The sequence below is a fragment of the Pseudomonas sp. Sample_14 genome (assembly GCF_004307515.1).
In the GTDB taxonomy this organism is placed as follows: domain Bacteria; phylum Pseudomonadota; class Gammaproteobacteria; order Pseudomonadales; family Pseudomonadaceae; genus Aquipseudomonas; species Aquipseudomonas atacamensis.
The window spans coordinates 39,720-96,466 of record NZ_RCOC01000064.1; the positions used below are offsets into that span (position 1 = coordinate 39,720).

Below are 56,747 nucleotides of genomic sequence, written 5' to 3' on the forward strand. Positions count from 1 at the left end.
CGCTCCCACAGGGATATCGGTTCCGACAGGGAGATCGAGTCGTTTGCCATTCCTCTGCTTAGAAGGATTGCACCATGCGTATCGTCGTAGCCCTGGGCGGTAACGCCCTGCTTCGCCGTGGTGAGCCGATGACCGCTGACAATCAGCGCGCCAACATCCGCATCGCCACCGAGCAAATCGCCAAGATCCATCCCGGCAACCAACTGGTCATCGCTCACGGCAATGGCCCGCAAGTCGGTCTGCTGTCGCTGCAAGCGGCGGCCTATACCTCTGTCACCCCCTACCCGCTGGACGTGCTCGGCGCTGAAACCGAAGGCATGATCGGCTACATCATCGAACAGGAACTGGGCAATCTGCTCGACTTCGAAGTGCCGTTCGCCACCCTGCTGACCCAGGTCGAAGTCGACGCCAACGACCCGGCTTTCAAGAACCCGACCAAGCCGATCGGCCCGGTCTACGAGAAAGCCGAAGCGGAAAAACTCGCCGCCGAGAAAGGCTGGGCGATTGCTGCCGATGGCGACAAATTCCGCCGTGTGGTCGCCAGCCCACGGCCGAAGCGCATCTTCGAAATCCGCCCGATCAAGTGGCTGCTGGACAAGGGCAGCATCGTCATTTGCGCTGGTGGCGGCGGTATTCCGACCATGTACGACGAGCAGCGCAACCTCAAGGGCATCGAGGCGGTGATCGACAAGGATCTGTGTTCGTCGTTGCTTGCCGAGCAATTGGAAGCCGACCTGCTGGTGATCGCCACCGACGTCAACGCGGCTTTTATCGACTATGGCAAACCAACCCAGAAAGCCATCGCCGAAGCCCACCCGGACGAACTCGAACGTCTCGGTTTCGCCGCAGGCTCCATGGGACCGAAGGTGCAGGCAGCCTGCGAATTCGCGCGCCATACTGGCAAGGTCGCGGTGATCGGTTCGCTGGCCGATATCGAAGCCATCGTCCAGGGCACCGCCGGTACGCGGGTCAGCACGGCGAAGCCGGGGATCAGCTACCGATAACAATAAACACCGGGGCAGATTCAACACCTGCCCCGCTTCCATGCCTTGAAAGGAGTAGCTCAATGGCCCAGTTCGAACCCGGTCATCTGCATATCGAGCGGCACGCGTTGACCGACGATGACGTCAATTACAACGTACATCTGGACTATGAAGTGTTCACCGATCCGCAGAAAGGCAAAGGGATTCAGTTCACCCTGCACGGCAGCATGCAGGGCAAGGACATGAAGGAGACGTTTTTCCTGCCCAAGGAAGAGGCCTACAACTTCGCCCGCGACGTGACCCGGATCGCCGAGAAGTACGGCATACCCAAGGCCCACAGCCAGATCGGTTCGGTGCACAAGCATTACGATCTGATGTTTGAAGACATTCGGCAGAAGTTGAATATGCAGTCGGGGGATCCGGTGAACCTCGAGCATTTCGAATAAAAATCAAAAGCCCCTCACCCTAGCCCTCTCCCAGAGGGAGAGGGAACCGATTGGGGGATGCTGCAGCATTGCGTCGAACTGATTCTGCATCACTGAATCCATAATCGCCCGGTACTTTCAGGTCGATGCATAACCTCAGACACCTCGGTCGGCTCCCTCTCCCTCCGGGAGAGGACTGGGGTGAGGGGGCTTTTGATTTAAGGCATACTTGCCCCCTCCGCTCTGCAGATCACTGAACCGCCCCATGCGTATCCACGTCAGCTTCATCGACCGCGTCGGCATCACCCAGGAAGTCCTGGCTATCCTCGGTGGGCGCAATCTCAATCTGGATGCGGTGGAGATGATTCCGCCGAACGTCTACATCGACGCGCCGACCCTCAGCCCGCAAGTGCTCGAAGAACTGAAAGATGCGCTGTTTCGCGTGCTCGGCGTGGAAGCGGTGACCGTGGTCGATATCCTGCCCGGCCAGCGTCGGCATCTGCAGCTAGATGCCCTGCTCGCGGCGATGACTGACCCGGTGCTGGCCCTCGACAGCGCCGGCAAGGTGCTGCTGGCCAACCCGGCGCTGATTGCCCTGTACGGTCGCGAACCGGCCGGCGAAAGCGTCTCGGCGCTGTTCAACGATCCCGGTCTGCTCGACACCCTGCTGGAAAACGGCTTTCGCCTGCCGCTGCGCGAAATAACCGTCAATGGCCAGACCCTGCTGCTCGATGCCACGCCGATCACCGACGCCGGCGCCCTGCTGACCCTGTATCAACCGAACCGCATTGGCGAACAGCTCTCGGCGTTGCACCACGATCACGCCGAAGGCTTCGACGCGCTGCTCGGCGAATCCCCGGCGATCCGCACACTCAAGGCCCGCGCGCAACGCGTCGCCGCCCTTGATGCACCGTTGTTGATTCAAGGCGAAACCGGCACCGGTAAAGAATTGGTGGCCCGCGCCTGTCACGCGATCAGTGCGCGGCACAGCGCTCCGTTTCTCGCCCTCAACTGCGCAGCGCTGCCGGAAAACCTCGCCGAAAGCGAACTGTTCGGCTACGCCCCCGGCGCCTTCACCGGCGCGGCGCGTGGCGGTAAACCGGGGCTGATGGAACTGGCCAACCAGGGCACGGTGTTCCTCGATGAAATCGGCGAGATGTCGCCGTACTTGCAGGCCAAACTCCTGCGCTTTCTCAACGACGGCAGCTTCCGCCGCGTCGGTGGTGATCGGGAAGTAAAGGTCAACGTGCGCATCCTCAGCGCGACCCACCGCGACCTGGAAAAAATGGTCAGCGAAGGCCTGTTCCGCGAGGACCTGTTCTATCGCCTCAATGTGCTCAACGTCGAAGTGCCGCCGCTGCGTGAACGCGGTCAGGACATCCTGCTGCTGGCGCGCTACTTCATGCAGCAGGCCTGTGCGCAGATCCAGCGCCCGGTCTGCCGCCTGGCACCGGGGACTTATCCGGCGCTGCTCGGCAATCGCTGGCCGGGCAACGTGCGGCAATTGCAGAACGTGATTTTTCGCGCAGCAGCGATCTGCGAGAGCAGCCTGGTCGATATCGGTGACCTCGACATCGCCGGCACTTCGGTGGCGCGCCAGGCCGATACCGATGTCGACAGCCTTGAGCAAGCGGTCGAATCTTTCGAGAGAGAGCTGTTGGAAAAGCTCTACGTCAGCTACCCCTCGACCCGGCAATTGGCGAGCCGCTTGCAGACCTCGCACACCGCCATTGCCCATCGCCTGCGCAAATACGGCATTCCCAATAAACCCTGACTCACCGCGCATCCCTATTGCAGGAAATTCCCCATGTGGGAGCGAGCCTGCTCGCGAAAGCGGTCTATCAGCAAAATAGCTGGCGCCTGACACACCGTCTTCGCGAGCAGGCTCGCTCCCACAGGATTTATGGCGGATTCGAAATCCGTCCAAAAACGACCTCCATCTGTACCGAAAGCGCTACAGCGGAACGATATCGCTACACCCGCCTGTGACCAGCGCTGCGCAACGCTTTGATCCGATTAAGCTTTTCTCCCCGCCCCAAGCTGTAGCGATTTCGCTACAACAGCAACATCCCAACAAACACCAAAACAACTCAAGCCATTGATTTATATAGATAAATCAACCTTGGCCGCATTCTTGCTACCTGCCTCCTCATCTATTAAGGGCTTCCCCGCCCCAAGCTTTCCACCGCGTCCACCAGACGAGTCTGGCCCCTGAGGAGTTTCCATGAGCGAGTTGCGTTTTACTGAAGATCACGAATGGCTGCGCACCGAAGCCGACGGCAGCGTTACTGTCGGCATCACCGCATTCGCGCAGAACGCCTTGGGCGACGTGGTGTTCGTGCAACTGCCTGAGCTGCAGGCTTACGAAAAAGGCGCTGAAGCCGCCACCGTGGAATCGGTGAAAGCCGCCAGCGGCGTGTACATGCCGCTCGATGGCGACGTGCAGGAAGTCAACCCGGCGCTGCAAGACGCTCCTGAGCTGGTCAACGAAGATCCGCTGGGCGAAGGCTGGTTCTTCCGCTTTCAGCCAAGCGACGCCGCCGCTGTCGGCAAATTGCTCGATCAGGACGCTTACGACCGCCTGATCAAAGCCCAAGCCGAAGCCTGAGGAATTACCCCATGACCGCCATCAATCTCGGTACCGCCAACGAATTCATCGCCCGTCACATCGGCCCGCGCGCCGGTGACGAGCAAGCCATGCTCAACAGCCTCGGCTTCGATTCCCTCGAAGCCCTGAGCGCCAGCGTCATCCCGGAAAGCATCAAGGGCACCAGCGTGCTGGGCATGGACGACGGCCTCAGCGAGGCCGACGCCCTGGCGATGATCAAAGCCATCGCCGGCAAGAATCAGCTGTTCAAGACCTACATCGGCCAGGGCTACTACAACTGCCACACGCCTTCGCCGATCCTGCGCAACCTGCTGGAAAACCCGGCCTGGTACACCGCTTACACCCCATACCAGCCAGAAATTTCCCAGGGCCGTCTCGAAGCGCTGCTGAACTTCCAGACCATGATCAGCGACCTCACCGGCCTGCCGATCGCCAACGCCTCCCTGCTCGACGAAGCCACCGCCGCTGCCGAAGCCATGACCTTCTGCAAACGCCTGAGCAAGAACAAAGGCAGCCACCAGTTCTTTGCGTCGATCCACAGCCATCCGCAGACCCTCGACGTGCTGCGCACCCGTGCCGAGCCGCTCGGTATTGACGTGGTCGTGGGCGATGAGCGCGAACTGACTGACGTCACGCCGTTCTTCGGCGCGCTGCTGCAATACCCGGCGAGCAACGGTGATGTGTTCGACTACCGCGAGCTGACCGAGCGCTTCCACGCCGCCAACGCTTTGGTCGCTGTGGCCGCTGATTTGCTGGCCCTGACGCTGCTGACCGCACCGGGCGAATTCGGTGCCGACGTCGCCATCGGTTCGGCGCAACGCTTCGGCGTGCCGCTGGGCTTCGGTGGCCCGCACGCCGCTTATTTCTCCACTAAAGATGCCTTCAAGCGTGACATGCCGGGCCGTCTGGTCGGTGTCTCGGTTGACCGTTTCGGCAAGCCAGCGCTGCGTCTGGCGATGCAGACCCGCGAGCAACACATCCGCCGCGAAAAGGCCACGTCGAACATCTGCACCGCCCAAGTGCTGCTGGCCAACATCGCCAGCATGTACGCCGTCTACCACGGCCCGAAAGGCCTGACCCAGATCGCCAACCGCGTGCATCACCTGACCGCGATTCTGGCCAAGGGCCTGACCGCGCTGGGCGCTCAAGTCGAGCAGGCAAACTTCTTCGACACCCTGACCGTTGCTACCGGCGCACACACCGCCGCGCTGCACGACAAGGCGCATGCTCAGCAGATCAACCTGCGTGTGATCGACGCTGAACGTCTGGGCCTGTCGGTCGACGAAACCACCACTCAGGCTGACATCGAAACCCTGTGGGGCCTGTTCGCCGACGGCAAGACCCTGCCGGACTTCGCTGCGCTGGCCACCTCGGTGCAGAGCACCATTCCTGCTGAGCTGGTGCGCCAGTCGCCGATCCTCAGCCACCCAGTGTTCAACCGTTATCACTCGGAAACCGAGCTGATGCGCTACCTGCGCAAACTGGCGGACAAGGACCTGGCACTCGATCGCACGATGATCCCGCTGGGCTCGTGCACCATGAAACTCAACGCCGCCAGCGAAATGATCCCGGTGACCTGGGCCGAATTCGGTGCACTGCACCCGTTCGCCCCGGCCGCACAAAGCGCCGGTTACCAGCAACTGACCGACGAGCTGGAAGCGATGCTCTGCGCCGCCACCGGTTACGACTCGATCTCGCTGCAACCGAACGCTGGTTCGCAAGGTGAATACGCAGGTCTCCTGGCGATCCGCGCCTACCACCAGAGCCGTGGCGATGAGCGCCGCGACATCTGCCTGATCCCGTCGTCGGCCCACGGTACCAACCCGGCCACTGCGCAAATGGCCGGTATGCGCGTGGTCGTCACCGCGTGCGATGCCCGTGGCAACGTCGACATTGAAGACCTGCGCGCCAAAGCCATCGAGCACCGCGAACACCTCGCCGCGCTGATGATCACCTACCCGTCGACCCACGGCGTGTTCGAAGAAGGCATCCGCGAGATCTGCGCGATCATTCACGACAACGGCGGCCAGGTGTACATCGACGGCGCCAACATGAACGCCATGGTCGGCCTCTGCGCACCAGGCAAGTTCGGCGGCGACGTCTCGCACCTGAACCTGCACAAAACCTTCTGCATCCCGCACGGCGGTGGCGGCCCGGGCGTCGGCCCGATCGGCGTCAAATCGCACCTGACCCCGTTCCTGCCGGGCCACGGCCAGATGGAACGCAAGGAGGGCGCGGTCTGCGCGGCACCGTTCGGCAGCGCGAGCATTCTGCCGATCACCTGGATGTACATTCGCATGATGGGTGGCGCCGGTCTGAAGCGCGCTTCGCAACTGGCGATCCTCAACGCCAACTACATTTCCCGTCGCCTCGAAGAGCATTACCCAGTGCTGTACACCGGCAGCAACGGCCTGGTGGCGCACGAGTGCATCCTCGATCTGCGTCCGCTCAAAGACAGCAGCGGCATCAGCGTCGATGACGTCGCCAAACGCCTGATCGACTTCGGTTTCCACGCGCCGACCATGTCGTTCCCGGTCGCCGGCACGCTGATGATCGAGCCGACCGAAAGCGAATCCAAGGAAGAACTGGACCGCTTCTGTGACGCGATGATCCGCATCCGCGAAGAAATCCGCGCAGTGGAAAACGGCACGCTGGACAAGGAAGACAACCCATTGAAAAACGCCCCGCACACCGCAGCGGAACTGGTTGGCGAATGGACCCACCCGTACAGCCGTGAGCAAGCCGTTTACCCAGTCGCGTCGCTGATCGAAGGCAAATACTGGCCGCCGGTCGGCCGGGTCGACAACGTCTTCGGCGATCGCAACCTGGTCTGCGCCTGCCCGTCGATCGAAAGCTACGCTTAATGGAATGAGGGGCTGAATATCGGCCCCGATTTCAGCAACACCCTAGATCCCCCTGTGGGAGCGAGCCTGCTCGCGAAGGCGCCATTTCAGCCAGCGTAAATGTTGGCTGATCCGACGCTTTCGCTAGCAGGCTCGCTCCCACAAGGGATCTGCACCGATCTCAAACTGCGCCAATCCTTATAACAAGAAACCGGAGAACCACTCATGTCGTTAAGCGTGTTCGACCTGTTCAAGATTGGCATCGGTCCCTCCAGTTCCCACACCGTCGGCCCGATGCGTGCTGCTGCGCGTTTCGCCGAAGGGCTGCGCCGGGAAAACCTGCTGACCAGCACCGCCAGCGTGCGTGTCGAGCTGTACGGTTCGCTCGGCGCTACCGGTAAAGGACACGGCAGCGACAAAGCCGTGCTGCTCGGCCTTGAAGGCGAGCACCCGGACACAGTCGACACCGAAACCGTCGCCGCGCGCCTGCAAGAAATTCGCGGCAATGGCCGACTGAATCTGCTCGGTGAACACAACATCGCGTTCAACGAGAAAGAACATCTGGCGATGATCCGCAAACCGTTGGCCTATCACCCCAACGGCATGATCTTTCGCGCCTTCGACGCAGCGGGGATTCAGATCCGCAGTCGCGAGTACTACTCGGTCGGCGGTGGTTTCGTTGTCGATGAAGATGCCGCCGGCGCCGATCGCATCGTCGAAGACGCCACGCCGCTGACCTTCCCGTTCAAAAGTGCCAAGGATTTGCTCGGTCATTGCGCCACCTATGGCCTGTCGATCAGTCAGGTGATGCTGACCAACGAGAGCGCCTGGCGCCCTGAAGCGGAAACCCGTGCCGGCCTGCTGAAAATCTGGCAGGTGATGCAGGACTGCGTCGCTGCCGGCTGTCGTAACGAAGGCATTTTGCCGGGCGGCTTGAAGGTCAAACGCCGGGCGGCGGCGCTGCATCGGCAATTGTGCAAGAACCCGGAATCGGCGCTGCGCGATCCGCTGTCGGTGCTCGACTGGGTCAATCTTTATGCGTTGGCGGTCAACGAAGAAAACGCCAACGGCGGGCGCGTGGTTACTGCGCCCACCAATGGCGCGGCGGGCATCATTCCGGCGGTGCTGCATTACTACATGCGTTTTATCCCCGGGGCGAATGACGACGGCGTCGTGCGCTTTCTGCTGACCGCTGCCGCAATCGGCATTCTCTACAAGGAAAACGCTTCGATCTCCGGCGCCGAAGTCGGTTGTCAGGGTGAAGTCGGCGTGGCCTGTTCGATGGCGGCCGGTGCTCTGTGCGAAGTGCTCGGAGGCAGCGTGCAGCAAGTCGAGAACGCCGCGGAAATCGGCATGGAACACAACCTCGGCCTGACCTGCGACCCGATCGGCGGTCTGGTGCAGGTGCCCTGTATCGAGCGCAACGCGATGGGCTCGGTGAAAGCCATCAACGCCGTGCGCATGGCCATGCGTGGTGACGGTCAGCATTTCGTCTCCCTCGACAAAGTCATCCGCACCATGCGCCAGACCGGCGCCGACATGAAAAGCAAATACAAGGAAACCGCCCGCGGCGGCCTGGCGGTCAACATCATCGAATGCTGATTACGAACTCAGCCAAACGTAACCAGCTCCCTCTCCCTCCGGGAGAGGGCTGGGGTGAGGGGCTCTTGATCTTGCCTCTCACCCGCAACCCAAATTCAAAGGAGCCACGCATGTCCACCGAACAACTCTCGAAAACCCCGCTACACGCACTGCACCTCGAACTCGGCGCACGCATGGTGCCGTTCGCCGGCTACGACATGCCCGTGCAATACCCGCTCGGCGTGATGAAAGAACACCAGCACACCCGTGAGCAAGCCGGGTTGTTCGACGTCTCGCACATGGGCCAGATTCGTCTGACCGGCGCCAATGCGGCCAAAGCCCTGGAAACCCTGGTGCCGGTGGACATCATCGACCTGCCGGTGGGCATGCAGCGTTATGCGATGTTCACCAACGAAAGCGGTGGCATTCTCGATGACCTGATGGTCGCGAATCTGGGCAATGACGAGCTGTTCCTGGTGGTCAACGCCGCGTGCAAGGATCAGGATCTCGCGCATCTGCAAAAACACATCGGCGATCAGTGCACCATTACGGCGCTGTTCGAAGAGCGCGCCCTGCTCGCCCTGCAAGGTCCGGCAGCCGTCACAGTGCTGGCGCGTCTTGAGCCGGACGTGGCGAAGATGACCTTCATGCAGTTCAACCGTGTGTCGTTGCTGGGCGTTGAGTGCTTTGTCAGCCGTTCGGGCTACACCGGTGAAGACGGTTTCGAAATCTCGGTACCGGCCGCTGAAGCGGAGAAACTAGCCCGCGCCCTGCTCGCCGAGCCAGAGGTCCAGGCCATCGGCCTTGGCGCCCGCGACTCGCTGCGTCTGGAAGCCGGCCTGTGCCTGTACGGCCACGACATGAACACCGAAACCACGCCGATCGAAGCCAGCCTCCTGTGGGCGATCTCCAAGCCCCGCCGCGCCGATGGAGCGCGGGCCGGCGGTTTCCCGGGCGCCGAGCAGATCTTCGCGCAGCAACAGAACGGCGTCGCACGCAAACGTGTCGGCCTGCTGCCACAGGAGCGTACCCCGGTGCGTGAAGGCGCAGAGATCGTCAACGAGGCCGGCGAGATCATCGGCAGCGTCTGCAGCGGTGGCTTTGGTCCGACCTTGGGCGGGCCATTGGCGATGGGTTACCTCGACAGCGCTTACGTCGCACTCGATACACCCGTGTGGGCCATCGTCCGTGGGAAAAAGGTGCAAATGCTTGTAAGCAAAATGCCATTTGTTCCACAACGCTACTATCGCGGTTGATCGACTGTTTCTATAAGTAACGCGATTGCGTTATACGTGCACTAATGTGTAACGCAATCGCCATAAAACAGTGCGTTTTTTAACATCCGTTTCGAATATGAACGTTGCTTATAACGTTTGCTGAAAATAGAACCAGACAATCGTCTAAGACTGAACTAGTTTGCTGACGAACTGCCATGAAGAGCAGTAAAACCGGGGCCTTCGCAGGGCTTGTTTTTTCTCCCGTAGTTGGCGTAGAGTTTGTCCACTGTGTTTGCATGGGTCAGCTTGGAATCGTGACCTGGGCAGTAGCCTACAAGTTAGCTACATCCCGCTCGACGTCTTCTTACTCCTTGCAACCAGCTCCAGTACTCTTTCATGTGAAAGGGGCTGTCATCAATTTATGCGTCAAAGGAAATAAGAAATGTCCACACGTCAGAGCGGTACCGTCAAGTGGTTTAACGACGAGAAAGGTTTTGGTTTTATCACTCCAGAAAGCGGTCCGGATCTGTTCGTACATTTCCGCGCCATTCAGGGCAACGGCTTCAAAAGCCTGAAAGAAGGCCAGAAAGTGACTTTCGTTGCTGTGCAAGGCCAGAAAGGCATGCAGGCTGACGAAGTACAAGCAGAAGCCTGATCTTCTGATACGAAAAAGCCCCTGATATTGATATCAGGGGCTTTTTTGTGCGCGCTAATCCGTAAAATGGCGCTTCCATTCGCGTTCCGAGGCTGCCATGTCGAAACACCTGCTCACGCCGCAAGGGGACTTTCCTCCCGTTGCTCTCGGTCGTCGTCTGGCGGCGATGTTCTACGACTTCCTGCTGTGCACCGCCCTGCTGATCGTCACCGGATTCATCTACAAGTTGATCCAGGCCGCGATCATTGGCGAAGAACGGCTGCGGGTGATGACCGACGCCGGCCAGCTCGATGGTGATCCGCTGTATTCCACAGTGCTGCTGTTGGTATTGTTCGGCTTCTTCGCCAAGTTCTGGACCCATGGCGGGCAGACACTGGGCATGCAGGTGTGGGGCATCCGCGTGCAGAACGCCAACGGCACAGCAATCAGCCTGTGGCAGGCGCTGTTGCGCTTTATGGTGTCGATCGCGTCGTGGTTGTGTATCGGGTTGGGGTTCTTCTGGTCGCTGTTCGACAAGCAGAAGCGCACCTGGCATGACATCTATTCGGATACCCGTGTGGTGCGAATACCGAAGAAGAGCAAATAATTTCCATACTCAGGAGTCCCCCCTGTGGGGAGGGGATTTATCCCCGTCCGGCTGCGTAGCAGCCGTAAAGGAGCCCACGCGGTATCCCTGATATGCCGCGGTGTTTGATTTAGGGCGGCTTCGCCACCCAACGGGGATAAATCCCCTCACCACAGGGCTCTCTACTACAAAGGGTACTCAGGCGTTACCGGCCAGCTTCATCCGCGCTGCCTGGGTGAAGTCGAGCATGCGCTTCAACGGACGAATCGCCTGGGGAATCAGCGCCGGATCGACAAAGATCTCGTTGGTGCCTTCCTTCAAGCTCTTGAGCGTGCGCTCAAGGGTGTTCATGGCCATCCACGGGCAATGTGCGCAACTGCGACAAGCCGCGCCGTTACCGGCGGTAGGCGCTTCGATGAAGACCTTGTCCGGGCACAGCTGCTGCATCTTGTAGAAGATGCCACGGTCGGTGGCGACGATCAGGGTCTTGTTTGGCAGGCTTTGCGCGGCGGCGATCAACTGGCTGGTGGAACCGACGGCGTCCGCCAGCTCGATCACCGAAGTCGGCGACTCGGGATGCACCAGAATCGCTGCGTCCGGGTACAGCGCCTTCATGTCTTCGAGCTGCTTGGACTTGAACTCTTCGTGAACGATGCAGGCACCATCCCAAAGCAGCATGTCGGCGCCGGTCTTGCGCTGAATGTAAGTGCCCAAGTGCTTGTCCGGGCCCCAGATGATCGTCTCGCCGTTGTCCATCAGGCTTTCGACGATTTCCAGTGCGCAGCTCGAAGTCACCACCCAGTCAGCCCGAGCCTTCACGGCGGCGGAAGTGTTGGCATACACCACCACGGTACGTTCCGGGTGCTGATCGCAGAACGCCGAGAACTCGTCGACCGGGCAGCCCAGGTCCAGCGAGCAGGTCGCCTCCAGAGTCGGCATCAGCACGCGTTTTTCCGGATTAAGAATTTTTGCCGTCTCGCCCATGAACTTGACGCCGGCGACCACCACGGTCTTGGCCGGATGGGCGTTGCCGAAGCGGGCCATTTCCAGGGAGTCGGAAACACAGCCGCCGGTTTCTTCGGCCAGGGCCTGAATCACCGGATCGCAATAGAAGTGGGCGACCAGCACCGCGTCCTGAGCCTTGAGCTCGGCGGCGATGGCGGAACGGTAATAAGCCTCCTCTTCTGCCGTCAGCGGTTTCGGCTGTTTGGCGTCGAGGTGGGCTTGAACCAGGAGGCGTTCGGAAATCTGCGTCATGTTCGCAAGACCTGCAGGCGCATTCGCGCGAAAGTCGAGTATACACCCGGCTCCGGACCACTAGAGGGTACCGCCGGGAGAGTGAGTATCATCAGGCACGGAACAGCGTTGAAGCTGCGCAAGGCTACAGAATATCCCGTTGATACAAAAGATGATTCTGACCTGCGTCAGGTGTGGCCGCGCTGAAACATCGAACGCCCGAATTGCGGGCAAAAAAAAACCCGGAAATCCTCACTTTCGTGGGCCTTCCGGATTTTCTAAACCGCCAAATATGGTGGGTCGTGTGGGATTCGAACCTACGACCAATTGGTTAAAAGCCAACTGCTCTACCAACTGAGCTAACGACCCGCTGTGTGGTGGCGCGTATAATACTGATTTTTAAGGACTATTCAACACCTTTTTTGAAAAAATCAAAAATAAGGGGTTGGATCGCTCACACCCGCCGCCGCGAAGCCTTCAGCACGCAGGCGGCAGCTGTCGCATTTGCCGCAGGCGCGGCCGTCATCGTCTGCCTGATAGCAGGAAACCGTCAGACCGTAATCAACGCCAAGCTTCACGCCGGCCTGAACGATCTGCGCTTTGCTCAGGTTCTGCAGCGGCGCCTGGATCCGGAAGCCATTGCCTTCCACGCCGGCCTTGGTCGCCAGATTGGCCATGCGCTCGAACGACTCGATGAACTCGGGACGGCAGTCCGGGTAGCCGGAATAATCCACTGCATTGACGCCGATGAAGATGTCGCGGGCGCCGAGCACTTCGGCCCAACCCAATGCCAACGACAGGAACACCGTGTTGCGCGCCGGCACGTAAGTCACCGGAATGCCTTCGCCCAGCTCTTCCGGAATGTCGATGCTGGTGTCGGTCAGCGCCGAGCCGCCCATGCCATTGAGGTTCAGTCCGATGACCTTGTGCTCGACCACACCCAAATCGCGAGCAACGCGGGCGGCGGCATGCAATTCGGCATGCGAGCGCTGACCGTAATCGAAACTCATGGTGTAGCAGGCGTAGCCTTCGGCGCGTGCCATCGCCACGACGGTGGCCGAGTCGAGGCCGCCGGACAGCAAAATGACTGCACGTTTTTCAGTGGTGTTCAGTTGTTCAGTCATCTCAGCGCCCCGGCTCGTCGTTCCAAAGATATTTATGCAGCTGCAATTGCAGGCGTACCGGCAGGTTGTCCGCCACTACCCAGTCCGCCAGTTCCCGAGCATTCAGGTCGTGGTGACTCGGCGAAAACAGTACTTCGCCGGCGCGCTGGTCGAGACCGTACTGGATCAGCTTGGAGACCGCCCAGTCGTAGTCTTCCCGCGAGCAGATGACAAACTTCACCTGATCGTTGCGGGTCAGCAGTTCGATGTTCTCGTAACGGTTGCGATGGGCTTCTTTCGAGCCCGGTGTTTTCAGATCGACGACGCGACTGACACGCGGATCGACAGCGGATACGTCAAGGGCGCCGCTGGTTTCCAGCGACACCTCGTAGCCGGTATCACACAACCGCTCAAGCAAAGGAATGGCGTTCGGCTGAGCCAACGGCTCACCGCCGGTGACACAAACGTAGCGCGGACGATATCCGGCCACTTGCTCAAGGATGTCGTCGAGGGTGCGGACGGTGCCGCCGCTGAACGCGTAAGCGCTGTCGCAGTACTGGCAACGCAACGGGCAACCGGTCAGGCGCACGAAAACCGTGGGCAGCCCGGCAGTCCGAGTTTCCCCCTGCAACGAGTAGAAAACTTCGGTAATTCTCAATGTGTCTTGCATAGTCGCCACGGGCGTAACAGCTAAACAGGCTGTCCGCCTCCGTCAGGCACTTCAGGCAATCCCGCCAACGCGTAGACCACAAGAAGCGTGTTTCAGAAAAAGGGCGTGAATTCTAACGAAAAAACCCGCGACAAGCGCGGGTTTCTTCAAAACATGGATGAACAGGCTTACATGCGCTGTAAATCACGCTGGGCCAGCTGCGCGGCGGAAGTGCCCGGATATTGGGACACCACCTGCTGCAGAATGCCTTTGACCTTGTCGGTGTGACCGAGGCGGCGCTCAACGTCAGCCAGCTTGTACAGCGAGTCCGGCACTTTGTTGTGCTTGGGATACAGCTGCGAAACCTTGGCAAAGGCCTGACCTGCACCTTGCAGATCACCCTTGGCCAGGTTCACTTCGCCCAACCAGTACTGGGCGTTGCCCGCGTACTGGCTGTTGGGGTATTTGCGCAGGAAAGCGGCGAAGGCCTGGCTGGCCTTGTCGAAATCCTTGGCTTTGATCAGGTCGAAAGCGGCATCGTAATACAGCTTTTCCTTGGCCGGATCAGCCGGTTCGCTACCCGCAGCAGGGGCCTGGGCTGCCGCAGCAGCACCCGCGCCTGCGGCAGCACCGGCAGCAGCACTTGCATCGCCACCGGCAGAAGAATTCTCGGGAGTCGCGGCTGGTGCAACGCCGGATCCTATGCGCCGATCAAGATCCTGGTATCGCTCCAGGGATTCCTGCTTCATGCGCGAAACCTGATTCTGCAGTTCTTCGATCACGCCCTGTTGGCGCGAGATCTGATCCTGCATCTGTTGCAATTGGTTGAACAGCATGCCTTGTGCCGAGGCAGGGGCCGAAGCCGCTCCCCCGGCATAGGCGCCGTTCGTACCGTAACCCGCAGGCGGATAACTGCTCCCGCTATTGTTATAACCGGAGTTGTCATCGACCACAGGAACCGCAGCCCACGCCGCAAGCGGCGCGAGGCTGAGAGCCAGAACAGTTACAGCACGACGGCACGTTCGCATATCGAATTACTTACGCAGTTCGACGCGACGGTTCTGGGCCCAGGACTGCTCGTCGTTGCCGGTAGCAACTGGACGCTCTTCGCCGTAGGAAACCAGTTCCAGCTGAGCTGGGGAAACACCTTGCAGTACCAGGTAGCGCTGAACGGCTTTCGCACGACGCTCGCCCAGTGCCATGTTGTACTCACGAGTACCACGTTCGTCGGTGTTGCCTTCCAGAACAACGCGAGCGCCGTTTGCTTTCAGGTCTTTGGCGTGAACGTCCAGAGCGCGCATGGCTTCTGGCTTCAGGTCCGAGCTGTCGTATTCGAAGTAGAAGGTGGTGATTGCGCGCAGAGCAGCTTCTTCGCTCAGGGAACCGTCAACGGCACCAGTGTTTGCGCCGTAACCAGCGTTTGGATCAACAGCGCCTTCACCGGCGTTGTCGCCGCCTTTGGACGAGCAACCTACAGCTACAGCCATGGCCAGAGCCAGCGCAGCAAATTTACCAAACTTCAGCATTTCCATCGTGAAACTCCTAATGAACCCCAGTGTGTTAAGTAAAACGTGTAGCGCCCGCTCACTTCAGGTAAGGGGACCAGGACGGTTCTCTGACTTCGCCTTGAGCGGTAGGAAGCGGGAGCCTCACGCGCCCATTAATGGACACGAGCATCAAGACTCCCCGGCCCTGTTGGCGGGTGGCGTAGATTACCATGGTGCCGTTGGGCGCAACAGTAGGTGACTCGTCCAGAGTGCTATCAGTGAGGATCTTTACACTACCCCGCTGCAGATCCTGAGCTGCCACCTTGAAATTGGTGAAGCCATCCTGACGATGGATCATCACCAAAGTCTTTTCATCAGCCGAAAGTTTCGGGTTGGCGTTGTAGTTGCCCACGAACGTCACACGCTCGGCACCACCGCCACCGACGCTGGTTTTATAGATTTGCGGCTTGCCGCCACGGTCCGAGGTGAAATAGATGGTCGAGCCATCCTTGCCCCAGAACGGTTCGGTATTGATGCCCTGGCCATTGGTTACGCGGCTGATCTGACGCGAACCGAGGTTCATTACGTAGATGTCCGGGTTACCGTCTTTCGACAGCACGAACGCCAGGCGATTGCCGTCCGGCGACCAGGCTGGCGCGCCGTTGAGGCCTTCGAAGTTGGTGATCTGCTCACGGCGACCGGTGTCGATGTTCTGCATGAAGATACGCGGACGCTTCTGCTCGAACGACACGTAGGCGATACGCTTGCCGTCTGGTGCAAAACGCGGCGACAGGATCGGCTCGCGCGATTGCAGCAGAGTCACTGCGCGGGCACCGTCATAGTCGGAGCGTTGCAGGGTGTAACGGGTGTTCTTCTCGGAAAAACGCTCGGCCGTCACGTACAGCAGGCGCGTCGAGAAGGCACCTTCAATGCCGGTCAGCTTCTGGAACGACTGATCGGAGATGAAGTGCGCCATGTCACGGATCTGGTCGGTCGTACCGGAAACACTGCCGTCCGCCACTTTCTGCTCGGTGGCGACGTTGAACAGTGCCCACTGCACCTGCAGGCGACCGCCCGCTGGAGCGATGCTGCCGACCATCATGTACTGAGCACCCACCGCCTTCCAGTCACGGAAGATGATTTCGCTCGGCTGGCTTGGCTGGCTGATCATGTTGGCTTTCGGAATCGGCGAGTAATAGCCCGAGTTGCGCAAATCGTTGCCAATGATTTCAGCCATGTCATCCGGCAGCACGGCGCCGCCCTGCATGCCGAACGGTACGACGGCGATCGGAGTAGCCCGGTCGCTGCCGCTGGTGACCAGAATGTTCTTTTCATCTGCCGCCGCGATCCCTGCCATGCAGCAGATCACGACCAGCATTCCTCGAAGAAGGTTTCTCACAAGGCTAGATCCTCAGGTGTGAATGTCATCTTGAATGAACGATACGGAGCGAAATCGCTCGGCTTCATTCCCTGCATTTCTGTCAAACGTCCAATATTCTTCACTGCCGCGACTGCCGAAGCATCGAACGGACCGTCACCGCTGGACTTGGCCACGCTGACCGAGGTCACCGTACCGTCCGGCAACATGCCAATTTGCAGCACGACCGTCATGCCTTTGCGCGCCGAAGGAGGACGAGCCCAGCCTTCTGCTGCGCGAGCGCGAATCAGGTCATCGAAACTACCGGCAACCTCGTCACCCTGCTCATCGGCCAGGGCCTGCTGACGCTGCGGCGTGTCGGAAAGCAGATCTGCCAGGGCCTGGGCCTTTTTGTCTTCGGCAGATTTGCGTGCCGCTTCCTGCGCTTTCTTCTTCGCAGCATCGGCAGCAGCTTTCTTCTTCGCGTCTTCGGCGACTTTCTTCTTCGCCTCTTCAGCTTCAGCTTTCTTCTTGGCGTCTTCGGCGGCTTTCTTCTTCGCGTCTTCGACGATCTTCTTCTTGGCTTCTTCGGCAGCGGCTTTCTTCGCCTCTTCCTCAGCAGCCTTCTTCGCTTCGTCTTCGGCCTTCTTCTTGGCTATATCAGCCAATTGTTTCTCTTCGGCCTTTTTCGCTTCGGCTTTTTTCGCGTCGTCGGCTTTCTTGGCTTCATCAGCCTTTTTTGCTTCGTCCGCTTTCTTCGCCTCGTCGGCCTTCTTGGCTTCCTCGGCCTTTTGAGCCGCTTCCTCTTTCTTTTGTTCCGCCGCCTTCAACGCTTCCTGCTCGATCTTTTTCTGTTCCATCTGTTCGACTTCGGTCTGGCGCGCGGCGGATTTCTTCGCCTCACCCGCAATCTTCTGATTGGTCTGGGTGGTCGCCTGACTTTTCGATTTCAGCTGGTACAGAGTCGCCTGGACGATCGGCTTGGCCGGCGGCAGTTCGGGCGTGAAGGCAAAACTGACGAACAGCATGCCGAACACCAGCACGTGCAGGACGATTGCCAGAACACTAGGCCAGAAGTAGCTTTCCGAGGCGGACGGCTCTCGCTGTTGCTGCATCAGGGGGCCTCGGTAATCAGACCAACGTTACCGACCCCGGCTTTCTGCAACCCGCCCATGGCACCCATCACGGCGCCGTAGTCGACAGTCTTGTCACCACGAATGAACACTTGGGTGCGTTTGCCGCCCTCGGTGCCGGCGCGGATGATCTTGGTCACCGCGTCAGTCATCTGTGGCAGGGTCATGGCCCTGTCCTGTTGCTTCTCGGTGTCGACTTCGCTGCCAAGGTTCCAGTAGTAGGTCTTGTCAGCCTTGATCGAAATGGTCAGGACCTGGGTGTTGTTGTCCTGCGGCAAGGCTTCGCTGGAAACCTTGGGCAGATCAACTTTCACGCCCTGATTGAGCATCGGCGCGGTCACCATGAAGATGACCAGCAGCACCAACATCACGTCGATGTAGGGCACCACGTTCATCTCGGCGACCGGCTTGCGCTTTTTGCGAGCTCGAGCGATTAAAGCCATCGGGAAATACCTGCTTATTCTTCGCTGGTGTGCACTTTGCGGTGCAGGATCGCCTGGAATTCATCGGCGAAGGTGTAGTAGCGGCCCAGCAAGGTTTCGCTGCGCGCAGCAAAACGGTTGTAAGCGATGACCGCCGGGATCGCAGCGAACAGGCCGATCGCGGTGGCGATCAGGGCTTCGGCGATACCCGGAGCAACGGTGGCGAGGGTCGCTTGCTGAGCGCTGGCCAGACCGCGGAAGGAGTTCATGATCCCCCACACGGTACCGAACAGACCGATATACGGGCTGACCGAACCGACGGTGGCGAGGAACGGCAGGCTCTGCTCGAGCTTCTCTTCTTCGCGCGAGATGGCCACGCGCATGGCACGGGCGACACCTTCCATCACGGCTTCAGGATCGACACCTGGCTGCTGACGCAGACGGGAGAACTCCTTGAAACCGGCACGGAAGATCTGCTCCACGCCCGAATCCGGATCAGGGTTGCTGCCAGCCTGACGGTACAGTTTGGACAGGTCGATACCCGACCAGAAGCGCTCTTCGAAGCTCTCCAGGGCGCGTCGACCGGCGCGCAGCAAGTTGCTGCGCTGAAAGATCATGATCCATGAGGTCACCGATGCGGCCACCAGGGTCAACATTACCAACTGCACCACGATGCTGGCATTGCTGACCAGGCTCCACATGGAGGAATGGTCGACGACGTTAGCTTCCACGCTTTATCTCCTGCTTTGAGTGTGTACCCGGGCCGACCGCGTCGGCGAAGGCCGCACGCAGGTCTTCGGGAAGGGCCCGGGGTTTCAAACTGTCGGTGCGCACGCAGGCCACCAAAAACTGCCCTTCGCAGAGCAGCACATTATCCGTGGCCCGCCTGACCTGCTGCTTGAAGCGCAGGCTGGCACGGTTCAATTCGATTACATCAGCGCTTACCAGCAGTTCGTCATCCAGTCGCGCCGGCGCGTGGTAGCGCGCTTCGCTGGAATGCACGACGAACAACAGGCCCTCTCCGGCAAGCACAGATTGGGCAAAGCCCAGTTCCCGTAGCCGCTCGGTTCGAGCCCGTTCCATAAACTTGAGGTAATTAACGTAATACACGATGCCGCCCGCATCGGTGTCCTCGTAATAAACGCGACAACGATGTGCGAACGGCTCAAGCCCGTTTTGCGCGCGCATACTCTAGTGCTTACTCCTCAGGTTGCCAATCCGGCCAGACAACTGTTTTTCGTAGTTTCAAAGCTTTAACGCAAAAGTACCGTCGTCTGACAGTACAAACCCTGAATAAATCACCAGCAAATGTGTATCAATCGTCGACGGCGTCGAGAAACTCGTCTGCCACGGGCATCTCGCCCATGCGTGACGGAACATTCAAACCAAAGTGCAGGTAGGCATGCCGCGTCACCACCCTGCCCCGTGGCGTGCGCATGATATAGCCCTGCTGGATCAGATACGGTTCGAGCACGTCTTCAATGGTGTGGCGCTCTTCACTGATCGCCGCCGCCAGACTGTCGATACCGACCGGGCCGCCGTCGAACTTCTCGATCATGGTCAGCAGCAGCCGCCGGTCCTGGTGATCGAAACCGTGTTCATCGACGTCCAGCAGGTTCAGCGCCAGATCCGCCACCGCTTTGGTGATGTGACCCTTGGCGCGGACTTCGGCAAAGTCGCGCACCCGTCGCAGCAGACGGTTGGCAATTCGCGGCGTGCCACGGGCGCGACGGGCGATCTCGAACGAACCTTCCGGGTCCAGCGGCAGACCGAGAATCGCCGCCGAACGACTGACGATGGTTGCCAGATCCGCCGTGCTGTAGAACTCCAGGCGCTGGACGATACCGAAGCGATCACGCAACGGGTTGGTCAGCATGCCCGCGCGGGTGGTGGCGCCGACCAGTGTGAATGGCGGCAGATCGAGTTTGATCGAACGCGCCGCCGGCCCCTCGCCAATCATGATGTCGAGCTGGAAATCTTCCATCGCCGGGTACAGCACTTCTTCAACGATCGGCGACAGACGATGGATTTCGTCGATGAACAACACGTCGTGCGGCTCAAGATTGGTCAGCAACGCGGCCAGATCACCCGGGCGTTCCAGCACTGGCCCGGAGGTGCTCTTGATCGACACACCCATTTCCTGGGCAATGATGTTGGCCAGCGTGGTCTTGCCCAGCCCCGGTGGGCCGAAGATCAGGGTGTGATCGAGGGATTCACTGCGGCCACGCGCAGCCTGGATGAACAGCTCCATCTGCTCGCGCACGGTCGGCTGGCCAATGTAGTCGGCCAGACTGACCGGGCGGATGGCCCGATCCTGGACTTCTTCGCGCTCGCGCGGGCTGTGCGCGGCGGCGATCAGACGATCAGCTTCAATCACTTAAATCATTCCCTTCAGAGCGCGGCGGATCAGGTCTTCGCTGCTCAGGTTCTTGTCTTTGATCGCGGAAATCGCCTTGCTCGCTTCCTGCGGCTTGTAGCCCAGCGAGATCAACGCGCTGACCGCATCGGTCTCGGCGCTGTTGACCGGCGCCGGGCCGTCCGGCTGATTCGGCACCAGCGCGAACATCGCCGGCGAGGTTTCCCAGGCCTTGAAGCGGTCTTTCAATTCCACCAGCAGACGCTCGGCGGTCTTCTTGCCAACCCCCGGGACCTTGGTCAACGCCGAAGTGTCCTGAGATTGCACGCAGCGCACCAACTCATCGACTTCCAGGCTCGACATCAACGCCAGCGCCAGTTTCGGTCCGACCCCGTTGAGCCGGATCAGCTCGCGAAAGAAGTCTCGCTCACGCTTGCCGGCAAAACCATAGAGCAATTGCGCATCTTCGCGTACGACCAAATGGGTGTGCAGGGTCAGCGGTTCACCGACCGACGGCAACCGATAAAGCGTGGTCATCGGCACTTCCACCTCATAGCCGAGGCCATTGACATCGAGAATCAGGTGCGGCGGCTGTTTCTCAGCCAGGGTGCCGCGCAAGCGTCCAATCACGTTTTGAATCCTTGAGCGCTGGCCAGCCGTGGGCTGGCGACGATTGAAGGTGGCTTGCGCGCCGGCAACACAGGCACCGCAAAGCCACTTTCAGGAAAATTGATGCTGATGCTATCAGAGACGCAGGCGCCCGCCACGACTGCGTGCGGTTCCCAGCCCGTGCGGCAGCAGGCTTGAGCGCGTGTGCGCATGGCAAATGGCGATCGCGAGGGCGTCGGAGGCGTCGATCTGCGGCTTGCTGGTCAACTTGAGCATGTGCATGACCATCATCTGCACCTGCTCCTTATTGGCCGCACCGGTGCCGACGACGGCCTGTTTGACTTGCGTGGCGGTGTACTCGGCGATTTCCAGACACTCTTCGGCGCCGGCGACAATCGCAGCGCCCCGCGCCTGTCCGAGCTTCAGCGCCGAGTCGGCGTTTTTCGCCATGAACACCTTTTCGATGCCCATGGTCACCGGGCCGTAGGTCTTGATGATTTCGCGCACGCCGCGATAGACGATCTGCAGACGTTCATGCAGCTCGCCGGAGCCGGTGCGAATGCAGCCCGAGGCCACATAGATGCAGCCGCCGCGCCCGGTATCGCGAACGATCCCGTAACCGGTGATGCGTGAACCGGGGTCGATACCAAGAATTAGAGTCATAACGCCTGCAGATTCATAAAACGATTTACCTGACAGCCAATAGCAAATGTGGGAGCGAGCCTGCTCGCGAAGGCGGTATGTCAGCAGATACAGGTGCTGAATGACACACCGCTTTCGCGAGCAGGCTCGCTCCCACAGGGAAGACTAGTCGCTTATCAGCCAAGCTGAGCGGCGACGTCTTCCGGGATGTCCGCATTGGAGTAGACGTTCTGCACGTCATCCAGATCCTCAAGCATGTCGATCAGCTTGAGCACCTTCTCCGCCCCTTCCAGATCCAGCTCGGCGCTGGTGGTCGGCTGCATGACGATTTCCGCATCATCGCCCTTGAACCCGGCCGCTTCCAGCGCGTTGCGCACCGCATAGAAACCGGTGAACGAGGTGAACACATCGATCGAACCGTCGTCGTGGGTGACCACGTCATCAGCATCGGCTTCCAGCGCCGCTTCGGTCAGTGCGTCTTCATCGACACCCGGGGCGAAACTGATCTGGCCCTTGCGCTCGAACAGATAGGCCACCGAACCGTCGGTGCCGAGGTTGCCGCCACACTTGCTGAACGCGTGACGCACCGCTGCGGCGGTACGGTTGCGGTTGTCAGTCATGCACTCGACCATCACCGCCACACCGCCCGGGCCGTAGCCTTCATAGGTCAGCTCTTCAACGTTGTCCGCTTCAGTGGCGCCGGCACCGCGCGCGACGGCACGGTCAATGATGTCGCGACTCATGTTGGCGCTCAACGCCTTGTCCAGAGCCAGACGCAGACGCGGGTTGGAACCCGGATCACCGCCACCCTGACGGGCCGCAACGGTCAGTTCACGGATCCACTTGGTGAAGATCTTGCCCCTCTTGGCATCCTGACGTTCTTTGCGGTGCTTGATGTTTGCCCACTTGGAATGACCTGCCATAACTTGCTCCGAATGCTCTTTGAAACCTTGCCCGCCCCGCCAAGGCAGCGGCCGGCAATTGAAAAATTCGACCTGAGAAAGAAAAAAGGCGCATCCGAAGATGCGCCTTCAGGCCCGTCTTACTCAGCCTTTGGCGTTTCGCGCAGGCGAATGTGCAGCTCGCGCAATGCCTTGGCATCCACTACGCCCGGGGCCTGCGTCATCACGTCGGCAGCACTCTGGGTTTTCGGGAAGGCGATCACTTCACGGATCGACTGGGCGCCGGTCATCAGCATCACCAGACGGTCCAGACCGAAGGCCAGACCACCGTGCGGCGGCGCACCATACTTCAGCGCGTCGAGCAGGAAGCCGAACTTCTCTTCCTGTTCCGCTTCGTTGATGCCCAGCAGGCGGAATACCGCTTGCTGCATTTCCTTGCGGTGGATACGGATCGAACCGCCGCCCAGCTCGGTGCCGTTCAACACCATGTCGTACGCACGGGACAGTGCGCCGGCCGGGTTGGCTTCGAGTTCCTGCGGGGTGCACTTCGGTGCGGTGAACGGGTGGTGCAGCGCCGAGAAGCTGCCGTCGTCGTTCTCTTCGAACATCGGGAAGTCGACGACCCACATTGGCGCCCACTCGCAGGTCAGCAGCTTGAGGTCGTGACCGAGCTTGATACGCAGCGCGCCCAGGGCTTCGCTGACGATCTTGGCCTTGTCGGCACCGAAGAACACGATGTCGCCATCGACTGCGCCAACGCGATCGAGGATCACGTTGAGCTCGTCTTCAGGAATATTCTTCACGATCGGCGATTGCAGACCTTCAACACCGGCAGCACGCTCGTTGACCTTGATGTACGCCAGGCCCTTGGCACCGTAGATGCCGACGAACTTGGTGTAGTCGTCGATCTGCTTGCGCGGCATGCTCGCCCCGCCTGGAACACGCAGTGCGGCGATGCGGCACTTCGGATCGTTGGCCGGGCCGCTGAACACCTTGAATTCAACTTCTTTGAGCTGGTCGGCAACGTCGACCAGTTCCAGTGGAATACGCAGGTCCGGCTTGTCCGAACCGTAGCGGCGCATGGCTTCTTCGAAGGTCATGTGCGGGAATTCGCCGAATTCCAGGTTCAGCACTTCCTTGAACAGGTTGCGGATCATCTGCTCGGTCAGGCCCATGATCTCTTTTTCATCGAGGAAGCTGGTCTCGATGTCGATCTGGGTGAATTCCGGCTGGCGGTCGGCACGCAGGTCTTCGTCACGGAAGCATTTGGCGATCTGGTAGTAACGGTCGAAGCCGGCCACCATCAGCAGTTGCTTGAACAGCTGCGGCGATTGCGGCAGGGCGAAGAACGAACCGGCATGGGTACGGCTCGGCACCAGATAGTCACGCGCGCCTTCCGGAGTGGCCCGGGTCAGGATTGGCGTTTCGACGTCGAGGAAGCCGTTCTCGTCGAGGAAGCGACGGATGCTGGTGGTCATGCGTGAACGCAGACGCAGCTTCTCGGCCATTTCCGGACGACGCAGATCGAGGAAGCGATAGCGCAGGCGGGTTTCTTCGCCGACGTCGGAGAACTCGTTGAGCGGGAACGGCGGGGTTTCCGACTCGTTCAGCACTTCCAGTTCATAACCGAGCACTTCGATCATGCCCGAAGCCATGTTGGCGTTGGTCGCGCCGGCCGGACGCAGACGCACCTTGCCGGTGATCTTCACGACGTATTCGCTGCGCACGCGATCGGCAGCGGCGAAGCTCTCGGCGCGATCCGGGTCGAACACCACCTGGGCCAGACCATCACGATCACGGATGTCGAGGAAAATCACCCCGCCGTGGTCGCGGCGACGGTGAACCCATCCGCAAAGGGTAATTTCCTGGCCTTCCAGGCTTTCGTTCAGTTGGCCGCAATAGTGGCTGCGCATCATGGTGTGGTTCGCTTCTCGTAATTCGAAATTCGGTGGAGATCCCGCCGCCATCAAGCAAGGCGGCAACTCACGCGTGTCGTTCGTTCAGGGTTTGAACCCTAGTCAGCTTTGTCGCCACCGGCCAGATTCTTCTTGGCTCCGGTCTTGAAGTCGGTCTCGTACCAACCGTTGCCGCTGAGGCGAAAACCCGGCATGGACAGCTGCTTCTTCAGTTCGGGCGCCTGGCAGGCAGGGCAATCGACCAACGGTGCGTCGCTGATCTTCTGAATGGCTTCCAACTGATGACCACAGGAAGCACATTGGTAATCGTACATTGGCATGGAGGTGTCTCGGCGATCAGATTGCTGCCGCGCGCAGGGCTTTGCGGCGAAAGCGCGGGATTATATCGATTAAATGCAGGCTGTGCAGCCGTAACGCTGCACAGCCTGCAACCTCGTTGCAACCGCCGTTTCAGCGCGAAACGGCGGGTGCGAGATCTTTGATCCCGTTCATGACACAAACCACCCGCACCAGCGCACTGAAATTCTTCACTCCGCCGTAACGCAGATGCACCTCACGATCAACGTGGGATAGCAGTGTGCTGATCGAACAATGATTGTCCTCGGCCATGCCGCCGAGGATGTTCCAGTAGACCTGCTCGAGTCGCAGGCAGGTCGCAAAACCGTTGAGGCGAATCGACCGCGACAGCGGCCGGATCAGATTCATGTCGAACTCGCTGACAAACGGGTCGACTTTAATTACGTGCCGCGAAGCCGACATCCTGTCGCTTCGCCTGTCTCCTTCTACCATAGCGTTGACACTCCTTTGCCATGACTGCTGATTTATAAGGCAACATCCTGCGCCTTCATAAAAACCCAGTGACAAAGTTAGCGCCATACGACTTGTTGACCAGCCTCGTAGGATAAGCCAACGACAACGGTAAGAGTCTGGAGAGCATGCGGACGACCTCACGCCGTCCGCAGCGTCTGGATCATTCCTCGAGCAGTGCGCGCAGCATCCACGCAGTTTTCTCGTGCACTTGCATGCGCTGGGTCAGCAGGTCAGCAGTCGGCTCATCGCTGACCTTGTCCAGCAGCGGGAAAATGCCGCGCGCGGTACGGGTCACCGCTTCCTGGCCTTCGACCAATTGCTTGATCATGTCTTCGGCGCTCGGTACACCGACTTCTTCTTTAATAGAAGAAAGACGCGCGTAGGTCGCGTAGGCACCCGGCGCCGGGAAGCCCAACGCACGGATACGCTCGGCGATCGAATCGACAGCCAGCGCCAGCTCGTTGTATTGCTCTTCGAACATCAGGTGCAGCGTGCGAAACATCGGGCCGGTGACGTTCCAGTGGAAGTTATGGGTTTTCAGATACAGCACATAGGTGTCCGACAGCAGCCGCGACAGCCCTTCGACGATGGATTTGCGGTCTTCTTCACTGATACCGATATCAATTGCCATGCTTACCCCCTAACAGTGATTGAATTCATCCAGCAGGTTCAGCCCCACTTTAGCAAGGCAAGCGCCCGCTCGCAGCTATCAATCCGTGATCTGACTGCGACAAATCGACCGTTTCTCTGCCGCTGGCCGGGCTGATTTGAGTAGCCGCAGGCTTTGCTGTTAAATAGGCAGTGTGTCGCCATGCCCTATTTTCCGGGGCGTTGCGCATAGGCTGATGCCGTGTACGTGTCCACCGCCTCTTATTTTGTCCTGAAGCGAACCGTGCGCCTTCAGCTCTTCCTTGTGAGCCGTCATAACGTGAGCCAATCAAAATGTTGAAAATCGTCCACCTGCTAATGGGCGCAGCAGCCTTGCTGCTGTCGTTCATACCCAGCCTGAAAGCCGAAGCCGTTCCTTACCTGCAACAGCCCGATGCACTTTACCTGGCCTTTTTCGGCCTGCTGAACCTGGTCATCGCTCCAGTGATTCCCTACTGGAACAAAGGCCCGCGCCAGCATCTGCAAAATCTGGTCAGCGCCCTTCTGGTACTGACTGTCGTCCTGCAGACTTTGACCCTGATCGCGCCGATGCCGGTCATCGCTGGCCAGCCGGCGGTGTTGTTCAGCCTGGTGATCGCCCTGGTTGCCGTGCTGCTGCATTTGGCTGTCAGCTTCTACAAATCGTCACCGGCCGCTGCGCCGACTACCTATGACATGAGCAATCGCGATACCGGCACCGTGAAGTGGTTCAACACTTCCAAGGGTTTCGGGTTTATCTCCCGGGATTCCGGCGATGATATTTTCGTGCACTTTCGCGCCATTCGTGGCGAAGGCCACCGTGTTCTGGTCGAAGGCCAGCGCGTCGAGTTCTCGGTGATGAACCGCGACAAGGGCCTGCAAGCCGAGGACGTGATCGCCGCTCTGCCGCGTCGCTGATCCAAAGCAAAAAAAAACCGCGAACAGCCTGGCTGTTCGCGGTTTTTTTATGCCTGGCGAATGGCTCAATAATGCGGCGGCGGTGCGTCTTCTTCGAAAGCACCGAACTGCCCGACCATTTCTTCGTGACGCTTGATCAGCGCCTCCATCTGCAATTGCAGGCGCTCGATGACTCTCTGCTGGGCCACCAGCACATCGTTCAAAGCCTGAATGGTGTCATCCTGAAAGGCCAGACGGCTTTCCAGATCGGTAACGCGTTCTTCAAGGCTCATGACTCAGCCCTCCACAAAGGTGAATTCTTCGGTCAGCACCAGACGCAAGCGCTCGCGAATGGCTGCTACCTGTTCCGCGCTGTACGGCTTGGCCGGGTGCCTGCCCCAGACCGGCGCCGGCCAGGCGGCGTCATCGCGTTTACGCACAATGACATGCATGTGCAACTGACTGACAACGTTACCCAGGGTTGCCACGTTCAGCTTGTCGGCGTCGAACGAATCCTTGAGTAACTCGGCAAGGGTGGTGGTTTCCCGCCATAGCTGTTGCTGATCGGCGACATCCAACTGAAACAACTCGCTTATATCCTCGCGACGAGGTACCAGGATGAACCAAGGGTAATTGCTGTCGTTGGACAGCAACAGCCGGCACAACGGAAAGTCGCCGATGACCAGGGCGTCCTGTTGAAGTCGTGAATCCAAAGCAAACACTGTGAGCACTCCCGCTGATCCTATGACTCAGCTTAGCGGCGGCGCCGTGAAAGCAGCGCGCCAAGCGACAGAACGGCAGCATACCTGCGAATGCAGCGGGCTTCACGCTTCCCTCCGACAGTAATTCAGTAAGCGCGCCGACATAAGACATTTATCTCGCCGACGCACCAATACAGCCCCGGACATGAGCCTTGACGTGAAGATCCGCATGAAACCCCCTGATCTGTCGACCCTCGAATCGGGCGGCGCCAGTTTTACTCGGGCCCGATTGTGATTTTTTTGCACCAAAACTGCACAACACGTCTACGCTCAGTGGGTCGGGCATCCGCCAAATACTCAATGCGGGGTGAACCGGTAACGCTTTTGGTTGTCCTGCGCGGCTTTGGTGCGTTGCAACACCATTGGGGGATCGTCGTCAAGCCCGTAACAAAACAGCCCCGAGACCCCGTTTTCACAAGGTTTTCACATCTGAAAGCTGCACACAGAAAAATAACCGCAGCGTTTTTGCGGTTTGTGCACGCTTGTTGCATTAGTAAAGGTATGGACTATAAGCGCACCACTGGAAGTGGTCGCCTGAAGCCAATAAAAACAGTGGCAGGGTTGCCCGATGGAGATTCAAGTGTTTTGCCAGGGACTCTTTTTTAGCGATGCAAAAAGGCCCGGAAACAGCGATAAAGTTGTCAGCCCGGTTGCATCGGTACTGTGGATTTGCGACATCCAGCGCTCCTTCTGCGACAACGCCGTAAAGAAGCTGAAAGGTTGATTTCGCAAGTATCGCCAACAATGTCGGCGTGATATAAGTTTGCGCCGACACAAAAAGAAAGAGCCGCCCAGATAATAAAACAGGTGGGACGGCAGTACTCTTCTAAAAACCAAAGGAGCAAATCACGATGCGCGTGATGAAGTGGAGCATGATCGCCCTGGCTGTTGCAGCAGGCACCTCGCAGTTCGCAATGGCGTCTTCTCAGGATGAAGCCAAAGGTTTCCTGGAAGATCAGAGCCTGAACCTGAAAACCCGCCTTCAATACATGAACCGCGACTTCCGTAATGGCGCTGGTAATATTCCGAAAGAGGGTGGGGGCTTTAAAAGCGGCTACCGTCAGGACACCGGTATCAGCCAGCTGCTGAGCTACGAGTCTGGCTTCACTCAAGGCACTATCGGCTTTGGCCTTGACGCAATGGCGATGGGCGCTGTCAAACTGGACGGCGGTTCGGGTCGTGCGGGCAATAATAAATTCGCTGTCGATAGCGACGGGAACCCAGAGCAAGCACAAGGCAAGACGGGTGCTGCGGTGAAGTTTCGCCTCTCCGACACCACTCTGAAGTATGGTCGTCAATTCGTTGCCAGCCCGGTCTTCGCTACCGATGACAGCCGTATGCTGCCAGAAGTTGCGGAAGGCACCTTGCTTACCAGCAAAGAGATCAAAGGCCTGGAACTGACCGCAGGTCGTTTCACCGCACTGAGTTCCCAAACCGGCATGGGCAAGGATAGCATCAACGGCAAGTCTACCCCGGGTCTGACCAGCGCCAACATCGCTGGCGCAACCTACCAGTTCACCGATAACTTCGTTGCCGGTGTTGCTGCGTCGGACGTTGATGACTACTTCAAAAAGCAATACATCAACGCCAACTACACCTTCCCGATCAATGACGAGCAGTCGCTGAACTTCGACTTCAACGGCTACCGCACCAAGGATCAGGGCCAAGCGCTGTATGGTAAACAGGACAACAAACTGTGGAGCCTTGCTGCTGCCTACAGCATCGGTGCACACAAATTCACCCTTGCTCACCAGCGCTCCACCGGTGACACAAACTACCTGTACGGCGTGGACGGTAACAGCACGATTTTCGTAGCCAACTCCATTCAGATCTCTGACTTCATCGGGCAAGACGAACGCTCTTGGCAAGCTCGCTACGACCTGAACATGAAGAATTACGGCGTTCCGGGCCTGAGCTTCATGGCTCGTTACGTACGAGGCGACAACATCACGACCTCCTCCGACACCGAAGGTAAAGAAAACGAGTTCAACTTCGAAACCAAATACGTGATGCAGGAAGGTCCGGCCAAGGATTTGTCTTTCCGTCTGCGTAGCGCGATTTATCGTGCCAATGACGCGTATAACACTGACTACGCTGCAGACAACAACGATGTACGTATCATCGTTGAGTACCCTCTGAGCATCTTGTAATCTTGATGTAAATTGGCGTCACTCTAGAGCGTTGCTCTAACAAAAACCGCTCACCTGACTCAGGTGAGCGGTTTTTTTACGAGTGAAACTTCACACAAACTTCAAGCATTAGCCAGCTATCTATTAGCCTGCAATCTTTCGCGTTAGCCTAAAACCCAAAGGTATTAACACCCCTTTGAGTTTGCGTTAATTAACTGTTCGCAAGGCAATTATCATTGGTTTTGCTGAACAGCGCTTTCCTGAACCACACGTATAACCCGCTGCGGAAATGGAATATCAATACCAGCACTCTTCAAACGATCACGCGCCTGCTCATTGAACATGAACATCACATCCCAATAATCCGCAGTTTTCACCCACACCCGCAGGGAGACCGTGATCGAGCTATCACCCAATGTCGAAATTACTGCCTGTGGCTCCGGGTCCTGCATGACGCGGGGATCCTTGGCCAGATCCAGCAATACCTGACGGGCCTTCTGCAGATCCGCTTCGTAATCCACGCCCACATCGAACACGACTTTGCGGGTTGGCTGGCGGTTGGTGTTGGTGATGATGCCGTTCGACAGATTGCCGTTGGGCAGGATGATGGTCTTGTTGTCGCCAGTGCGCAGCACGGTGTGGAAAATCTGGATGCTGTCGACGGTACCCGCTACACCTTGGGCTTCGATCCAGTCACCGATGCGGAACGGGCGGAACAGCAGAATCAGCACGCCGCCAGCGAAGTTGGCCAGGCTGCCCTGCAAGGCCAAGCCAATCGCCAGACCCGCAGCACCGATGGCCGCGACGAACGAGGTGGTTTCGACGCCGATCATCGACGCGACGCTGACAATCAGCAACACCTTGAGAATGATGTTGGCCAGGCTGCTGATAAAGCCTTGCAGTGCCAGATCGGCATTGCGCAGGGCGAGCAGACCGCCGAGTTTTTGCGTGACCTTGTTGATCAGCCACCAGCCGATGGCCAGGGTAATTACTGCCAGCAGCACGCGGCTGCCGTACTCCATGATCATCGGGATCCACGCCTGGGACGCCTTGACCAGGTGGTCCACTTCCGCATTCAAATCCATGTTCTATCTCCTGATTTCCGGCTTCCCGGGGTGTATTCAAAACAACTGTGGGAGCGAGCCTGCTCGCGAATGCGGCGTGTCAGTCAACTTTTCGCTGAATGAAACACCGCATTCGCGAGCAGGCTCGCTCCCACATAGCCTTCAGACCAAGCTTAGTCGCGGAAGTTGTTGAACTGCAGCGGCATGCCGAATTCCTTGGCACGCAGCACCGCGATGGCTTCCTGCAAATCGTCGCGCTTCTTGCCGGTGACACGCACCTGCTCGCCCTGAATGGCGGCCTGGACCTTGAGCTTGGCTTCCTTGATGTGGCCGACGATCTTCTTTGCCAGCTCTTTGTCGATGCCTTCCTTGAGGATGGCGTCCTGCTTCATCAGCTTGCCCGAAGCGTAGGCGTCCTTGACCTCGAGGCACTGCACGTCGATCTTGCGCTTGGTCAGCGCCAGCTTGAGGATTTCGATCATCGCTTCGAGCTGGAAAGCGGCTTCGGCGGTAAGGCTTACGGTCAGGTCCTTTTCCTTGAACTCGAAGCTGCCTTTGCCTTTAAGGTCATAACGACGATCGAGTTCCTTCACGGCGTTCTCGACCGCGTTGGTGAGTTCGTGTTTGTCCAGTTCGGATACCACGTCGAACGACGGCATGTAATCTCTCCAATAAAAAGGCGCGCTCGATGTGCATGGAGCGCGCTTGGCTTGCGGTTAAAATCGGGCTCATTATAACGGGTCTTTTCCTACCGATACGGCGAGCCGCACATGCCTGCAAGCAATCGAGCAAAAAACTGATGTCGACCACCTGGCACGTACTTGGCGTCGGCAGCCTCGGCACACTCTGGGCGACACGTCTGGCCCGCGCCGGCTTGCAGGTGCGCCTGATCCTGCGTGATGCCGCGCGTTTGCAAAGCTATGCGGCGGTTGGCGGATTGACCCTGGTAGAAAACGGACAAGCTCATACCTATGCAGTTCCCGGCGAAACCCCGGACAGCCCCGAGCCGATTCACCGATTGCTGGTTGCGTGCAAGGCCTATGACGCCGAAGAGGCCGTCGCCCGCCTCGCTTCCCGCCTCGCGCCGGACGCCGAACTGATCCTGCTGCAGAACGGCCTCGGCAGTCAGGACGCCGTCGCCGCGCGGGTGCCACAGGCGCGCTGCATCAGCGCCTCCAGCACCGAGGGCGCGTTCCGCGATGGCGATTGGCGCGTGGTGTTTGCCGGTCACGGTTTCAACTGGCTGGGCGATGCGGCAAATCCGCTGGCGCCGGTCTGGCTGGACGAGCTGCAAGCGGCGAACATTCCCCATGAATGGAGCGCTGACATCCTCACTCGACTGTGGCGCAAACTGGCGCTGAACTGCGCGATCAACCCGCTGACCGTGTTGCACAACTGCCGTAACGGCGGGCTGAGCGAGCATCACTGCGAAGTTGCCACACTCTGTGCTGAATTGACCGAACTGCTAGAACGCTGCGGCCAACCTGCTGCGGCGGACAATCTGCAAGCGGAAGTAGAACGGGTGATCCACGCCACCGCCGCCAATTACTCTTCGATGTATCAGGACGTCGCCAACCAGCGCCGCACCGAGATCAGCTATCTGTTGGGCTACGCCTGCAAAATCGCCGAGCGCCATCAGTTGCATCTGCCGCATCTGCACCAGTTGCAGCAACGTTTGGTGGCGCATCTGCGCAAGCGTGGATTGCCCAGTGACTGAGCAGCCGCTAGGCTGACGACTTGTTCCCCTGCTGCGATAAACCTGATGCCATTGCGCCAGCGCCTTGAAAACCTGCCGGTCGGCCAGAAACTGCTGGCCGCCCTGCTGGTGTTGTTGACCACGGTTCTGCTGGTCGCCAACCTGACCTTTATCAGCGCCGCCTACTACATTTCTCAGGAAAGCATGGCGCCTCAGGCCCTGCAGACCATCGGCCGGCTGATCGCCAATCCGAGTCTGGTCAGCGATGCGCTGGAGTCGCCGCGCAGCGCCGAGCGCCTGCTCAAGGAGCTCGACAGTTATTCACCGCTGCGCGCCGCCGCCCTGTACGACGGCAAGGGCGAACGCCTGGCGCAAGTGCAGCGCGGCGAGAAACTCAGTCTCCCCGAGCGCTACCGCCACGTCGAAGCCTGGCAACTCACCGAGTTTCGCAGCAACCAACTGATCACCCTGCCCCGCCCCGGTGCCGCGCCGGGGCATCTGTTGCTGGTCGCCAGCAGCGAACTGCCGATGGCGTTCTACACCGGCACTCTGACCGCCAGCCTCGGCATCCTGATCTTCAGCGTACTGCTGTGGCTGGTGATTGCCCGGCAGATCAAACGTCTGATTACCCGGCCGATTCATCAGCTGGAGGAATTGTCCCGGCAGGTCACCCGCGAAGAGAACTACGCCCTGCGCGCCGCGCGCGGCAACCATGACGAAATCGGCAGTCTGGCCGAGGCGTTCAACACCATGCTCTCGCGCATCGAAGCCCGCGAGCAGCAATTGAAACGCGCCCGCGACGACTCGCAGGCCGCCTACGATCAGGCGCAGGGGCTGGCCGAGGAAACCCGCCACACCAACCGCAAACTGGAGCTGGAAGTCCAGGTGCGCAGCAAGATCGAAAAGAAGCTCACCGGCTTCCAGAATTACCTCAACAGCATCATCGACTCAATGCCGTCGGCGCTCATCGCTCTCGACGAGCAGCTTTACGTCACCCAATGGAACCAGGAAGCCAGCGCCCTCTCCGGTACACGCCTGGATGAGGCTTTGAACCAACCGATCTTCCTCGCCTTCGAACCGCTCAAGCCGTTTTTGCCGCAGCTCAAGGCCACCGTCGAACAGCACACCGTGGCCAAAGTCGACCGAGTGACCTGGTTCAAGGACGATGAACCCAAGCATTACGCGCTGACGTTTTATCCGCTGATGGGCGGTGCCGGGCGTGGCGTGGTGATCCGTATCGACGACATCACTCAGCGTCTGTCGCTGGAAGAAATGATGGTGCAGTCGGAGAAAATGCTCTCGGTCGGTGGCCTTGCGGCCGGCATGGCCCACGAAATCAACAACCCGCTCGGCGCGATCCTGCACAACGTGCAGAACATTCGTCGGCGTCTGTCGGCGGATCTACCGAAGAACATCGAGACCGCCGAGCAACTGGGCATCGAACTGGACACGGTGAACCGCTACCTGCAAGGCCGCGAAGTCCCGCAATTGCTCGACGGCATTCAGCAGGCCGGCGCCCGCGCGGCGAAAATCGTCACGCACATGCTCAGCTTCAGCCGCCGCAGCACCCGGCAAATGGCGCCGTGCGATCTGCCGGCATTGATTGATCAAGCCGTGGAAATCGCCGGTAACGACTTCGACCTGGCCATCGGCTTCGACTTCAAGGGCCAAGCGATCATTCGTCAGTTCGACCCGGCCCTCGGTCCGGTGCCGGGCACCGCCAACGAGCTGGAACAGGTGCTGCTCAATCTGCTGAAAAACGCCGCGCAGGCGATTCACCAGCGTGAAGACGACAGCGAACCGGGCCGGATCATTCTGCGCACCCGGCTTAATCCGCCGTGGGCCGAGATCCAGGTCGAGGACAACGGCATCGGCATGAGCGAGAACGTACGCAAGCGTACCTTCGAGCCGTTCTTCACCACCAAAGAAATCGGCCAAGGCACCGGCCTGGGCCTGTCGGTGTCGTACTTCATCATCACCAACAATCACAAGGGCCAGATGGAAGTGCAGTCGGCGCCCGGCCAGGGCACTTGCTTCACCCTGCGTCTGCCGCTGGCGCAACCTGCGCCGCTGACCACCGAAACCAATCCACTACCGAGGTAACCCATGGGCTTTCGCTTGTCGAAGATCTACACCCGCACCGGCGACAAAGGCGAAACCGGCCTCGGTGACGGCCGTCGCGTTCCAAAAGATCATCCGCGTATCGAGGCTATCGGCGAGGTCGATACGCTGAACAGTCAGGTCGGCGTGCTGCTCGCCGGTTTGCTCGCCGAGCGCGCAGTGCATCCGGGGCTGAATGAAATCATCGAAGTGCTGGCGCCGTGTCAGCATCGCCTGTTCGACCTCGGCGGTGAACTGGCGATGCCGGAATATCAGGCGTTGAACGAGGCTGAAATCGAGCGGCTGGAAGCGGCGATCGATGCGTGGAATGAAGAGCTGGGGCCGCTGGAAAACTTCATCTTGCCGGGTGGTTCAATGTTGATTGCGCAGGCGCATGTCTGCCGCAGTCTGGCGCGCAGTGCCGAGCGCCGCTGTCAGCATTTGAACTCGGTTGAGCCATTGACCGGGGTTGGCCTGGCGTATATCAATCGGTTGTCGGATTTGCTGTTTGTTGTGGCGCGGTTGATTGCGCGGCGGCAAGGGGTGGCGGAGATTTTGTGGCAGCCGGCTGCGAAACCTGAAGGAAAGTAGCGCCTGTCAGGCCTCTTCGCGAGCAGGCTCGCCCCCACATTTGACTGCGTTCTGAATGAGAGATGCAATCCACTGTGGGAGCGAGCCTGCTCGCGAAGAGGCCGCTAGCCTCAATCGAGAATCAAGCTTCTGGCCAGAACGCCCGAATCCCCGCCACACCCTGAGCCCCAACACCCCAAGCCTTCTCGCGTTCCGCCGGCCCTACTCCACCGAGCAGAAACACCGGTTTACTGAAATCGTCGATCAACGCCTGCGCCTGCTCCCACCCCAACGGCTGTGCATCCGGGTGCGTCAGCGTCGGCTGCACCGGGGACAGGGTGACAAAGTCGACGCCCATCTGCTCGGCCAGCGCCAGCTCTTCAGCGTTATGGCACGACGCCGCGAGCCAACGCTCCGCCGGCAACGGACGCCCAGCCGCCGCGTATTTACGCAGTTGCGCAGCGGTGATGTGCCACCCGGCAGACGGGAAATCGCCGAGCCATTCGAAGGGCCCTTTGATCATCAACTGTGCCTTGCCCGCACACAGGCCCACCGCGTCGACCGCCAGATCACGGTATTTCGGGTCGTAGCCGTTGGGTGCGCGCAGCTGGATCAATTTGATCCCGCCGGCAATCGCTTTCTGGATGCCGCGCAACAAGGCCGGGCCTTCCAGATCCTCCGGAGTGATCAAGTATTCGGCAGGCAAGCGCGCCGCCGCGACGATCGGCTGATTGGCCGCCGGGAACTCATAGTTGATCAATTCCCTGGCAGTGACCCAAGCCAGTGGCTGGCCTTCCGCGCCGTGGGGTTCGCCGCTGAACGCCGAGACTTCCCAGACATCCAGCAACACCTGTTTGTCCGGGTAATCGTGGCGAACTTTGATCAGCGGCCGCGCAGCATCAACGATGACGCCCAGCTCTTCGTGCAGCTCGCGAGCCAGTGCCGATTCGACCGATTCGTCAGCCTCGACCTTGCCACCGGGAAACTCCCACAAGCCGCCCTGATGCTGGGTGTCGGCACGGCGGGCGATAAGAATTTTGCCGGCACCGTCACGGATGACGGCAGCGGCGACGTGGACGCGTTTCACGGATTCAATTCCTCCAGTCCAGCCTTTTGCCACGCTTTGAAGGCGGGCCATTGGTAGACGGTTTCAACATAGGCTTCGTCGACCGCCGGCAGCTTCACCTGATAGGTGCGCAAGCGCACGGCGATCGGCGCGAAAAAGGCATCGGCAAGGCTGACACGACCGAACAGGTACGGCCCCTCTTCCGTCGCTGCCGCGCGGCATTCGGCCCACAGCGCGAGCATGCGTTCGATATCGACCTTCACTTCTGGCGGCACCGGGTTCAGCGGTGCGTCCTGGCTCAGGTTGAACGGCATGTGGTTACGCATGGCGAAGAAGCCGCTGTGCATTTGTGCGCAGGCCGAGCGGGCCTGGGCGCGGGCGAAGGTATCGCTCGGCCAGAGTTGCTCGGACGGAAACTGTTCGGCGAGATATTCAGCAATGGCCAGCGAATCGGCGATGGTGCCACGGGTGGTTTGCAGCAGCGGCACCTTGCCGGTCGGCGAATGCTTGAGCAGGCGCTCGCGGGTGTCGGGCTTGCCGAGCTTGATCAGCTCTTCGCTGTAGGGTGCGCCGGTCAGTTCCAGCGCCAGTGCCGCACGCAGGGACCAGGAGGAAAGCAGTTTGTCGCCGATGATCAGGTGCAGGGACATGGTGTGGCGCCTTTTCGTCAGAGGAATGCTTCTGAATGGGTTGTGTCCGGATCGCCGCTTTCGCGAGCAGGCTCGCTCCCACAGAGAACCGAGCTGCAGCGAGAATACCCTGTGGGAGCGAGCCTGCTCGCGAATGGAGCGGCTCGGTCCCGGATCAGGTCAAGTACGGTATTCAGCGTTGATCTTCACGTACTCATGCGACAGGTCGGTGGTCCAGATGGTTTCGCTGCAATCGCCGCGCCCCAGTTCGATGCGAATGGTGATTTCTTCCTGCTGCATCACCGCCGAGCCCTGTGCTTCAGTGTAGGTCGCGGCGCGAGCGCCACGGCTGGCGATGCATACGTCACCGAGGAACACGTCGATCTTGCTCACGTCCAGGTCCGGCACTCCGGCACGGCCGACAGCGGCAAGGATGCGGCCCCAGTTCGGGTCAGAGGCGAACAGCGCGGTCTTGATCAGCGGCGAGTGGGCCACGGTGTAACCGACGTCCAGGCATTCCTGGTGGTTGCCGCCGCCGTTCACTTCAACGGTGACGAACTTGGTCGCGCCTTCGCCGTCACGCACGATGGCCTGGGCGACGTCCATGCACACTTCGAATACCGCCTGTTTCAGCTTGGCGAACAGCTCGCCTTCAGCGCGGGTGATCTCAGGCAGCGCGGCCTTGCCAGTGGCGATCAGCATGCAGCAATCGTTGGTCGAGGTGTCGCCGTCGATGGTGATGCGGTTGAACGACTTGTTGGCGCCGTCGAGCATCAGGTTGTGCAGCACCTCGCGGGAGACTTTGGCGTCGGTGGCGATGTAACCCAGCATGGTCGCCATGTTCGGGCGAATCATGCCGGCACCTTTGCTGATGCCGGTGACAGTGATGGTCACGCCGTCATGCTCGAACTGGCGGCTGGCGCCCTTGGGCAGCGTGTCAGTGGTCATGATGCCGGTGGCGGCGGCTTCCCAGTTGTTCTCCGACAGATCATCCAGCGCAGCTTGCAGCGCGCCTTCGATCTTCTCGACCGGCAGCGGCTCGCCGATCACGCCAGTGGAGTACGGCAGAATCTGGCTGGCATCGACGCCGGTCAGCTCGGCCAACTTAGCGGTGGTGCGCTCGGCAGCCGCCAAGCCAGGCTCGCCGGTGCCGGCGTTGGCATTGCCGGTGTTGGTCAGCAAGTACCGCACGGCATTGTGCACGCGCTTTTTCGCCAGGATCACCGGCGCGGCGCAAAACGCGTTCAGGGTGAACACGCCAGCCACGGTCGAACCTTCAGCACAGCGCATCACCACCACATCCTTGCGCCCCGGGCGCTTGATGCCGGCCGAGGCGATACCGAGTTCAAAACCGGCAACCGGGTGCAACGTTGGCAAAGGACCAAGACCAACAGCCATGAATGCGCTCCTTACTCAATGATGTCAGCACCGCCACGGGAAAGGACGGTGGGATAAATGGCAAAACGCCGCGACGGCAGGAGCCGGTCGCGGCGCGGGGTGTTCAGCGATTGAAACGGGTTTTACTGGATCTGCCCGTGGCAATGCTTGTATTTCTTGCCCGAACCGCAGTAGCACAGTTCGTTGCGGCCCAGCTTCTGCTCGTTGCGAACCGGGGCAGCGGCGGTGGCCAGTGCCACATCGACCTCTTCACCCAACGCTTCCGGCTGATCCAGCCCAGGCGCTTCGGCATGTTCGAACTGCATGCGCGCCGCCAGTGCTTCGGCTTCCTGACGCAGGCGTTGCTCTTCGGCTTCCGGATCTTCGCGACGAACCTGAACGTGCGAGAGCACGCGGATCGAGTCGCGCTTGATCGAATCGAGCAGCTCGGAGAACAGCGTGAACGACTCGCGCTTGTATTCCTGCTTCGGGTTCTTCTGCGCATAGCCACGCAGGTGAATGCCGTGACGCAGGTGATCCATGGTCGACAGGTGGTCTTTCCACAGGTCGTCGAGTACGCGCAGGACGATCTGCTTCTCGAACGAGCGCAGCGCCTCGGCACCGGCCTGATCTTCTTTCTCGTTGTACGCCGCCATCAGCTCGGTCATGAGCTTCTCGCGCAGGGTTTCTTCGTACAGGTGATCGTCTTCGTCGAGCCATTGCTGGATCGGCAGTTTCACGCCGAAATCGCTTTCGATCGACGCTTCCAGACCGGCCACGTCCCACTGCTCTGGCAGCGATTGCGGCGGAATGTGGGCGCTGACGGTAGCGTTGAGCACGTCCTGACGGAAGTCGGCGATGGTTTCGCCGATGTTGTCAGCGGCCAGCAACGTGTTACGCATGTGATAGATCACTTTACGCTGCTCGTTGTTGACGTCGTCGAACTCGAGCAGTTGCTTGCGGATGTCGAAGTTGCGGCCTTCAACCTTGCGCTGCGCCTTCTCGATCGCGTTGGTCACCATGCGGTGCTCGATCGCTTCGCCCGGCTGCATGCCCAGGGCTTTCATGAAGTTCTTCACCCGGTCGGAGGCGAAGATGCGCATCAGGCTGTCTTCCAGCGACAGGTAGAAGCGGCTCGAACCGGCATCGCCCTGACGGCCGGCACGGCCACGCAGCTGGTTGTCGATACGGCGCGATTCGTGACGCTCGGAAGCAATTACCTGCAAGCCGCCGGACTCCAGCACTTGCTGGTGACGCTTCTGCCAGTCGGCCTTGATCTGCGCGATCTGCTCGGGAGTCGGGTTTTCCAGCGAAGCGACTTCCACTTCCCAGTTGCCGCCCAACAGGATGTCGGTACCACGACCGGCCATGTTGGTGGCGATGGTCAGCGCACCCGGACGACCGGCCTGAGCAATGATTTCAGCTTCTTTTTCGTGGAACTTGGCGTTGAGAACCTTGTGTTCGATGCCTTCTTTGACGAGCAACTCGGACATGTGCTCGGAGGTCTCGATGGTCGCGGTACCCACCAGCACCGGACGACCGGCGGCCATGCTTTCCTTGATGTCCGCGACGATCGCCGCATATTTCTCTTCGGCGGTGAGGAACACCAGGTCGTTGTAGTCTTTACGCGCCAACGGCTTGTTCGGCGGGATGACCATGACTTCCAGACCATAGATCTGGTGGAATTCGAACGCTTCGGTGTCGGCGGTACCGGTCATGCCCGACAGCTTGGTGTACAGACGGAAGTAGTTCTGGAAGGTGGTCGAGGCCAGGGTCTGGCTCTCGGCCTGAATGTTCAGACCTTCCTTGGCTTCGATAGCCTGGTGCAGGCCTTCGGACAGACGACGACCCGGCATGGTACGACCGGTGTGTTCGTCGACCAGCACGACCTGACCGTCCTGGACGATGTATTCGATGTTGCGGTTGAACAGCTTGTGCGCACGCAGACCGGCGTAGACATGTGTCAGCAGGCCAAGGTTGTGCGCCGAGTACAGGCTCTCGCCTTCGGCCAGCAGGCCGACGCGGGTGAGCATTTCTTCGATGAACTGGTGACCGGCTTCGTTGAGTTCGACCTGACGGGTCTTTTCGTCAACGGTGTAGTGACCGGCCTTGGTGACCTGGCCTTCAACTTCCTCGACGTGCAGTTCCAGCTGCGGGATCAGTTTGTTGATCTCCATGTACAGCTTGGAGCTGTCCTCGGCCTGACCGGAAATGATCAGCGGAGTACGCGCTTCGTCAATGAGGATGGAGTCGACTTCGTCGATCACGGCAAAGTTGAGTTCGCGCTGGAATTTTTCATCCATGCTGAACGCCATGTTGTCGCGCAGGTAGTCGAAACCGAATTCGTTGTTGGTGCCGTAGGTGATGTCGGCGGCGTAGGCGGCGCGCTTCTCTTCCGGCGGCTGGAACGGCGTTACGACGCCGACGGTCAGGCCGAGGAATTCATACAGCGGGCGCATCCAGTTGGCGTCACGGCGGGCCAGGTAGTCGTTCACGGTCACAACGTGCACGCCCTTGCCGGACAGTGCGTTGAGGTAAACACCCAGGGTGGCCACGAGGGTCTTGCCCTCACCGGTGCGCATTTCGGCAATCTTGCCTTCGTGCAGGGTCATGCCGCCGACGAGTTGCACGTCGAAGTGGCGCATGCCCATCACACGCTTGCCGGCCTCGCGGGCTACGGCGAAGGCTTCCGGCAACAGCTTGTCGAGGGTTTCCCCTTTGGCGATACGGGCCTTGAACTCGGCGGTCTTGGCGCGCAATTGATCGTCCGAAAGGGCCACCATTTGCTCTTCGAAGGCATTGACGAGCTGCACCGTCTTGAGCATGCGTTTGACTTCACGCTCGTTCTTGCTTCCAAAAAGTTTCTTTAACAAAGGCGCAAACATATCGGCAGGATCTTCCACACTAAAGGGATGGAGGGCGGCCCCGTGAGTCGCCCGTGCAGCCCTCATGGCCGCATGCGAACGAGCATTCTACCCGGAAACGGTGGTGAGGAAAGTGGCGATGTTCCACGATGCTGGCACTGCGCTTTGACGGGGCTCACTTAAAATAGGGGCGTTTTGCTCAACTTCAACCCGTCGGGGGAAAGAAGTCAGGCGTTGATTTAATGAGCAAATCAGGGACAAAAGCAATGGCCCAGAGGTTCCGCAGCTTTCTGCTACCATGGCGCCTCTGTTCCTTCAGGTGTTCGATCATGGCGTTTCGCCCTCTCACGGCCAGAGCACCCGCCGTTCTGTTACGCGAAGCCAAACCGCTGAAAGCCATCCTCGGCCATGCCCAGCGTCTGGAGCATTTGCAGCGCCTGCTCGAAAGCCAACTGCAACCGGCCGCCCGCGAGCATTGCCGGGTAGCCAAGTGGCGCGAAGGCGAGCTGTCGCTGGTGGTCACTGACGGCCATTGGGCGACGCGACTGCGCTATCAGCAGAAACGTCTGCAACGACAACTGCAATTGTTCGAAGAGTTCGCCAACCTGACGCGGATCAAATTCAGCGTGCGCCCGCCGATCGTGCAGCATCGGGTAGTTGGGCACTCGATGGATCTGTCCAGCAGTGCGGCAGAGACGATTCAGTCGACGGCCGACGGGATCAGCGATCCGGGATTGCGCGCGGCGCTGGAGCGGTTGGCGGCGCATGCCAAAAGCAAAACCTGAAGCAAAAGCAAAAGATCGCAGCCTGCGGCAACTCCTACAGAATGAATGCATTTCAACTGTAGGAGCTGCCGAAGGCTGCGATCTTTGCTTTTTAGCGGCGCTTGCTGCCTCCGAGCAGAGACCCCATCAACCCGCGCACCAACTGCTTGCCAAGGTTATTGGCCGCCTGGCGCATCGCTGATTTCAGCGCCTGGCCTGCCGCCGTGCCGAGGAATTCTCCCGCGCGGTCAGCCAGGCTCGGCTCTTCGGCCGCCGCTTTGCCCGCTGGTGTTTCAGCCTCGGGCGCCAGCCCTTTGCGGCCCATCAAAATCTCGTAGGCCGACTCGCGATCGATCGGCTTGTCATAACGGCCCTTGAACGGCGAGCCGGCGATCAGCACGGTGCGCTCGGTTTCGGTCAGCGGGCCGATCCGCGACTGCGGCGGTGCCACCAGCACGCGCTGGACCATTTCCGGGGTGCCCTTCTCGGTCAGCGTGCCGACCAGCGCCTCACCAATACCTAACTCAGTCAGCACCGACAGACTGTCGAACGCCGGATTCGGCCGAAAGCCATCCGCAACCGCACGCAGGGACTTCTGCTCTTTGGCGGTGAACGCACGCAGGCCGTGTTGAATACGCAAGCCCAACTGCGCCAGCACGTCATCCGGCAGATCCGCCGGCGACTGGGTGACGAAATACACGCCAACACCTTTGGAACGAATCAAACGCACCACTTGCTCCAGGCGTTCCTGCAACGCCTTGGGCGTGTCGCCGAACAACAAGTGCGCCTCATCGAAGAACAGCGCCAGCAGCGGCTTGTCAGCATCGCCGCGCTCGGGCAGTTGCTCGAACAACTCGGCCAGCAGCCACAGCAGGAACGTTGCGTAAACCTTCGGCGCCTCGTGCACCAGACGGCTGGCGTCGAGCAGATGGATGCGTCCCCGGCCATCGGCGCCCGGTTGCAGGATGTCTTCAAGTTGCAGCGCCGGCTCGCCGAACAGGGCCTCGGCGCCCTGCTGTTCCAGCGTCGCCAAACGGCGCAGCAGCGCTTGGCTGGAACCGGTGGTCATCAGCGCCGCGTCTTCGCCGAGCAACTGCGGGTTGTCCTTGAGGTGGTTGAGCAGCGCTTTCAGATCCTTGAGATCCAGCAGCAACAACCCTTCGCGATCCGCCACCTTGAAGGCAGCGTACAGCGCCGACTGCTGACTGTCGGTCAGCTCGAGCAGGCTGCCGATCAGTAGCGGACCCATTTCGCTCAGGGTGGTGCGCAGCGGGTGTCCGGATTCGCCGTGGATGTCCCACAGCGTGACGGGATAAGCCTGCGGCGTGTGACCGAGCCAGGGCATGCCGGCGATGCGCTCGGCCACTTTGCCCTGCGGGTTGCCAGCGGCGCCGAGCCCGCAGAGGTCGCCCTTGATGTCGGCGGCGAACACCGCCACACCGGCGTCGCTGAACGCTTCGGCCAGACGCTGCAATGTCACGGTTTTACCGGTGCCGGTGGCGCCAGCGATCAGCCCGTGGCGGTTGGCCAGGCGCATGGCCTGAGCGATGGGTTGCGCGGCCGGATCAGCGCCGATAACGAGTTGCGAAGAGTCAGGCATTTTCTCACCCAATGGTTAATCTTTGATGACACATGGCCGATACATAAATTGGATAGACCCATCAGAAAATCGGGTCGGACATTTCCCTAAGGAGAGCCGGAAATATCAGTTTTTCAACCTTGCCCATAGTGCGCGTCTCTATCAAAGCACGCCCAGGACATTAAGACCTTAGCGGAACCCCAAGCCATGGACAAAAACCTGCGCTTCAGCCATAAGATTTTGCTTGCCGCCGCTCTCATCGTCATTGCCGCTTTTGCCTCGTTCACGTTGTACAACGACTGGCTGCAGCGCAATGCGATCCGCGATGATCTGAACAACTACCTCAATGAAATGGGCGAGGTCACCGCCGGCAACATCCAGACCTGGCTCAGCGGGCGCATTCTGCTGATCGAGAACTCCGCGCAGAACATCGCCATCAACCCGGAACCTGCCACGGTCGCCAGCCTGCTGGAACAGAAAAGCCTGACCTCGACGTTCATGGCCACCTACCTGGGCGATGCCACTGGGCACTTCACCATCCGCCCGGACGTGAAGATGCCGGACGGTTTCGATCCACGCGTACGCCCTTGGTATAAAGGTGCCGAAAGCAGCAGCACCTCGACCCTGACCGAACCCTACATCGATGCGGCCACCGGCCAGTTGATCATCTCCATCGCCACCGCGTCGAAAAAGTCCGGGCAGAGCGTTGGCGTGGTCGGTGGTGACCTGAGCCTGCAATCGCTGGTCGACACCCTCGCCGCGCGGGATTTCGACGGCATGGGTTATGCGTTTCTGATCAGTGCCGACGGCAAGATCCTCGTCCACCCGGACAAGGCTTTGGTGATGAAATCGCTCAAAGAAGCCTACCCGCAGGACACGCCGCGCATCAGCAGCGATTTCAGCGAAGTGAGCGTCGACGGCAAAACCCGCATCGTCACCTTCGCCCCGATCAAGGGCCTGCCGTCGGTGAACTGGTACATCGGTCTGTCGATCGACAAGGATCAGGCCTACTCGATGCTCAGCGAATTCCGTACCTCAGCGGTAATCGCAACCATTATTGCGGTAGCAATCATCATCGCCCTGCTCGGCATGCTGATCCGCCTGCTGATCCAGCCGCTGCACGTGATGACCCGCGCTATGGAAGACATCGCCGACGGCGAAGGCGACCTGACCAAACGCCTGAACATCGTCAATAACGATGAATTCGGCATCCTTGGCACCGCATTCAACCGCTTCGTCGAGCGTATTCACGGCTCGATCCGCGAAGTGTCCTCGGCCACCGGCCAGGTCAACGAAGTCGCGCTGCGCGTGGTAGCTGCGTCGAACTCGTCGATGTACAACTCCGACCAGCAAGCCTCGCGCACCAGCAGCGTTGCCGCCGCGATCAATCAGCTCGGCGCCGCCGCCCAGGAAATTGCCCGCAACGCCGCCCAAGCGTCGAATCAGGCCAGCGATGCCAGGGGTCTGGCCGAAGATGGCCAGCAGGTGGTCGAGCGCAGCATCAAGGCGATGAACCAGTTGTCGAGCATGCTCAGCGCGTCGAGCACCAACATCGAGTCGCTGAACAGCAAGACCGTCAACATCGGCCAGATTCTCGAAGTGATCACCAGCATTTCCCAGCAGACCAACCTGTTGGCGCTGAACGCAGCGATCGAAGCGGCGCGCGCCGGTGAGGCCGGTCGTGGTTTCGCCGTGGTGGCCGACGAAGTGCGCAACCTCGCGCACCGCACTCAGGAATCGGCACAGCAGGTGCAGACCATGATCGAGGAGCTGCAAGTCGGCGCCCGGGAATCGGTGAGCACCATGAGCGACAGCCAGCGCCACAGCCAGGACAGCGTCGAGATCGCCAACCTTGCCGGCGAACGCCTGAACAGCGTGACCCTGCGCATTGGCGAGATCGACGGGATGAACCAGTCGGTGGCGACGGCGACCGAGGAGCAGACTGCGGTGGTTGAGTCGATCAACGTCGATATCACCGAGATCAACACGCTGAACCAGGAAGGCGTGGAAAACCTGCAAGCGACCTTGCGCGCTTGTTCGGATCTGGAGCAGCAGGCTTCGCGTCTCAAGCAACTGGTGGGCAGCTTCAGGATTTAAGCTGCGGCGACTGGCCACTTCGCGAGCAGGCTCGCTCCCACAGGGAAAATGCATTCCATTGTGGGAGCGAGCCTGCTCGCGAATATCTACCTTTCAACGAAACCCGACTGACACCCCACCGCGCAATCCCGACCGAACATCTATTCTGGATAAAGGTCAATCAAGGGAGAACGACACAGCGGAGGGTTGCTCACCGTGCATATCGCCGACATCACCATGTTCTACGCCCCGGCCAGCGGAGGCGTGCGGACTTATCTGGATGCCAAACACCGTCGCCTTGGCGAGCGCAACGCCATTCGCCACAGCCTGCTGATCCCCGGCGCGCGACTGGGTGAACATGACGGCATTTACACGGTTCCAGCGCCTGCCCTGCCCTTCGGCAAAGGCTATCGCTTCCCGCTGCGGCTGGCGCCATGGCGAAACGTCCTGCAGGAATTGCAGCCGGATCTGATCGAAGTCGGCGATCCCTACCTCACCGCATGGGCAGCGCTGGATGCGCGGCGGCAGCTGGATGTGCCGGTGATCGGCTTTTATCACTCGGATCTGCCGCTGCTGGCGGGCAATCGCATGGGCCATTGGGTCACGCCGAATGTCGAGGCTTATGTCACGCGTCTCTACGGCAATTTCGACCGCGTTCTCGCGCCGAGCCAGGTCATGGCCGACAAGCTCATCGGGCTTGGCGTGCGCAATGTCCATGTGCAACCGCTGGGCGTGGATCTGCACACTTTCCATCCCGACGCCCGCGATCCTGGCTTGCGGGCTGAGCTGGGCATTGCCGAAGACACGCGCCTGCTGATCTTTGCCGGGCGCGGTTCCAAGGAGAAAAACCTGCCGGTGCTGCTCAAGTGCATGCAGCGCCTTGGTCCGCGTTATCACTTGTTGTTGGTCGGCTCGTCGATGCCTGCGGCGGTGCCGGACAACGTCAGCGTCATCGACGAATTCTGCCCGGCGCCGAAAGTCGCGCGGCTGATGGCCAGTGCCGATGCGCTGCTGCATGCCGGCGACCAGGAAACCTTCGGGCTGGTCATCCTTGAGGCCATGGCCTGCGGCATTCCCGTGGTGGCGGTGGCGGCCGGGGCGTTTGAAGAAATCGTCAACGATTCCTGCGGCCTGCTCTGCGCGCCGAACAATCCCCAGGCCATGGCCAACGCCGTGCGTGAGCTCTTCAGTCGCGGCTGCGATCGACTCGGCCGCCAGGCGCGCCAACATGTTGAACGGTATTACGCTTGGGACACCGTGGTCGACAGTCTGCTCAGCCACTATCACGCCGTGCTCGGCCATACGCTGCCACGGGTGGCCAATGGTTGAAGAAATGAAAGCTGTTTGCCTGGTGTTGCATGATGTGGCGCCCTCGACGTGGGCGGATTACCAGCCCTTCGTCGAGGCCGTCGATGCCTTGGGTGATGTGCCGACGACGTGGCTGGTGGTGCCGGACTTCCATCGCCACGATGCGCTAGACGCCAACCCTGCGTTTCGCCAAGAGCTCGATGCCAGGGTCGCCCGAGGCGATGAACTGGCGCTGCATGGGTACTACCACGACGATCAGGAACCCATGCCGAACAACCCGCGCGACTGGTTCATGCGCCGGGTCTACACCCACGAAGGCGAGTTCTATCGCCTGTCCCGCGAAGCAGCCCTTGACCGCCTGCACGCAGGTCTGGACATGTTTCAGCGCTACGACTGGCCGGTGCAGGGTTTCGTCGCCCCGGCCTGGCTGATGAGCGACGGCACCCGCCAGGCCTTGCGCGAATTGCCGCTCAGCTACACCAGCGATCCGCAGCACCTTTATCGCTTGCCCGACTTCAGCGCCATCGATGCACCGGGGCTGGTGTGGAGTGCGCGCAGTGCCTGGCGGCGCGGCTTGTCGAAAATCCTCAGCGAGCAGCGTGAACAGCGCTGGCGCGAGGCACCGGTGATTCGCCTGGGGCTGCATCCGGTGGACATGCGTCACCGCTTTTCTCGCGATTACTGGTTGCACACGTTGCAACGCCTGCTGGCGGAGGGACGCGTGCCGCTGACCAAGATCGACTGGCTGACCCGCCAGCACGGTCAGCTGGAACGCGCAGCATGAAGCGCAGCCTGTTGTTGCTGATCGGCCTGCTGGCGGCGGTGCTGATTCCGGTACTGCTCGGCGGCGGCGAAACCTGGGCGCGCCTGCGCAGCTTCCCGCTGAACTGGCTGTTGATCATGTTCGGCATGATTCTGCTCTGCTGGGGCATCAATACGTTGCGCCTGCGTTTGTTGCTCGGCGACCAGCGTGAAAAGGTCGCGCCATTGAAAAGCCTCGGCGTGGTGATGGCGGCCGAGTTCGCGTACTGCGCCACGCCGGGTGGCAGCGGCGGGCCGCTGACGATCATGGCTCTGCTCGCCCGTTGCGGCGTGCGTCCGGCGCGGGGCAGCGCGGTGTTTGCCATGGATCAGCTCAGCGATCTGCTGTTCTTTCTCTGCGCCCTGAGCGGGATTCTGATTTACGCGCTGTTCCAGCACCTGAGCGATCGTCTCGAGTGGCTGCTGACCGTCAGCGCCGTTTCGCTGTTTGGCGGTTTGTTCAGTTGCGTGTTGATCGCGCGTTATCACCGAGCGTTGATTCGCCTGAGCGGGCGGCTGTTGGCGGGGATGAACATTACGGCACGCACTCGCCGTCGCTGGGCGCGCAAGTTGCTGCACTTCCTCGCGGCATTTACCGACACCTTGAAACTGCCTTGGCAAACGCTGGTTCAGGTTTTTGCTCTGACCTGCGTGCACTGGCTGCTGCGCTACAGCGTGCTGTATCTGGCCTTGCGCGGGCTCGGCGCGGATTTGCAGTGGGCATGGAGTTTTCTGGTGCAGATGCTTTCGCTCGGCGCCGGTCAATTCAGCCTGTTACCTGGCGGCGCGGGAGCCGCAGAATTGACCTCCGCCGCGCTGCTCGCACCCATGGTGGGCAAGTCCACCGCAGCGGCGGCGATCCTGATCTGGCGCGTGGTGACGTATTACTTCTATCTGCTGGTGGGCGGGCCGGTGTTCGTATTGATGCTGGGCAAGCCGTTGCTGAAGAAGTTGATGAACGTCAGGCAGGCTTCTTAGGTTCGTCCTGCTCTTGCTGGAGTCGCTCCCAAAGTTCGGCGGCGCCGGGGAATTCGGTGCCGTCGTCCGGGCTCATGTCATCCGGGTCGTAACGACTCAGGCAACCTTCACCAAGGGTGGCGGGCGCTTTTGAAGTGGCTTTGTCCAGTGGATCGCTCATGGCTTTTCCTCGGGCTCAAATGACAAGGGCCTGAGCGATTCAACGCCCAGGCCCCTGGTTTTTCAAGCGTGGCGTGCTCGATCAGAACACAACCGTCTTGTTGCCGTGCACCAGCACGCGGTCTTCCAGGTGATAACGCAGGCCGCGGGCCAGCACCATCTTCTCGACGTCACGGCCGAAACGCACCATGTCTTCGATGCTGTCGCTGTGGCTGACACGCACCACGTCCTGCTCGATGATCGGGCCGGCGTCCAGCTCTTCAGTGACATAGTGGCAGGTCGCGCCGATCAGTTTCACACCACGCAGCGACGCTTGGTGATACGGCTTGGCGCCGACGAACGATGGCAGGAAGCTGTGGTGGATGTTGATGACTTTGTGCGCGTATTCGCGGCACATGTCCGGCGGCAGGATCTGCATGTAGCGCGCCAGCACCACCACTTCGGCGTCGTGCTGTTTGACCAGGCGCGACACTTCGTCGAATGCCGGCTGCTTGTCCTGCGGATTGACCGGCACGTGGTAGTACGGGATGCCGTGCCACTCGACCATGCTGCGCAGGTCGTCATGGTTGGAGATCACGCAGGCGATTTCGCAATCCAGTTCATCGCTGTGCCAGCGGTGCAGCAGGTCGGCCAGGCAGTGGGATTCGCGGCTGGCCATCAGCACCACGCGTTTTTTCTGCTCGGTGTCGGTGATGCGCCAGTCCATCGAGAACTCTTCGGCGATCGGCGCGAACTTCTCGCGCAACTCTTCAATACCGAACGGCAGGGAATCGGCACGGATTTCGTGACGCATAAAGAACCAGCCCACTTGATTGTCAGAGTGGTGGCTCGCTTCGGTGATCCAGCCGTTATGAGAGGCCAGAAAATTACTGACTTTGGCAACGATGCCAACGCGGTCCGGGCAAGAGATCACCAGCCGAAAAGTGCGCATGAGGGGGAAACTCCAGAACTTCACAAAGGCCGCCATTCTAGCGACTGCGCATGAAAACTGCAGTACGCATACGCGCCGGGTGGGACAAAGCATGGCGAAACGGCTTTCTGACGCAGGTCTTACGTCAAGACCGTGACGCTTTAGTGGGGCTTTTGTCAGACAACTGTAAATATCTGTGCTGACTGCATCACATTATTTAACTGAACATTCAAAGCGCGGCTAATCCCTGTAACTCATTTAAATAAAAAGCCGATCTAAATGTTTACTTGATGAAACAGCCTGACTATTATTGCGGCACTGTCCCCTGTCATTCAGCATTCTACAAAAGGTAGTACTCATGTCCTTGATCAACGAATATCGCGCCACCGAAGAAGCCATCAAAGAGCTGCAAGCCCGTCTGAAGAACCTGTCCGAAGACGACAAACTGCAAGCCGAACTGGAATTCGAAGGCAAACTGCGCACGCTGATGGGTGAATACTCCAAGTCGCTGCGTGACATCATCGCGCTGCTGGATCCAGAAGCCAAATCCAAGGCTCCACGTGGCGGCGCAGTAAAAACTACCGGCACCAAGCGTGCACGCAAAGTTAAGCAATACAAAAACCCGCACAACGGTGAAGTCATCGAAACCAAAGGTGGCAACCACAAGACTCTGAAAGAGTGGAAAGCCAAGTGGGGCGGCGACGTGGTTGAAGGCTGGGCGACCCTGCTGGGCTAAGCCGCAACGCCTTCGCAGAGCGATCCGCGAACAAAAGAACGCCAGCCAGCGCTGGCGTTTTTTTATGCCCGTAATTTATTGTCCGGGCATGTTCGATTTCACAGATTCAAACGTTTGCGTAATGCCTGGACATAATTCTGCCAGTCGTTGAGCACCTCTCGCTGCATCGGTGACGCACTAAGCGACCATTGCTCGGCGGCCTCGATAAATGACTGCACGGTATTCGGCGCACCTGCCTCGGGTTGCGTCAGGCGCTGCTGACAGAATAATTTCCAGCGCTCTTGCTCGGCCACATCCAGGGTGTCCGGAAAGTTGCGTGCTCGATATCGAAAAAGTAATTCAGGCAAACGTTCATCATCGAAAGGCCAGTGCTCTTGCGCCAATTGCGCAGGGTCGGCCGTTCGAACTTGTTCGCATAAACGACGATCACGATCACCGATAAATCCATCGTACAACTGCTGCTCGGGATCTTCGCTGGGAGTGAAATCTTCGCTGGCATAAATCGCCGCGACTTTATCTTTCCAAACTTGTTGTGCGTCAGTTAGTCGCACTGTCCGCTCCTGATAAAGCGCCATGTCCAGCCCAAGGCGCTGCTGGTCTTGTGCGCGCAATACCGCCAGCGGCGCTACAACCGGGCATCGATTGATGTGAATCAGCTTGAGCGGCACCGGCAGTTCACCTTCGGCCAACTCATCGCGACGGGTATAAAGACGCTGACGCAAGGCTTGCGCATCGAGGTCCAGCAATCCCTGCGGATCAAGATGCAGATCACAGACGATCAGGGCGTTGCGATTCTTCGGGTGCCAGGCCAGCGGCAGCACCACGCCGACATAACTGCGCGCCGCCGAGAAACGCCCGGACACATGCACCAGTGGCTGCAACAGGCGGATCTGATCCATCACCTTCTGTTTGCTGCGCAACTGGAACAGCCACTCGTAGAGCTTGGGTTGTTTCTCGCGAATCAGCCGAGCCAACGCGATGGTGGCGCGCACATCCGACAGGGCTTCGTGAGCGTGCCCGTGATCGATATTGTTGGCCGCTGTCAGGCGTTCGAGCTTGAGGGTCACGCGGCCTTCATCATCGGTCGGCCAGACCAGACCGTCCGGGCGCAATGCGTAAGCGGCGCGCACCACATCAATGAGATCCCAGCGACTGTTGCCACCCTGCCATTCACGGGCATAGGGGTCGAAGAAATTGCGATACAGGCTGTAGCGGGTCATCTCATCGTCGAAACGCAAGGTGTTGTAACCGGCGCCACAGGTGCCCGGTGCGGCCAGTTGCGCATGCACGCGAGTCATGAAATCGGCTTCGCTCAAGCCTTTTTCAGCGAGCTGACCGGGGGTGATGCCAGTGATCGCGCATGCCGCCGGGTGCGGCAGGATGTCTTCGCTGGGCTGGCAATAGAGGTTGACCGGCTCGTCAATCTCGTTGAGCGCATGGTCGGTGCGAATCCCGGCCACCTGCAGCGGTCGGTCGTTGCGCGGATTGATGCCAGTGGTTTCGTAGTCGTACCAGAAGATTGAAGTCACGGGCGAATCCTGAACAGAAGATCGGCGAAGTCTAGGCGTTTCAGGGTTGCCACGGCCAGCCTCGCAGCCCTGGACCAGCAATTTCTCCAGATTCCTACAACTGGAATGCATTTCCCTCGTGGGAGCGAGCCTGCCCGCGAAGGCTTTCTGTCAGTTGCCCACAGGCTGACTGACCCACCACATTCGCGAGCAGGCTCGCTCCCACACCCGAGAGGCTGCTAGCATCAGGCGCACTTGCACCCCGAACAGGCGAACATCAGGTAGCCCATGCTCGAGCCCACAGCACCGCGAAGGAAAGCACCGCTGGATACGCGCCATCAGGTCGAAACGCCGGAAGGCATCGATCTGCCGTTGCGTCCCGCTGGGCTGATGGTGCGCGCCGTGGCGTTTGCCATCGATCTGGGCATTCGCGGCTTGATCCTCGGCGTGCTGTTCATCGCGCTGGCATTTCTCGGCAAGCTCGGCATGGGCCTCGGTTCCTTGCTGCTGTTTGCCATCAGCTGGTGGTACATGGTGTTGTTCGAGGTGCTGCGTCAGGGCCGCTCGCCGGGTAAGCAATGGCTGGGTTTGCGCGTGGTACACGATGACGGCACGCCGATCGGTTGGTCGGCTTCGCTATTGCGCAACCTGCTGCGCTTTGTCGATCTACTGCCCTTCGGGTATTTCCTCGGTGCGCTCAGTTGCCTGCAACACCCGACCTTCAAACGCCTCGGCGACATTGCCGCCGGCACGTTGGTGGTTTACAGCGAACGGCCGCTGAGCCGACCGCAATTGCCTGATGCCGAACCTCGTCGCTGCCCCGTTCCACTGACCTTGAGCGAACAACGCGCGGTACTCGGTTTCGCCGAGCGCCAGGCCGAACTCTCTCCCGCACGGGTCAACGAGCTGGCGGCATTGCTGGCGCAGCCGCTGCACATCTCTGCGCCCAAGGCCGTGTCTGAACTCAACGGCATCGCGCGCGGTTTGTTGGGGCCGACCCCATGAAGCAGAGCCTGTTCGAAAGTCGCCACAACGCCGAATGGGAGCGCTTCGCCGTGGCGCTCGAACGCCTCGAACGCGGCAAGGATACGGCGCAAGTCAGCGATTTCCCCAAGGCCTATCGACGTCTCTGCCAACATCTGGCTCTGGCCCAGGCGCGTGGCTACAGCAGTTTTCTGATCGATTCATTGCAACAGCAAGTGCTGCGCGGCCATCAACAGCTCTATCGGCATCGCAGTCGCCTCGGGGCGCTCATCATCAGCTTTATCCTCGCGGACTTCCCGCGACTCGTGCGCGAACAGTGGCGCTTCGTTGCGGCCGCCAGCCTGTTGTTCTTCGGCAGCCTGATCGGTTTCGGCGTGCTGGTTTATCTGAACCCGGAACTGATCTACAACCTGATCCCGGCCGAACAGGTGCGCGAGATGCAAGGCATGTACGACCCCGTTGCCGGCCACCTCGGACGCTCGGCCGAACGGGCGGCCAGCGAAGACTGGGTGATGTTCGGCTATTACGTCATGCACAACACAGGCATCGCCTTTCAGGCATTCGCCAGCGGTTTGCTGATGGGCGTGGGCAGCGGATTCTTCCTGCTATACAACGGCATGATCATCGGCGCGGTGGCCGGGCATCTCAGCGAGATCGGTTTCGGCCAGACCTTCTGGTCGTTCGTGATTGGTCACGGCGCGTTCGAACTGAGCGCCATCGCCCTCGCCGGAGCGGCGGGCCTCAAGCTGGGCTGGGCGCTGATCGCCCCCGGACGCCTGACATGTGGCGAGGCGCTGCGTCTGGCCGCGCGCAAAAGCGTGTTGCTGGTGTGTGGGGCCATGCTGTTCCTGTTGATCGCAGCCTTCATCGAGGCTTACTGGTCGTCGAAAACCAGTGTCACGCCGCTGACCAAATACGCCGTCGGCACCTCGCTGTGGCTGGCCGTTGCGGTGTATCTGCTGTTTGCCGGAAGGACCCGCCATGCGCCTGAGTGACGCCAGCGTAGTGATCCGCCCGCGCACGACCTGGGAAGCCATGGACCTGGGCGTGTTGATGAGCCAGCAGCATCGGCGGTTGTTGATGAGCAGTTGGGCGATCGTCACCCTGCCGCTGTTCGCCCTGCTCAGCCTGTTGCTGTGGGATTCGCCATCGCTGGCGGTGTTCATTTTCTGGTGGCTGAAACCGGCCTACGAACGCCTGCCGCTGTACATCCTCTCCAAAGCGCTGTTCGGCGAAACCCCGACGCTCAAGCAAGCCTTGCGTGAATGGCCACGCCTGCTCAGGCCGCAACTGTTGGCGAGTCTGACCTGGCGCCGGCTGAGCCTGAGTCGCAGCTTTGTGCTGCCGGTGACGCAACTCGAAGGTCTCGACGGCGAGGCCAGACAACAACGTCTGCAGGTGCTGCTGCAACGCAACGGCGGCGCCGCGCAATGGTTGACGATCATCGGAGTGCATCTGGAAACCGCACTGTGGATCGGCTTGATGCTGCTGTTCTACATGCTCTTGCCGCAGCAGATCGAGACCGACTGGGACTGGCAATCGCTACTACTAGCCGCCGATCAGGACTGGCGCTGGCTGGAGCACCTGACCAACGTTTTTTACGCGCTGATCCTGGTGGCCTGGGGACCGGTGTATGTCGCCTGCGGTTTCAGCCTGTACCTGAACCGCCGCACACAACTGGAAGCCTGGGACATCGAGCTGGTCTTCCGCCGTTTGCGCCAGCGCTTGAACAACGGCGTGCTCGGCGTGTTGCTGGCGGCGTGTCTGCTGCTGCCGAACCTGCAACCGGTGTGGGCCAGCGATGCGCCGGATGCTCCACGATTGCTCAATCAGCCGCTGACCAGTCAGGCCTCGCGCGACAGCATTCAGTCGCTGCTCGAACAACCGCCGTTCAAGAACAAGGAAAGCGTCACCCGTTACCGCTTTGGCGACGACCCGGCAAAACCCACCGAGAACGCGCAAGCGGGTGAAGTTCCGCAATGGCTGAAAACCCTGCTCGGCTGGCTCGACGGTCGGCACCTCGATACCCTCGCCGGCGTGATTGAGGTGCTGTTGTGGGGCGCGCTGATTGCCGCGCTGGGCTGGCTGGCCTGGCGTTATCGCGAATTCCTCGGGGCTTTCGTCAGCCGCCGCCCGAACCTGCCAGCGCGCAGCAAACCGCCGGCGTCGCCACAAGTCTTCGGCCTCGATCTGAACCGTGAAACCCTGCCGGATGACATTGCCAGCAGCGCCGAACAATTGTGGCTGAGCGAACCTCGCGCCGCGCTGGGTCTGCTTTATCGCGGCTTGCTTAGTCATCTGTTGCATGATTTCGACCTGACGCTGAAAGCCGCCGACACCGAGAGCCAGATCCTCAACCGCATTGAGCAATTGCAACGCCCGGACCTGCTCGCCTACAGCCGCAACCTCACTGTTCACTGGCAGAACATGGCCTACGGGCATCGACTTCCAGCTGCGCACCTGCAAGCAGAGCTGTGCAACGGCTGGCGTGAATTGTTCGGCAAAGGATCCGGGCATTGAACCGGCGCATCGGCTGGTCGTTGGCTGCGCTGGCGCTTGTGCTGCTGGGCGGCTTGAGCCTGTTCCTCTACCTCAAGGCCCGGCCCTATCAGGAAACCGTCGATCACGGCCCCTCGCCTGCCGCGCAAGCCAATCCTTATCTGGCGGCGGAAATGTTCCTGCGCGAGCGCGGCCTCGCGGTCAGTCACGCCGAGACCCTGGCGGTGCTGCCGCAGATTGATCCGCACAGCCACACCTTGTTGTTGTTCGGCGAGCGCGCGCGGATGACGCCGCGTGAAGTCGATCAGGTGTTGAACTGGACTCGCGCCGGAGGACGTCTGGTGTTCGTCGCCGAATCGTTGTGGGATGCGCAAACCGGGCAAAGCAATGATCTGCTGCTCGACAAGGTGCAACTGCACCAATCGCTGAGCAAGGACTTGAAAGATCCACCAAGGGACGTGGAAAAGGACCGCTTCCCGAAACTGACCAAACTGTACCTGGAAGACGAAGACGCGCCGGCCTACGCCGGTTTCGACACCGACTTTCACCTCGACGACCCGAACAATGTCGCGCAAGCCTGGGCCAACAGCGCCAAAGCCACGCACATGATGCAACGGGTGTACGGCCTCGGCACGATCACCGTGGTCACCGATGCCGAGCTGTGGAAAACCCCGGCTATCGGCAAATATGACAACGCCTGGCTGCTCTGGTATCTGAGCGCCGACACCGACGTCACGCTGATTTACAACACCGCGCACGATGGCTTGTGGACCTTGCTCTGGCGCTACTTCCCGCAGGCCATCGTCGCCCTGCTCGGCTTGATCGGCCTGTGGTTGTGGCAGGCCGGCGTGCGTCACGGCCCGGTGCAAATGCCAGCCCCAGCGGGTCGGCGCCAACTGCTGGAGCATCTGCGTGCGAGCGCCGACTTCCTCCTGCGCCACAACGGCCAGCAGGCGCTGCTGCAAGCCTTGCAACAAGACATCCTGCGCCGCGCCCGCCGCCGCCATCCCGGTTTCGATCAATTGAATGTGGCCGAGCAATGGCTGGCGTTATCGCGCCTGACCCGGCAACCCACCCGCGCCATCAGCCAGGCCCTGAGCCCACGTCAGAAGCAGCGTTTGTCCAGCGCCGAATTCAGCCGTCAGGTCGCTCATCTGCAAACCTTG

General features: G+C 60.0%; 54 protein-coding genes and 1 tRNA gene (1 of these 55 only partly in view). 24 read left to right on the forward strand and 31 right to left on the reverse strand.

Translation table 11 applies throughout. The annotated features are described in order from the left end of the window. Positions 1-74 precede the first annotated feature (74 nt). The 9 genes from arcC to D8U61_RS15020 all read left to right on the forward strand — a co-directional run bounded on the left by arcC (position 75) and on the right by D8U61_RS15020 (position 10,898). Positions 75-1,004: a carbamate kinase gene (gene arcC / locus D8U61_RS14980; RefSeq protein WP_016770621.1), complete on the forward strand. Its 930-nt coding sequence runs from the start codon at positions 75-77 to the stop codon at positions 1,002-1,004. A gap of 62 nt (positions 1,005-1,066) precedes the next feature. Continuing rightward, the gene (locus tag D8U61_RS14985) at positions 1,067-1,429 is read left to right on the forward strand and encodes a DUF5064 family protein (RefSeq protein ID WP_130927188.1); all 363 of its coding nucleotides are present in this window, start codon (positions 1,067-1,069) and stop codon (positions 1,427-1,429) included. A 244-nt stretch (positions 1,430-1,673) separates the two neighbouring features. Continuing rightward, a complete protein-coding gene (locus D8U61_RS14990) occupies positions 1,674-3,182 on the forward strand; it encodes a sigma-54-dependent transcriptional regulator (RefSeq protein WP_110646607.1) in 1,509 nt (502 codons plus the stop codon). Positions 3,183-3,632: 450 nt separating this feature from the next. Next, positions 3,633-4,016: a glycine cleavage system protein GcvH gene (gcvH, locus tag D8U61_RS14995; RefSeq protein ID WP_130927189.1), complete on the forward strand. Its 384-nt coding sequence runs from the start codon at positions 3,633-3,635 to the stop codon at positions 4,014-4,016. Between the two features lie 11 nt (positions 4,017-4,027). Beyond that, positions 4,028-6,880: an aminomethyl-transferring glycine dehydrogenase gene (gene gcvP, locus D8U61_RS15000; protein WP_130927190.1), complete on the forward strand. Its 2,853-nt coding sequence runs from the start codon at positions 4,028-4,030 to the stop codon at positions 6,878-6,880. A gap of 204 nt (positions 6,881-7,084) precedes the next feature. Continuing rightward, positions 7,085-8,461: an L-serine ammonia-lyase gene (locus D8U61_RS15005; RefSeq protein ID WP_024014080.1), complete on the forward strand. Its 1,377-nt coding sequence runs from the start codon at positions 7,085-7,087 to the stop codon at positions 8,459-8,461. A 110-nt stretch (positions 8,462-8,571) separates the two neighbouring features. Then, complete coding sequence (gene gcvT / locus D8U61_RS15010) at positions 8,572-9,696, forward strand: glycine cleavage system aminomethyltransferase GcvT (protein WP_125925571.1); 1,125 nt, start codon at positions 8,572-8,574, stop codon at positions 9,694-9,696. Between the two features lie 403 nt (positions 9,697-10,099). Further along, positions 10,100-10,312: a cold-shock protein gene (locus tag D8U61_RS15015; RefSeq protein WP_003227496.1), complete on the forward strand. Its 213-nt coding sequence runs from the start codon at positions 10,100-10,102 to the stop codon at positions 10,310-10,312. Between the two features lie 97 nt (positions 10,313-10,409). Beyond that, on the forward strand, positions 10,410-10,898 hold the full coding sequence (locus D8U61_RS15020) for an RDD family protein (protein ID WP_016773510.1): 489 nt from the start codon (positions 10,410-10,412) through the stop codon (positions 10,896-10,898). A gap of 177 nt (positions 10,899-11,075) precedes the next feature. Here the strand turns inward: D8U61_RS15020 and nadA are convergent, their stop codons facing one another. From nadA to D8U61_RS15115, 19 genes are all read right to left on the reverse strand, one after another. Next, positions 11,076-12,134 carry a quinolinate synthase NadA gene (nadA, locus tag D8U61_RS15025; RefSeq protein ID WP_016773509.1) on the reverse strand — a complete coding sequence of 353 codons (1,059 nt, stop codon included), beginning with the start codon at positions 12,132-12,134 and terminating at the stop codon, positions 11,076-11,078. A gap of 272 nt (positions 12,135-12,406) precedes the next feature. Next, positions 12,407-12,482: transfer RNA gene (locus D8U61_RS15030), tRNA-Lys, on the reverse strand. 62 nt (positions 12,483-12,544) lie between these two features. Beyond that, entirely contained in the window at positions 12,545-13,237 is a 693-nt protein-coding gene (gene queC, locus D8U61_RS15035; protein ID WP_125925576.1) for a 7-cyano-7-deazaguanine synthase QueC, read from the reverse strand. 1 nt (position 13,238) lies between these two features. Beyond that, on the reverse strand, positions 13,239-13,886 hold the full coding sequence (queE, locus tag D8U61_RS15040; RefSeq protein ID WP_130902312.1) for a 7-carboxy-7-deazaguanine synthase QueE: 648 nt from the start codon (positions 13,884-13,886) through the stop codon (positions 13,239-13,241). Positions 13,887-14,053: 167 nt separating this feature from the next. After that, positions 14,054-14,893, reverse strand: coding sequence for a tol-pal system protein YbgF (gene ybgF / locus D8U61_RS15045; RefSeq protein ID WP_024014085.1), 840 nt, complete (start codon positions 14,891-14,893; stop codon positions 14,054-14,056). A 6-nt stretch (positions 14,894-14,899) separates the two neighbouring features. Beyond that, complete coding sequence (gene pal, locus D8U61_RS15050) at positions 14,900-15,397, reverse strand: peptidoglycan-associated lipoprotein Pal (RefSeq protein WP_003178634.1); 498 nt, start codon at positions 15,395-15,397, stop codon at positions 14,900-14,902. 52 nt (positions 15,398-15,449) lie between these two features. Next, positions 15,450-16,730 carry a Tol-Pal system beta propeller repeat protein TolB gene (tolB, locus tag D8U61_RS15055; protein WP_016773506.1) on the reverse strand — a complete coding sequence of 427 codons (1,281 nt, stop codon included), beginning with the start codon at positions 16,728-16,730 and terminating at the stop codon, positions 15,450-15,452. Positions 16,731-16,747: 17 nt separating this feature from the next. Then, entirely contained in the window at positions 16,748-17,824 is a 1,077-nt protein-coding gene (tolA, locus tag D8U61_RS15060; RefSeq protein ID WP_130927191.1) for a cell envelope integrity protein TolA, read from the reverse strand. Next, a complete protein-coding gene (gene tolR, locus D8U61_RS15065; protein WP_160767866.1) occupies positions 17,824-18,276 on the reverse strand; it encodes a protein TolR in 453 nt (150 codons plus the stop codon). The genes tolA and tolR overlap by 1 nt, the downstream gene beginning before the upstream one ends. Before the next feature lie 23 nt (positions 18,277-18,299). Beyond that, positions 18,300-18,995 carry a protein TolQ gene (gene tolQ, locus D8U61_RS15070; protein WP_008080223.1) on the reverse strand — a complete coding sequence of 232 codons (696 nt, stop codon included), beginning with the start codon at positions 18,993-18,995 and terminating at the stop codon, positions 18,300-18,302. Further along, the gene (gene ybgC, locus D8U61_RS15075) at positions 18,985-19,452 is read right to left on the reverse strand and encodes a tol-pal system-associated acyl-CoA thioesterase (RefSeq protein WP_130927192.1); all 468 of its coding nucleotides are present in this window, start codon (positions 19,450-19,452) and stop codon (positions 18,985-18,987) included. Before ybgC ends, tolQ begins: the two co-directional genes overlap by 11 nt. Positions 19,453-19,579: 127 nt before the next feature. After that, positions 19,580-20,641, reverse strand: coding sequence for a Holliday junction branch migration DNA helicase RuvB (gene ruvB / locus D8U61_RS15080; RefSeq protein ID WP_024014087.1), 1,062 nt, complete (start codon positions 20,639-20,641; stop codon positions 19,580-19,582). Beyond that, the gene (gene ruvA, locus D8U61_RS15085) at positions 20,642-21,250 is read right to left on the reverse strand and encodes a Holliday junction branch migration protein RuvA (RefSeq protein ID WP_024014088.1); all 609 of its coding nucleotides are present in this window, start codon (positions 21,248-21,250) and stop codon (positions 20,642-20,644) included. Positions 21,251-21,364: 114 nt separating this feature from the next. Further along, the gene (gene ruvC, locus D8U61_RS15090; protein ID WP_016773501.1) at positions 21,365-21,892 is read right to left on the reverse strand and encodes a crossover junction endodeoxyribonuclease RuvC; all 528 of its coding nucleotides are present in this window, start codon (positions 21,890-21,892) and stop codon (positions 21,365-21,367) included. A 155-nt stretch (positions 21,893-22,047) separates the two neighbouring features. Beyond that, entirely contained in the window at positions 22,048-22,794 is a 747-nt protein-coding gene (locus tag D8U61_RS15095) for a YebC/PmpR family DNA-binding transcriptional regulator (protein ID WP_076563942.1), read from the reverse strand. Positions 22,795-22,913: 119 nt separating this feature from the next. Beyond that, on the reverse strand, positions 22,914-24,689 hold the full coding sequence (gene aspS / locus D8U61_RS15100; RefSeq protein ID WP_130927193.1) for an aspartate--tRNA ligase: 1,776 nt from the start codon (positions 24,687-24,689) through the stop codon (positions 22,914-22,916). Positions 24,690-24,787: 98 nt separating this feature from the next. Next, positions 24,788-25,009, reverse strand: a complete 222-nt coding sequence (locus D8U61_RS15105; RefSeq protein WP_016773499.1) for a zinc ribbon domain-containing protein — start codon at positions 25,007-25,009, stop codon at positions 24,788-24,790. Positions 25,010-25,139: 130 nt separating this feature from the next. Beyond that, positions 25,140-25,478 carry a ribbon-helix-helix domain-containing protein gene (locus D8U61_RS15110; protein WP_024014091.1) on the reverse strand — a complete coding sequence of 113 codons (339 nt, stop codon included), beginning with the start codon at positions 25,476-25,478 and terminating at the stop codon, positions 25,140-25,142. 181 nt (positions 25,479-25,659) lie between these two features. After that, positions 25,660-26,130, reverse strand: coding sequence for a Dps family protein (locus D8U61_RS15115; protein ID WP_016773497.1), 471 nt, complete (start codon positions 26,128-26,130; stop codon positions 25,660-25,662). Between the two features lie 311 nt (positions 26,131-26,441). On the opposite strand from D8U61_RS15115, the gene D8U61_RS28230 reads away from it, so the two are divergent. Continuing rightward, positions 26,442-27,044: a cold-shock protein gene (locus D8U61_RS28230; protein WP_016773496.1), complete on the forward strand. Its 603-nt coding sequence runs from the start codon at positions 26,442-26,444 to the stop codon at positions 27,042-27,044. 65 nt (positions 27,045-27,109) lie between these two features. On the opposite strand, the gene D8U61_RS15125 is transcribed toward D8U61_RS28230, so the two are convergent. Then, positions 27,110-27,316, reverse strand: a complete 207-nt coding sequence (locus D8U61_RS15125) for a SlyX family protein (RefSeq protein ID WP_016773495.1) — start codon at positions 27,314-27,316, stop codon at positions 27,110-27,112. 3 nt (positions 27,317-27,319) lie between these two features. After that, positions 27,320-27,745 (reverse strand): HIT domain-containing protein, encoded by a 426-nt coding sequence (locus D8U61_RS15130; RefSeq protein ID WP_016773494.1) that lies wholly within the window; start codon positions 27,743-27,745, stop codon positions 27,320-27,322. Between the two features lie 890 nt (positions 27,746-28,635). On the opposite strand from D8U61_RS15130, the gene D8U61_RS15135 reads away from it, so the two are divergent. Then, positions 28,636-29,934 carry an OprD family porin gene (locus D8U61_RS15135; protein WP_110602526.1) on the forward strand — a complete coding sequence of 433 codons (1,299 nt, stop codon included), beginning with the start codon at positions 28,636-28,638 and terminating at the stop codon, positions 29,932-29,934. 212 nt (positions 29,935-30,146) lie between these two features. On the opposite strand, the gene D8U61_RS15140 is transcribed toward D8U61_RS15135, so the two are convergent. After that, positions 30,147-30,998: a mechanosensitive ion channel family protein gene (locus D8U61_RS15140; protein ID WP_110602527.1), complete on the reverse strand. Its 852-nt coding sequence runs from the start codon at positions 30,996-30,998 to the stop codon at positions 30,147-30,149. Between the two features lie 152 nt (positions 30,999-31,150). Further along, a complete protein-coding gene (locus D8U61_RS15145; protein ID WP_130927194.1) occupies positions 31,151-31,636 on the reverse strand; it encodes a YajQ family cyclic di-GMP-binding protein in 486 nt (161 codons plus the stop codon). Between the two features lie 140 nt (positions 31,637-31,776). On the opposite strand from D8U61_RS15145, the gene D8U61_RS15150 reads away from it, so the two are divergent. From D8U61_RS15150 to D8U61_RS15160, 3 genes are read left to right on the forward strand one after another with little or no spacing between them, the layout of a single operon-like run. After that, positions 31,777-32,694: a putative 2-dehydropantoate 2-reductase gene (locus D8U61_RS15150; RefSeq protein ID WP_130927195.1), complete on the forward strand. Its 918-nt coding sequence runs from the start codon at positions 31,777-31,779 to the stop codon at positions 32,692-32,694. 45 nt (positions 32,695-32,739) lie between these two features. After that, a complete protein-coding gene (locus D8U61_RS15155) occupies positions 32,740-34,776 on the forward strand; it encodes a HAMP domain-containing sensor histidine kinase (RefSeq protein ID WP_016773489.1) in 2,037 nt (678 codons plus the stop codon). 3 nt (positions 34,777-34,779) lie between these two features. Further along, on the forward strand, positions 34,780-35,364 hold the full coding sequence (locus D8U61_RS15160; RefSeq protein WP_130902314.1) for a cob(I)yrinic acid a,c-diamide adenosyltransferase: 585 nt from the start codon (positions 34,780-34,782) through the stop codon (positions 35,362-35,364). A gap of 121 nt (positions 35,365-35,485) precedes the next feature. On the opposite strand, the gene D8U61_RS15165 is transcribed toward D8U61_RS15160, so the two are convergent. The 4 genes from D8U61_RS15165 to secA form a co-directional block, all read right to left on the reverse strand. Beyond that, the gene (locus tag D8U61_RS15165) at positions 35,486-36,430 is read right to left on the reverse strand and encodes a Nudix family hydrolase (RefSeq protein ID WP_130927196.1); all 945 of its coding nucleotides are present in this window, start codon (positions 36,428-36,430) and stop codon (positions 35,486-35,488) included. Continuing rightward, a complete protein-coding gene (locus tag D8U61_RS15170; protein ID WP_130888828.1) occupies positions 36,427-37,059 on the reverse strand; it encodes a glutathione S-transferase family protein in 633 nt (210 codons plus the stop codon). Before D8U61_RS15170 ends, D8U61_RS15165 begins: the two co-directional genes overlap by 4 nt. A 159-nt stretch (positions 37,060-37,218) precedes the next feature. Continuing rightward, entirely contained in the window at positions 37,219-38,436 is a 1,218-nt protein-coding gene (gene argJ / locus D8U61_RS15175) for a bifunctional glutamate N-acetyltransferase/amino-acid acetyltransferase ArgJ (protein ID WP_041479803.1), read from the reverse strand. 122 nt (positions 38,437-38,558) lie between these two features. Further along, positions 38,559-41,300 (reverse strand): preprotein translocase subunit SecA, encoded by a 2,742-nt coding sequence (gene secA / locus D8U61_RS15180; protein WP_038861039.1) that lies wholly within the window; start codon positions 41,298-41,300, stop codon positions 38,559-38,561. A 308-nt stretch (positions 41,301-41,608) separates the two neighbouring features. On the opposite strand from secA, the gene D8U61_RS15185 reads away from it, so the two are divergent. Further along, entirely contained in the window at positions 41,609-42,064 is a 456-nt protein-coding gene (locus tag D8U61_RS15185; protein ID WP_123443689.1) for a DciA family protein, read from the forward strand. Positions 42,065-42,155: 91 nt separating this feature from the next. Here D8U61_RS15185 and D8U61_RS15190 read toward each other — a convergent pair whose 3' ends face one another. Further along, positions 42,156-43,643: a helicase HerA-like domain-containing protein gene (locus tag D8U61_RS15190; RefSeq protein ID WP_041480025.1), complete on the reverse strand. Its 1,488-nt coding sequence runs from the start codon at positions 43,641-43,643 to the stop codon at positions 42,156-42,158. Between the two features lie 186 nt (positions 43,644-43,829). Between D8U61_RS15190 and D8U61_RS15195 the strand changes: the two genes are divergently transcribed. From D8U61_RS15195 to D8U61_RS15210, 4 genes are all read left to right on the forward strand, one after another. Beyond that, entirely contained in the window at positions 43,830-45,719 is a 1,890-nt protein-coding gene (locus D8U61_RS15195; RefSeq protein ID WP_130927197.1) for a methyl-accepting chemotaxis protein, read from the forward strand. A gap of 216 nt (positions 45,720-45,935) precedes the next feature. Next, positions 45,936-47,027, forward strand: coding sequence for a glycosyltransferase family 1 protein (locus D8U61_RS15200; protein WP_177433338.1), 1,092 nt, complete (start codon positions 45,936-45,938; stop codon positions 47,025-47,027). Further along, positions 47,020-47,790, forward strand: a complete 771-nt coding sequence (locus D8U61_RS15205; RefSeq protein ID WP_130927199.1) for a polysaccharide deacetylase family protein — start codon at positions 47,020-47,022, stop codon at positions 47,788-47,790. Before D8U61_RS15200 ends, D8U61_RS15205 begins: the two co-directional genes overlap by 8 nt. After that, positions 47,787-48,785 (forward strand): lysylphosphatidylglycerol synthase transmembrane domain-containing protein, encoded by a 999-nt coding sequence (locus tag D8U61_RS15210; protein WP_110602535.1) that lies wholly within the window; start codon positions 47,787-47,789, stop codon positions 48,783-48,785. The genes D8U61_RS15205 and D8U61_RS15210 overlap by 4 nt, the downstream gene beginning before the upstream one ends. Here D8U61_RS15210 and D8U61_RS27820 read toward each other — a convergent pair. Continuing rightward, positions 48,769-48,945: a hypothetical protein gene (locus tag D8U61_RS27820; protein WP_177433336.1), complete on the reverse strand. Its 177-nt coding sequence runs from the start codon at positions 48,943-48,945 to the stop codon at positions 48,769-48,771. The two genes, D8U61_RS15210 and D8U61_RS27820, sit on opposite strands and share 17 nt — an antisense overlap. 81 nt (positions 48,946-49,026) lie before the next feature. Next, complete coding sequence (gene purU, locus D8U61_RS15215) at positions 49,027-49,875, reverse strand: formyltetrahydrofolate deformylase (protein ID WP_041479808.1); 849 nt, start codon at positions 49,873-49,875, stop codon at positions 49,027-49,029. Between the two features lie 337 nt (positions 49,876-50,212). Here purU and mvaT point away from each other — a divergent pair, with 337 nt between their 5' ends. After that, a complete protein-coding gene (gene mvaT / locus D8U61_RS15220) occupies positions 50,213-50,590 on the forward strand; it encodes a histone-like nucleoid-structuring protein MvaT (RefSeq protein ID WP_016773476.1) in 378 nt (125 codons plus the stop codon). A gap of 98 nt (positions 50,591-50,688) precedes the next feature. On the opposite strand, the gene sbcB is transcribed toward mvaT, so the two are convergent. Next, positions 50,689-52,119, reverse strand: a complete 1,431-nt coding sequence (gene sbcB / locus D8U61_RS15225) for an exodeoxyribonuclease I (RefSeq protein ID WP_130902319.1) — start codon at positions 52,117-52,119, stop codon at positions 50,689-50,691. Between the two features lie 267 nt (positions 52,120-52,386). Here sbcB and D8U61_RS15230 point away from each other — a divergent pair, with 267 nt between their 5' ends. The 4 genes in view from D8U61_RS15230 to D8U61_RS15245 are tightly spaced (each overlapping or abutting the next) and all read left to right on the forward strand, a layout consistent with a single transcriptional unit that may run on beyond the window. After that, complete coding sequence (locus D8U61_RS15230) at positions 52,387-53,103, forward strand: RDD family protein (protein ID WP_016773474.1); 717 nt, start codon at positions 52,387-52,389, stop codon at positions 53,101-53,103. Beyond that, complete coding sequence (locus D8U61_RS15235) at positions 53,100-54,077, forward strand: stage II sporulation protein M (protein WP_130927200.1); 978 nt, start codon at positions 53,100-53,102, stop codon at positions 54,075-54,077. The genes D8U61_RS15230 and D8U61_RS15235 overlap by 4 nt, the downstream gene beginning before the upstream one ends. Further along, on the forward strand, positions 54,064-55,602 hold the full coding sequence (locus D8U61_RS15240; protein WP_130927201.1) for a DUF4129 domain-containing protein: 1,539 nt from the start codon (positions 54,064-54,066) through the stop codon (positions 55,600-55,602). The genes D8U61_RS15235 and D8U61_RS15240 overlap by 14 nt, the downstream gene beginning before the upstream one ends. Next, positions 55,599-56,747 carry the 5' portion of a DUF4350 domain-containing protein gene (locus tag D8U61_RS15245; RefSeq protein WP_130927202.1) on the forward strand. 15 nt of this gene lie beyond the right edge of the window, so only the first 1,149 of its 1,164 coding nucleotides appear in the window; its start codon is at positions 55,599-55,601; its stop codon lies beyond the right edge, outside the window. The genes D8U61_RS15240 and D8U61_RS15245 overlap by 4 nt, the downstream gene beginning before the upstream one ends.

What these genes read in the sequence shown, in the direction of transcription:
- mvaT (WP_016773476.1), top strand. Translation starts at nt 50,213, where the DNA reads ATGTCCTTGATCAACGAATATCGCGCCACCGAAGAAGCCATCAAAGAG.
- D8U61_RS14990 (WP_110646607.1), top strand. Translation starts at nt 1,674, where the DNA reads ATGCGTATCCACGTCAGCTTCATCGACCGCGTCGGCATCACCCAGGAA.
- D8U61_RS15230 (WP_016773474.1), top strand. Translation starts at nt 52,387, where the DNA reads ATGCTCGAGCCCACAGCACCGCGAAGGAAAGCACCGCTGGATACGCGC.
- gcvP (WP_130927190.1), top strand. Translation starts at nt 4,028, where the DNA reads ATGACCGCCATCAATCTCGGTACCGCCAACGAATTCATCGCCCGTCAC.
- D8U61_RS15190 (WP_041480025.1), bottom strand. Translation starts at nt 43,643, where the DNA reads ATGCCTGACTCTTCGCAACTCGTTATCGGCGCTGATCCGGCCGCGCAA.
- D8U61_RS15125 (WP_016773495.1), bottom strand. Translation starts at nt 27,316, where the DNA reads ATGAGCCTTGAAGAACGCGTTACCGATCTGGAAAGCCGTCTGGCCTTT.
- arcC (WP_016770621.1), top strand. Translation starts at nt 75, where the DNA reads ATGCGTATCGTCGTAGCCCTGGGCGGTAACGCCCTGCTTCGCCGTGGT.
- D8U61_RS15105 (WP_016773499.1), bottom strand. Translation starts at nt 25,009, where the DNA reads ATGCCAATGTACGATTACCAATGTGCTTCCTGTGGTCATCAGTTGGAA.
- purU (WP_041479808.1), bottom strand. Translation starts at nt 49,875, where the DNA reads ATGCGCACTTTTCGGCTGGTGATCTCTTGCCCGGACCGCGTTGGCATC.
- nadA (WP_016773509.1), bottom strand. Translation starts at nt 12,134, where the DNA reads ATGACGCAGATTTCCGAACGCCTCCTGGTTCAAGCCCACCTCGACGCC.
- D8U61_RS15150 (WP_130927195.1), top strand. Translation starts at nt 31,777, where the DNA reads ATGTCGACCACCTGGCACGTACTTGGCGTCGGCAGCCTCGGCACACTC.
- D8U61_RS15210 (WP_110602535.1), top strand. Translation starts at nt 47,787, where the DNA reads ATGAAGCGCAGCCTGTTGTTGCTGATCGGCCTGCTGGCGGCGGTGCTG.
- gcvT (WP_125925571.1), top strand. Translation starts at nt 8,572, where the DNA reads ATGTCCACCGAACAACTCTCGAAAACCCCGCTACACGCACTGCACCTC.
- queC (WP_125925576.1), bottom strand. Translation starts at nt 13,237, where the DNA reads ATGACTGAACAACTGAACACCACTGAAAAACGTGCAGTCATTTTGCTG.
- tolB (WP_016773506.1), bottom strand. Translation starts at nt 16,730, where the DNA reads ATGCTGGTCGTGATCTGCTGCATGGCAGGGATCGCGGCGGCAGATGAA.
- D8U61_RS15020 (WP_016773510.1), top strand. Translation starts at nt 10,410, where the DNA reads ATGTCGAAACACCTGCTCACGCCGCAAGGGGACTTTCCTCCCGTTGCT.
- D8U61_RS14985 (WP_130927188.1), top strand. Translation starts at nt 1,067, where the DNA reads ATGGCCCAGTTCGAACCCGGTCATCTGCATATCGAGCGGCACGCGTTG.
- D8U61_RS15205 (WP_130927199.1), top strand. Translation starts at nt 47,020, where the DNA reads ATGGTTGAAGAAATGAAAGCTGTTTGCCTGGTGTTGCATGATGTGGCG.
- D8U61_RS15185 (WP_123443689.1), top strand. Translation starts at nt 41,609, where the DNA reads ATGGCGTTTCGCCCTCTCACGGCCAGAGCACCCGCCGTTCTGTTACGC.
- D8U61_RS15195 (WP_130927197.1), top strand. Translation starts at nt 43,830, where the DNA reads ATGGACAAAAACCTGCGCTTCAGCCATAAGATTTTGCTTGCCGCCGCT.
- argJ (WP_041479803.1), bottom strand. Translation starts at nt 38,436, where the DNA reads ATGGCTGTTGGTCTTGGTCCTTTGCCAACGTTGCACCCGGTTGCCGGT.
- pal (WP_003178634.1), bottom strand. Translation starts at nt 15,397, where the DNA reads ATGGAAATGCTGAAGTTTGGTAAATTTGCTGCGCTGGCTCTGGCCATG.
- D8U61_RS15095 (WP_076563942.1), bottom strand. Translation starts at nt 22,794, where the DNA reads ATGGCAGGTCATTCCAAGTGGGCAAACATCAAGCACCGCAAAGAACGT.
- aspS (WP_130927193.1), bottom strand. Translation starts at nt 24,689, where the DNA reads ATGATGCGCAGCCACTATTGCGGCCAACTGAACGAAAGCCTGGAAGGC.
- D8U61_RS15235 (WP_130927200.1), top strand. Translation starts at nt 53,100, where the DNA reads ATGAAGCAGAGCCTGTTCGAAAGTCGCCACAACGCCGAATGGGAGCGC.
- D8U61_RS15135 (WP_110602526.1), top strand. Translation starts at nt 28,636, where the DNA reads ATGCGCGTGATGAAGTGGAGCATGATCGCCCTGGCTGTTGCAGCAGGC.
- D8U61_RS15200 (WP_177433338.1), top strand. Translation starts at nt 45,936, where the DNA reads ATGTTCTACGCCCCGGCCAGCGGAGGCGTGCGGACTTATCTGGATGCC.
- D8U61_RS28230 (WP_016773496.1), top strand. Translation starts at nt 26,442, where the DNA reads ATGTTGAAAATCGTCCACCTGCTAATGGGCGCAGCAGCCTTGCTGCTG.
- D8U61_RS15170 (WP_130888828.1), bottom strand. Translation starts at nt 37,059, where the DNA reads ATGTCCCTGCACCTGATCATCGGCGACAAACTGCTTTCCTCCTGGTCC.
- D8U61_RS15115 (WP_016773497.1), bottom strand. Translation starts at nt 26,130, where the DNA reads ATGGCAATTGATATCGGTATCAGTGAAGAAGACCGCAAATCCATCGTC.
- ybgC (WP_130927192.1), bottom strand. Translation starts at nt 19,452, where the DNA reads ATGCGCGCGCAAAACGGGCTTGAGCCGTTCGCACATCGTTGTCGCGTT.
- tolA (WP_130927191.1), bottom strand. Translation starts at nt 17,824, where the DNA reads ATGCAGCAACAGCGAGAGCCGTCCGCCTCGGAAAGCTACTTCTGGCCT.
- gcvH (WP_130927189.1), top strand. Translation starts at nt 3,633, where the DNA reads ATGAGCGAGTTGCGTTTTACTGAAGATCACGAATGGCTGCGCACCGAA.
- ybgF (WP_024014085.1), bottom strand. Translation starts at nt 14,893, where the DNA reads ATGCGAACGTGCCGTCGTGCTGTAACTGTTCTGGCTCTCAGCCTCGCG.
- D8U61_RS15140 (WP_110602527.1), bottom strand. Translation starts at nt 30,998, where the DNA reads ATGGATTTGAATGCGGAAGTGGACCACCTGGTCAAGGCGTCCCAGGCG.
- D8U61_RS15110 (WP_024014091.1), bottom strand. Translation starts at nt 25,478, where the DNA reads ATGGTAGAAGGAGACAGGCGAAGCGACAGGATGTCGGCTTCGCGGCAC.
- queE (WP_130902312.1), bottom strand. Translation starts at nt 13,886, where the DNA reads ATGCAAGACACATTGAGAATTACCGAAGTTTTCTACTCGTTGCAGGGG.
- D8U61_RS15160 (WP_130902314.1), top strand. Translation starts at nt 34,780, where the DNA reads ATGGGCTTTCGCTTGTCGAAGATCTACACCCGCACCGGCGACAAAGGC.
- D8U61_RS15240 (WP_130927201.1), top strand. Translation starts at nt 54,064, where the DNA reads ATGCGCCTGAGTGACGCCAGCGTAGTGATCCGCCCGCGCACGACCTGG.
- ruvC (WP_016773501.1), bottom strand. Translation starts at nt 21,892, where the DNA reads ATGACTCTAATTCTTGGTATCGACCCCGGTTCACGCATCACCGGTTAC.
- D8U61_RS15015 (WP_003227496.1), top strand. Translation starts at nt 10,100, where the DNA reads ATGTCCACACGTCAGAGCGGTACCGTCAAGTGGTTTAACGACGAGAAA.
- D8U61_RS15155 (WP_016773489.1), top strand. Translation starts at nt 32,740, where the DNA reads ATGCCATTGCGCCAGCGCCTTGAAAACCTGCCGGTCGGCCAGAAACTG.
- D8U61_RS27820 (WP_177433336.1), bottom strand. Translation starts at nt 48,945, where the DNA reads ATGAGCGATCCACTGGACAAAGCCACTTCAAAAGCGCCCGCCACCCTT.
- secA (WP_038861039.1), bottom strand. Translation starts at nt 41,300, where the DNA reads ATGTTTGCGCCTTTGTTAAAGAAACTTTTTGGAAGCAAGAACGAGCGT.
- D8U61_RS15145 (WP_130927194.1), bottom strand. Translation starts at nt 31,636, where the DNA reads ATGCCGTCGTTCGACGTGGTATCCGAACTGGACAAACACGAACTCACC.
- D8U61_RS15005 (WP_024014080.1), top strand. Translation starts at nt 7,085, where the DNA reads ATGTCGTTAAGCGTGTTCGACCTGTTCAAGATTGGCATCGGTCCCTCC.